Source organism: Larkinella sp. C7 (genome assembly GCF_006149005.1).
Classification (GTDB): domain Bacteria; phylum Bacteroidota; class Bacteroidia; order Cytophagales; family Spirosomataceae; genus Larkinella.
Genome location: NZ_VBSL01000009.1, coordinates 115344 through 173014, shown reverse-complemented (window position 1 = coordinate 173014; position 57671 = coordinate 115344). Strand labels below are relative to the sequence as shown.

Here is a 57671-nt window from a genome sequence, read left to right as displayed (position 1 = left end):
TTGTGGATACCCGGCTTGGGTTCCGGCTGTTTTCCGGGGCGGTATTCGTCGTTCCAGCAGTCGTCAAAAAACACCAGAATGGTTTTAATACCGTGTTTTTGGGAGATTCCGAGGTATTGATCGAGCCGTTTTTTGAACCCCGCCTGATCCGACGTCCAGGCCACGTGATGCAGATACACCCGCATCGCATTGAGTCCCAGCCCTTCGGCCCAACCGAGTTCACGGTCGAGGGTTTGGGGATCGAAGGTCGCGGCCTGAAACATCTCCAGTTGGTTGATGGCCGAACTGGGCTGGAAGTTACAGCCCCGAATCCAGCCTTGTTTCTGGTACCAGGCATTCGCCTTTTCGGGCGTCCAGATCTTGTTTTGGGCACTTAGCTCCGGCAAAAACCGCAGCAGAAAAAGGAAAAGAATCAGTAGTCGTTTCATGGAAAAGTTAGTACTTGACAGTCTGGCCGTTAAACGTTAGTAACCCGGATTCTGGACACACAATTTGTTGGCATCAATTTCGGACTGTGGAATCGGGAACAGCACCCGCTCCGGTTTGGCGTTCGTTATGCCCCGCGCCTGAGCCAGCGCAATGAACGTTCCCTGACGAATCAGGTCTTCCCGACGCTTGCCTTCGGAGACAAACTCCCAACCCCGCTCCCGGAAAATAACCGTCCGGAAGGCCTCTTTGGTGGCGGCATCGGCGGTGGTCAGGTTGGCAATACCGGCCCGGGTGCGCACCTGATTGATCAGCGTAAAACACTCGGCGGTCGGGCCGTTCAGCTCATTCAGGGCTTCGGCGCGGGTCAGCAGGATGTCGGCATACCGAATCACCGGCACATCGGTTCCGCTGTTGTTCCCCACCGTATTGTTGTCCCAGTATTTGAAACTCCGGGCGTTGTCGCCGGTCGACAGATCGACGGTCTGGTTGCTGCTGTTGACGTAGCTGGTGCAAATCAGTTGCAGCCGCTTATCGGTCGGCGCAAACGTGCTGGTGAAGGCGGTTCGCAGGCGGTATTGCGTCGCAAAATTCGACATGGTGGTCTTGTAAACATAATTGGAAAACTGCGGGCTGCTCTTGTACGACGGCGGCAAGGTCCCGGCCTGAAACCAGTTTCCGAACGGATCTTCGGTGCGGCACGGCAACACCAGCAGCATTTCGCGGTTGTTCATGCCTTCATTCTCCACCCGGAACAGGTCCGAAAAAGCAGGATGCAGGGCGTAGTAATTCAGATCCATCACCGCTTTTGCGGCATCGGCAGCTTTCTGCCACTGTTTGGTGTTGAGGTAAAACTTGGCCAGAATCCCGTTCGCATTTCCCTTGTTCAACCGGCCATAGGCTTCTTCTTTCCCCGGATCGGGCAGATCGGCAATGGATTGACTGATTTCCGTTTCGATAAACGTTTTGAGATCAGCCTCCGCAGCCCGCGCCAGTCCGCCAAGCTGACTCGTCGAAGTCCGAAGCGGAACCGTACCGAAGAAATTGTACAGGATCGCGTAGGCCTGTGCCCGCAGCACACGCGCTTCGGCTTTGAAGAGTTTCTTCGTGGCATCGGTCGTATTCACCTTGTCGATGTTCTCGATAACCCCGTTGGCATCGCGAATGGCCCGGTAATTCGGAGCCCACATATCATCGTTGAACGTTCCCAGCGACGGGTCCCAGGTGAAGTTGATGATCGTGATGAGCTGCCCGTTTTCGGCCCCACCGGTATTGAATGCCATATCCGTACAAACTTCCGAATCATTGATGACGTAGCGGGAGTTGGATTGGGTTTGCGCCTGGGCATAGGCCGAAAACAGCAGCGACTTGATGCCGCTTTCGGAGGTCAGCACGTTGCCCGGCGAAAATTCGGATTTGGGGGTTACTTCCAGGGTTTCTTCGCAGGCTGGCAACACCAGAACCGCACCAACGAGCAGGATATAGTTGACGATCTTTTTCATGGGTGATCCACTGTTAGGACGTATAAAGTCTCGTTTCACGGTCAGAACTGGAGGTTTAGCCCCGTTGTAAAGGTTCTGGTTAAGGGATAGGTGTTATAGTCGATGCGTAAAATATTGTCGCCGAGGGCATTGGCCGCCGGGTCAGAGCCGGAGTAGTTGGTGAAGGTGTACAGATTCTGCCCGTTCACGAAAACCGATGCGCCACTGATGAACCGCGTTTTCAGGGGAATTTTGTACGATAACCGGATCGACTGAAGCCGCAGGTACGAAGCTTCTTCGACGGTTTTGTTGGTCACCTGCCGTTGCCCCTGCACATCGTTCGGCAGAAACGACGGATAGTCGTTGGTGGGGTTCGTGGGCGTCCAGCGGTTCAGATACGGTTCGGCCAGTTTGTTCCGGCGATAATCCACCGGATAATACGAATCGACCAGACTGCTATTCAGCATTTTAGCGCCCTGCGATCCTTCCAGAAACACATCCAGAACGAGGGTTTTGTAGGAAACGCTGGAATTAAAACCGTAGTAGAAATCAGGCAGCGATTTGCCCAGCACCACCCGGTCGTTGGCATTGATGATTTTGTTGCCGTCCAGATCGCGGTATTTCAGGTCGCCGGGCCGAACGCCGGTTTGCGCCTGACCGAAATCGTCGCCCGTTTGCCAGACCCCATCGACCAGATACCCGTAGAACGAGCCGATGGATTCACCCGGTTTCAGAATGCTCACCTGACCGATGCTACCCGGCCCGGTACCGATGGCCTGACTCACATTGCCCAGACTCAACACCCGGTTTTTCAGCGTCGTAATGTTGAACCCGGCATCGAACCGAACGTCCTTCTGGTTCACAATGACGGCTTTCAGCGCCAGCTCCAGACCGGTGTTGCGCATACTGCCCACGTTTTCGGTCCGGCTGCCAAAACCGGTGCTGGCTGGTTGCGGAATGTCATACAACAGATTGGAAGTCTTCCGGTTATAGTAGTCGATGCTCCCCGTCAGACGCGAGTTGAAGAAGCCGAAATCCACCCCGATGTCGGCCTGCACGGCGGCTTCCCATTGCAGATCCGGATTGGCACTGCGGCTCGGCTGGAGCGAACTGACTTTGTTGCCGTTAAAAACCGCATTGCGTCCGGCGGAGTAGGTCGAAAAATAGAGGTAATTCACCGTCGGCTGGTTTCCGGTGACGCCGTAGCTCGCCCGCAGTTTCAGTTCGCTCAGCACCCGGTTATTTTTCAGAAAATCTTCGTCATATATCCGCCAGGCCACGGCTGCCGACGGGAAATACCCGAACCGTTTGTTGGGGCCAAACCGTGCCGAACCATCGGCGCGGATCGACGCTGTCAGCAGATATTTTCCTTTGTAGGCATAACTGGCGCGCCCCAGAAACGAGACGATTTTGTTTTCCTGACGACCACTGCCCACCCCGTTCAGCGTATTATCACCGGTACCCAGCGCATCGAACGTCAGATCGGGCAGGGCAAAGGAACGGGAATTGGCGATCAGGCTACTGGACGTATACCGCTCATAGGTCGCTCCGGCCACCGCCGAAATCCGGTGCTCTTTCAACTCCTTGTTGTAGTTCAGCGTCCCTTCGGTCAGGTAATACCCCCTTTTTCCGTCGCGCACGTCGGCATAGCCATTGTACGACAAACCGGTCAGCGTAGTAGGATCGATCCAGAAATACCGCTGGTTGTTGTTCAAATCCACGCCGACCCGAACCTTGGCGGACAGCGACGGCATCAGAAAGTATTCTGCATACACGTTCCCGAAGGTGCGGTAGGTGTCGCCCATGCCATACTGCCCATTGATGACGGCCAGTGGATTGTCCATCGGAGCCATCAACGGCGAGCGGTAAAACGAACCGTCGGGGTTGTAGGGGGCTGCCGTCGGATCGTAGTTCTGGGCCATGTAGAGTGCACTGGCGTTGTCGTTCAGCCCGACGCCGGTGGCGTTGTAGTAATCGCGGCTGTAGGCCGTCGTCAGGCTCACCCCGACATTGTATTTGGAAGCAATGCCGTTTTCCAGATTCACCCGGGCGTTGTAGCGATTGGTGCCGGATTTCAGCATAATACCGTCCTGGTTAAAATACCCGACCGATACGTAATATTTGGTATTTCCACCGGCCCCGCTGAACGACAGATCGTGTGACTGGATGGGGGCGTTGCGTAACAACAGCTTCTGCCAGTCGGTATTGGCGTTCGGGCCAGTTACTTTGGGCGTGCTGAGTTTCCCGAGGTCGATGATTTCATTAATTACTTTGGTGTATTCATCCCCCGTCATAAACTGCTGGGTATGCGCCACCGTCTGAACCCCGTAGGTTCCGTTGTATTCCACTTTCAGCTTGCCTTCTTTGCCTTTTTTGGTGGTAATGATCACCACCCCATTCGCCCCGCGCGACCCATAAATCGCCGTAGCGGAGGCATCCTTTAAAATCTCGATCGACTCAATATCCGCAGGATTCAGGCTGTTCAGTGGCGTCCGGTTGTTGGGATTGCTGGTCGTGCCACCCGCGCTCGCTGAGCCAATGGCCGTGCCGTCGTTGACCGGCAAACCGTCCACCACATACAACGGATCGTTGTTGCCCGTAATGGACGTAATGCCCCGGATTTGCACGCTCATCGTGGCCCCCGGTTCCCCGCTTTTCTGGTAAATCTGCACGCCCGGTGCCCGACCCGCCAGCGTTTGCTGCAGGTTCATGTTGGCACCCCGCGTCAGATCCTGGGCTTTCAATGACGTCACAGAACCGGTCAGATCGCTTTTCCGCACCGTTCCATAGCCCACGACAACCACTTCGTTCAGCGCCTGACTATTTACTTTCAACTCCACATTAATTTCCGAACGGTTATTGATCACCTCTTCCTGCGCCAGGTACCCCACGTACGAAAAAACCAGCGTCAGGCCCGTTGCCGGTTCCGGAACGCTCAACTGATACCGCCCATTGGCATCGGTCGTCGTACCCCGGTTGGTGCCTTTCAAAACCACGCTGACGCCGGGCAACGAACCGCCATTGTCGGCACCCGTCACCGTCCCACCGACGGATATATCCACCGGAACGGCGGTTGTAGACGCGGTCAGGGAAGCCGGTAAGCCGCTGATTTCCGTGTTACCAGCCTGCTCCCGCCCGGTCGCCGGAACGACCGGAAATCGCGCATCACCGACCGGCGGTTTTCGGTTCAGAACGACCCAGGTACCCGGTTTTACCTGTTTGTAGCGCAGATTGAACGGTTTCAGCAAACGGCTCAGCGCGTCTTCGAGCGTAGCACTGCCGACCAACGCATCCGCCGGAACGGTCAGATTGGCGATGGTACGGTCTTCAAACAGAATATCGGTCCGATACCGGGTTTTCAGGTCATTCAGCACGTCGGCCAGTCGGCGCGTCACCACGGCCGATGGAGCCATCGTCGTGCGGTCCTGCTGCCGAACCATCGCCAGGGTCTGGCTGCTGGCCGGTTGCGGACTGCTCAGTAACCAAGCAACCAGCAAAACGGGCAGCGGAGTGGAGTTCAAAGGTGAACACATAGAACGGGAAGGTTGGTAAGGGTAGAAAGACTATTCGAAAAAAGTGACGGTATTTTCTTTCTGTTTGTAATTGATTTCCAGCAATTCAGCCACCACCTGCAGAAACTCGTCGGCATCGTGGGCCTGGAAAGAACCCGTGATGGTGCGGTTGGCCAATGCCGGATTTTTCAGTTCCAGCCGCAGATCGTAGGTATCGCGGAGAAGATCGGCAATTTCCCGAACGGGGGTGCTTTTGAATACAAACCGGTGGTCGCGCCAGGCCGTACTGGCCTCCGGCTGCGCCGTATAACTCTGGGTTAGCTGACCGGCGGGATTGACCCGGACCGCATCGCCCGGTTTCAGGCGCAGGCGACGAACGGGCTGGGTCGGGCTGTTGTAGTTGAGCTGGATAGCCCCCCGACTCAGCACAATTTTGGTTTCCTGCGGTCGGTCATATACGTTAAATTCAGTACCCAATACCTCCACCTCGACGCCCCGCTTCGTGTGAACGACAAACCGCTGGTGCGTTGGCGTATGCCGGATGGAAAAAGCCGCTTCGCCCGTCAGCCAAACCGCCCGGGTTTGTGTGCCGAAGCCGAAACGCGGTACGCGCAGCGTCGAATTGGCATTGAGCGTTACCTGTGACCCATCCGACAGCGTTACCGGTCGGGTTTCACCAAAACCAGTCGCTATGGTCTGGTAGAGCAGCCGTTGCCGACCCGCATAGAGTCCTGCCAGCAGCGAAAACACCACCGCAGCCGCCACGAGCCAGCGGGGCTGAACCGGCAACGGGTGAATGCGGATGGGCGGGTTTGCCGGAACCGCCGGGTGTTGCTGTTCCCAGATTTCGATGCGATCCGTGAGGGTTTGCAGGGCCGCATCTTCATCGGCAATGTACTGGAGATGCTGGCGTTCCCATTCGTCGAGCCAGGCTACGTAGTGCGCCTGGTTGGCCGGTTGCTGCAACCACTCGGCGATCATCGTCCGCTGCAAAGCCGTGGAACGGCCCGCAAAATGTTCGAACAATTTTTCTTTCGTGATAACCGGATTCATACGATGACGGAGGTTTGCGCCGATGCAGGGGAGCCCGGTTGCGTGGCGGGATGAACAAGGGCAAATGCCGTTAGCCAGCAAAAGAGGCCCAATTGAAGCGACTGGCGGAGTTGCGAAAGCGCACGGCTTAAATGCGCTTCGATCGTTTTCGGAGAAATCTGGAGTTCGTCGGCAATCTCGCGGTGCTTTTTGCCTTCAAACCGGCTCATCACAAACACGCGCTGGCATTGCGGGGGAAGCTGCCGAACGGTTTCTTCGATGCGCTGGTAGAGTTCCGTATACTGGAGCAATTGTTCGGGATCGAGCGCAAAATCGGCGTCCATTCCATCACCTTCGGCCTCCGCAGGCATCGCTTCCTGCCGAAATTCCAGCCGCAGATGCGTGTAAGCCCGTTTCCGGACGGCAGCATACAAATAGGCCTGATAGGACGTGGTAATGTGCTGGTGAACCTGGTTTTTCCAGAAACTGAAAAATACTTCGCTCACCAGGTCTTCAGCGATGGTACGCGAGTGGACAAACCGAACCGCCTGGCTGCACAGCGTCCGGTAATACCGCCGAAAAAGTAGTTCATAGCCCCGCCGGGCGTCGCTTTCGAACGTCTGCCGAATCAGAAATTCGGTATCGATCACCACCGGTTCCGCAGACGGCTGCCGGAAGGGATTGGAGGGAACAGGATTTTCGGGTAGATTTTCGGCCATCGACAAAGGAAGACAAACGGATCGGGTTTACTACTAAGTCCGCAAAACCGGGCTTATCCCCTAGTCTATTCGTAGATTTTTTTTTATTATTCTCAGATTCTCTCAAAAAACCACCATTCAATCCCTGAATCATCCCCACGACCCCAAACCTCTGGACACAAAAAAACCGCGTCCTGCTGGCAGGAACGCGGTTCGTTACGGGAGTACGCTAAAAACTTATTTCGTTTTTACGCCGGAGGCTGCATTGTCGGCCGTTGCCACGATGTTCATATCGACGGTGAAATCATCGTAGATCACTTTGTCGCCCAGGTTATCGAAGAATGATTTCGAGCCGTATTTAATCTCGAATTTTGCGCGGTTGATGGTAGCTTTACCACTAGCGGTCAGCGTGTTGCCCGAAACAGAATACGTTACCGGAAACGTGACGGGGTTCGTGATGCCTTTGATCGTCAGATCACCGGTTACGTCGGCAACATTACCGGCAGTGGCTTTCACTTTCGTGATTTTGAACGTAGCAACCGGGTGTTTGGCAACTGAGAAGAAATCGTCCGATTTCAGGTGATTGATCAACTTGTCGTGGTATTCCTTGTTGTCTTTCAGGTCGGTGCTGGTCATTGTGCGGAGGTCGATCGATACCACACCGCCTTTCAACTGGTTACCGCTGAGGGTCAAATAGCCTTTTTCAGCTTTTACAGGGCCGGTATGTTCGCCGGTCACTTTTTTACCATTCCAGGTCAATACACTTTTATCGACGTCGATGTTGTAAGTCGTCGTTTTGGCGACACTCTTTTTGGCGTTTTTGTCATTACCGGAAACACCATTGCTGGCTGCTACGGGATTGCTGATTGCCACGCTCAGGGCCACGAATCCTACTAAAATTTGCTTGTACATGAGATTAATTTTTAATTTAGGGAAATTGGTTGGTTGTAATTTGATTTATTGGAAAAAAAAGGGATTGCTATTCGGACGATCCACGCAGTTTGTCGAGCAGGCGGTTTAGCTCATTGGCTTCTTCTTCGGTCAGGTTGTGAAACCGCTTTTCCCACTGATTCTGGTGCTGATCCATAATTTTCAACAGATCCAGACCTTTCTCCGTGATCACGACGTCGACCGCCCGACGGTCGTTGGGGCATTCGGTGCGCTGGGCCAATTCTTTTGCAAGCAATTTATCGACCAAGCGGGACGCATTCGACATTTTATCCAGCATCCGCTCGGTAATATCCGCTACTTTGACCGGGTTAGGATATTGTCCGCGCAAAATCCGGAGGACGTTGTATTGTTGAATGGTTAACCCATACGGTTTCAGTAAATACATCTGCTCATCGCATACCCACCCGTTGGTATACATCAGATTCACCGTCATCCGGTGATACGGAGACCGGAACGATGTTGTCTGTTTGATGTCATTCTCGATTGGCATTGTCATTTTTGCTAAGTGAGGAACGGCTTCTTCGGTTCAATCGCAAAATAACCATTTCACCTTTAATTACCAGTCCCCGTTAACGTTACAAATATACTGTTTATACATTTAATGTAACAACATTATATTCAAAAAAAGTTTCAGCGGTATGGAATAATTTCTGGTGCCGAGGTGTCGAAGTCGCGGAAACGGGCCGTTGGTATTCCTTCGAAGGCCGGGCGGAAAGGTGCCGGGTTGTTGGGAATATTGGGATACCAAGCAATCCGGATCTGGAAACTGTTGAAGGTCAGGTTTTCGTTCCGCAACCGGAACGCCACGCCATAGCCCTGATAAAGAGGGCCCTGGAACAATTTTCGGGTCTGGTAGGTGACCAGTCCGAGGTTGGCAAAGGTGACAATGGCCACCCGAAAACCGACGATGTTCAGGCGGGAGAATAAAATGTTTTCGAGATTGGTCAATAGTAATTTCGTACCGCGCAGTTCGTTGTTATTGATCCCGAGTCGGTCGCGGCCACTCAGCGTCAGAAATTCGTTGTCGAACCGCTGGGAGCCCATCGTATAGCGGAAGTTGATGAAATGCCGCCAGTTGCCCCAGTTGGTCGTTCGAAGGGGGGTGAAGTAACTCGACTCCAGCGAAAAAACACCCTGCTCGACGGTGGTCTTACTGCGCAAAAAACTGCCGATACTCAATGCTCCGTACAAATAACCGAACGATTCGAGATAATGCGCTTTGGAGTATTTGAAACCCAGGTACTTGCGCTGACCCAGTTCGGCATTGTCGTAGCCCGCCACAATGGACGCCAGACTCCCGAACGGAACGTCCTCTGTCCGGCCAAAACCGTAGATCAACACGTCCCGCACATAGCGCCGACGCGACAAACCGATGCTGAACAGCGTGGCATTCGTATTCTGAAACAACTGATTGGTGTCCTTCCGCACTTCCGGCCGGTTGGTAAAAGCCAGTCGCGTAAAGCGGGCGGCCACCACCAGCCGCGTCCGGTCGTCCCCTTCCCCCAAAAAACTAAAGAACGGTTTGAAGGCATAACCAGCCCAAACGTCATTATAATAATAACCGAGTTTGGTGAGTTGAGCACTGTCTTCCGAAAAGACGATATACCGGGGAAACCGGTTGTAACTCAGTTCGGCGGAACCCGCCCATTTTGTATCCGGTGTCAGGAACGGGCGGTAGAAGCGAACCGCATATTGTTTCAAATCGCGGGTTTCTACCAGATCGGCTTGCCCCGTAAAAAACGTTTTGCCAATGTACGGAACAATATACCGCCCCCGGTATTCGAGTTTTTGAAAGGGATCGTCGGCGTTGTACGCAATCTGATTGGAAAAGGTGTGGGCCAGTCCCCGGAAGTTTCGCTGTTCCAGCCGCAGATCGAACCGGTTGAAACCGCCCACGCTACCCGACGGCAGCAACGACCAGACGTCCTGCGTGATGACGTAGACATCGACAAAACCCCGGCTTCCTTCGTGCGGCACCACGATGATCCGCGCATCATGAAACACATTGGAGTTTCGGAGCAGTCGCTCGTTGTCGCGCAGCGTGTCCGGACTGATGCGGTCGCCCTCTTCGAACAGCAGAAACGAGCGTCGGATCACCCCCTCGCGGGTGTCGGCATGAAGCTGGTTTGCCGTTCGTTCGAGCCAGCTTCGGGGTTGGCGGAGCGTATCGTATACGCTGGAGCCAAAAACGCCCAGCCGTCGGATGAAAATTTTATTGATCACCCGGCCCTGGTATTTTATAAAAGGATTGACTTCTATCTCATTGACATCCCCGGTTTTGATCCGGCTGTTGTACATGTCGTGAAAAAGCAGTTTATGGAGTTCACGCGTAATCTTGCGTTTGAACATCCGGTTCTTCAGTTTCGTGTAAAACAAACTGTCGCGTACCACCTGTTTGGCATCCCGAATGCCTTTCGTAATCGAATCTGCCCGGGTGAGCGAATCGCCTTTGGTGTCGGGAACGGGAATTTTAATTTCCTGCGCCACCGAAACCGAAACGGTCATCAGCAGCCATACGATCGTCAGCCAGCCCATGCGAATGAGCCAGAACCTACTGGAATCGATCTGACGACCTCTGACTGGTTTCACGCTACTACACCTCTTTTTTCATCCAGTAATCCCGCTGCCGTTCGTGGCCAAACTGAAAATAATGCCACCCACATTGTTGAAAACCCATCCGCTCATAAAAGCCAATGGCCCGTTTGTTCCGTTCCCAGACCCCCAGCCACAACACTTGATAGCCTTCCTGACGGGCCCGATCGAGGCAGTTTTCCATGAGTTGTCTCCCCAATCCGTTCCCGATCTGACTGTCCAATACATATAAACGCTGAATTTCAATGGCCTGTTGGCCTTTGAGCTGACGGGGTGGGCGGTTTCTTCGTAATTTCGCATAGCCCACCACTTCCAGATCGGAACCAACGGTTACTAAAAAGGTTGCTTTGGGGTCCAACAGTTCCTGACGGGTTTGTTCCACAGAAAAAGCTTCTTCTATATACGCTTCAACCAGTTCGGCCGGATTGTGGGGCGGCCCGAAAGCTTCCCGCATCGTCCGGATCGCCAGATCAGTCAGCGCCACAGCGTCATCCAGGGTGGCGGTTCGAATCTGAAAAGGTGTTTTCAAGACAAGTTTAGTTGTTATGTTTGCAGGGAATAGATGCTTTTGCCCCGTTAACCGTTTAAAGTATACGAATAATATTTCAGAAATCCATGCAATTGAACCGTCCCCTGGTGTTGGCATCCAATTCGCCCCGCCGACAACAACTGATGCGTGAAATGGGTTGTACGTTCCGCGTTGACGTTCGACCGACCGACGAAAGCTTTCCGCCAGACATGCCCATTGCTGATGTTCCGGCATTTCTGGCGCGTCAGAAAGCCGACCGGTTTCGGGCTGATCTGGGCGACCAACTGGTTTTGTGCGCCGACACCATCGTCGTTGTCGATTCCGATATTCTAAACAAACCAGCCGATGCCGACGAGGCCGTGCAGATGCTTCAGCGGCTGTCGGGCCGCGCCCACCAGGTCATGACGGGCGTTTGCCTGCTGTCGGCCGAAGAAACCGTTTCGTTTACCGACGTGGTTACGGTGGTTTTCAATCCGCTGGACGACTACGAAATTCACGCCTACGTCGAAAAATACCGCCCCTTCGACAAAGCCGGGGCCTACGGGGTTCAGGAACCCATCGGCATGATCGGCATCCAGCGCATCGAAGGTTCTTTTTATACGGTAATGGGATTACCGGTCCACCGGGTTTATCAAGCCTTAAAGAGTTATGAGTTAAGAGTGATGAGTTAAGAGTTAACCACCCATGCGGTTGGCTGGCACATTCTACTTTTAATTTTTAACTCTTAACTCTTAACTCTTAACTCTTGACTCCTTATGTTTACCCATATCGACCCCAAAGGCAATCCGTCGATGGTCGACGTCGGCGACAAGGCCATCACCCGGCGCGTGGCCCGCGCCCGAAGCATCGTAGTGCTGAACGACGACATCATGCAGCACCTGCAGGGACAGGATATTCAGACCAAAAAAGGGCCGGTTTTTCAAACCGCCATCATCGCCGGCACCATGGCGGCCAAACGGACGTCCGACCTGATTCCACTTTGTCACCCGCTTGGTCTGGACAGTTGCAAACTGACGATAACGACCGACGGAAACGAGGTGATCATCGAATGCACCACAGCCCTCGAAGCCAAAACCGGCGTTGAGATGGAAGCACTCGTGGGCGCGTCGGTGGCGGCTCTGACGGTCTATGACATGTGCAAAGCGTTTTCGCACGATATTGTGATCAAAGAAACCCGGTTGCTGGACAAAACCGGCGGAAAAAATGACTTTCACCAAACCGCCTGAAGCAAGCTCCCCCCTGTTGGGTCTGGTGCTGGCCGGTGGGCGCAGCACCCGCATGGGTGTGGACAAAAGCACCATTGCCTACCACGGAAAACCGCAGTACGAATACCTCCATGATTTGCTGGCCAAGTATTGCGACGATGTTTTTTTGTCGGTCAATGCGGAACAGGCCCTCCAATTAGCCGACAGCCGGTTTAAGCTCATCCCGGACGATTCGACGGTAAAGGGTCCCTTAGCCGGTATTTTGACGGCTTTCCAAAACCAGTCGGCCCGCCACGCCTGGCTGGTGGTGGTGTGCGATTTGCCGTTTTTATCCGAACAATCGATCCAAAAACTAGTCTTCAACCGAAAGGGCGAAACCATCGCGACGGCTTTCTGGGACAGCGACCATCGTTTTCCGGAACCCTCCGTCTGCATTTGGGAACCAGCCGCCTATCCGGCCATCCTTCGGGGCATCGCCGAAGGCACACCCTATCCGCGAACCATTCTGATGAACAACGCGATCGAGTTGCTGGAGATTGAGGACGTAAACGAACTGACCAATGTGAACACCCCGGATGGATTGGCTCCCCAACAGCAGGATGCCTTTTTTTTGCAGGAAGCCATTCGGCTGGCCAAAGGAGGAACGCAGCCTTCCCATGCAGCAACTCCTCCGCAGCAAAACGATAACGGTTTTTGAACAATGGCCGGAAAAACCAACTAAACAAATGATGAGCGATGAGTGGGCTCATGCAGACAGCCCTGTCATCGTTCATCATCCATCGTTCATCATTCTTTCAACTTATGTCTTCACACCACATTGTACGCGATAAACAGGAACCGGCCTTGCTGATTGCCAACGGCGAAAGCTGCGACCCCGAACTGCTGGGCCAACTGCTTGAATGGAATCCGTTCGTCGTTGTGCTGGACAATGCCATCTGGCGCGTACTGGACCTGGACATTAAGGTGGACGCCCTGCTCGGCGATTTCGATTACCAGCCGGATTTCGAGGTGATTCGCGAACGGCAATACCCCATCGAAATCATTCACACGCCCGACCAGAACAAAACCGACCTCGACAAAGGCATCGAATTTCTGATCGAACGCGGTTTTCCGGCCGTCAACATCGTCTGGGCCACGGGTCGCCGGGCCGATCACACCATGACGAACATGACCAATATCATTCGCTATAAAGACCGGATTAAGATCGTTATGGTCGATGATCATTCAAAAATTACGCCCCTGACCGGTTCTTTCGAAAAATGGTACGCCAAAGGCACGCCCATTTCGCTGATTCCGGTCGGTGCGGTGGATGGCATCGTTACCGAAGGGCTTAAGTACAACCTGGCCGACGAAACCCTGACCCTGGGCTATCGAACCGGCAGCAGCAACGAAGCAGCCGAGGACGGTTTTGTAAAGATTCAGTACCGGAACGGCGATTTGCTGCTAATGGAATGCTGGGATTAAACCGGCTGGCTTAGCGATGCAATACCGCCTTACCACTCTTCTGCCGCCCATCATTCAATACCAACCGAAAGACATACAAACCGTTGGGCAGTGGCACCCCACCCTGATCCGTGCCGTCCCAGAAAACCAGATTCTCGCCCACCCGCACCGGCTGCCGAAGGGTGCGAACGAGATGGCCGTTCAGGTTCCGAATCAGAATCTGACCCTCCCCCGGCGACTCCGTTCCCGAAACCGTAAACCGAAACCGGGTGTGCGTCGCAAACGGATTGGGCGTTGCCTGCACAACCGACAAACTATCCCCATTCTGCACCCGAAACTGGATCTCATACGGCCCCGGCCCGGCCCGGTTGCCACTGACATCGGCGGCATAAACCTGCAATGCATACAGGCCGTCCGCCAGATTTTGGGGCTGATAATCCAGCACAAACCGGTTATCGGGACCCGCCGGTTTCCAACGAACCGCTGGGCTATCCAGGGTTACGCGTTCAAAATCGCAGGTTGCACACGGTTTTTTCAGGAACACCTCAATCCCGACGGTATCCTGACGGATTCGGTACGGGTCTTCATCCTGTAAAACCAGACGAATCAGGGGATTGGCGGACACCAGGGCTTCATTTTTCAGTTGAATACCGTCAAACGTCACCTTCAGCAAGGGGTTCAGGCGATCGGGCGGAAACCGCTGGCCCGAATCCGGTAAGACCACCGTGTAGCCATCCGCCCCGGCTTTCAGGTCGAACACCACCAGATTATTGTTTTCTTCCGACTCCTCAATCTGGTTATCCGGATCAACCACGATTTCAAACCGGTTGGGCGTTTCGGCGTTGGGCAGTGACTCCGGTTTGAAGGCGTAAAAGAGGGTATCGCGGTAGGCAATGGCGTTGTTCACCTTCGTGCCGTAGGAGCGCATCTGCCCTTGGGCCAGCCGTTGCCGAACCGCCAGCCCCACCCGCTGCCGGGTCTCGAAACGCCCCGCGTTGGTCACCACCACACCGAATCGCACGGAATCTTTTTGCGAACCCCGCTGAAAAACGCCCGACGAATTGACACTGAAATCCGGTTTGTGAATGGGAAACAAACGCAAAACCGGGTCGCCCTGCAACACCATCTGGTGGGCATTGGAAAGGTCGTAGGCTCCGCTGTATTGCGCCAGCACGCGCCGGGTGGTTTCCTGCTGAATCAACCCAATCGGTTTGTTGAGAAAAGCCGTGTCGGCAAATAACGTCTGATAGAACTGCTGGGTGTAGGTTTCGAGCGGGCCGGAATAGCCCGAACCGCTGTGCGCCAGAATCGCAATCGCTCCTTTGTCGGGGGTTAGCAGCCAGTCGGTGGACAAGTTACCGACCGACCCAAAAAAGATATTACCGATTCCGCAGCCGTTGAAAAACATCAGCGGATACCGACCCTTGTTGTGATAACCGTAAGACGGTTTGGAGGCATAGCCAAAATCCAGATCGGTCACGATGGGCGACGAATGACCGAAAAACGTCATCAGGGCAACGCCGGCATTGACAATCCCGCTGACGTCCACGCGCTCCACCGGTTCGTCGGTCTGTTTGGCTTTGACGGTAATATTGGCCCCCACATACTGCCTGCGGGCGGTTTCGCTGGCCCGATCCAAAATACGCCGGAAGGTGGTCACTTCAAAGACCGAACTGCCTCCGCTCAGGTGCAGCACTTCCTTCCGCCAGGGTTCGTTAACGGGCGTGCGCTCAAACTCCTTTACTTTTTCGAGGTACGTCAACACCTCCTGCGGATTCAGCGTGTTGATCCGCCCGGTCGGAATCGCCGGCACATTCGCCGGATAACCCGCCAGCCCTTCCGTCAGTAACAGGTCAGAACCCGGCACATTGCCGATGGTCATTACGAGGTCGCGGTAGTACTGATCCGGACTGGTCCGCATGGGGAAATACGCATTGCCGCGCCCGATCAACAGCATGTATTTGGTCGTATCGCCGGATGAGGGTTTGCCCGTCAGCATGTAATCGGCAAACCGGCGGATGGCCAGGGGTGTCCGTTCGCCGTAGCTAAACTGGTTGAGCAATTGTTTCATCGTGACCACCAGCGTATCATGCCTCCCGCCCGCTGCCGACGCCCGGTAGCCCGCGTAGGCTTTGACCGGATTCGCCACGTTGCCCACCGGCTTCATCAACGACTCGTGGCTAACCACCAGATAATTGTGTTTTGCCGGATCGATCTTCCGAAAAACCGTCCGTTCCAGCCGCGACGGCGTCAGCGTTCCGGCCGTGATCAGAAGCTGGCGCGGGGTTTCGGTATTGGGTACGACCAGTTTCAGAAGGGTCTGGTCACGGACGGCGGTCAGACGGCGCGGATGAACCGGATCGGTTAGGTCATACAGCAGCGCATTGGCCGGAGCATCCGTCAACTCTATATACGACCGGCCTTTGGGATTGGGCAACAGGTTGATGGTCCTCCGGGTCAGGTTGCTCAAACTGAACGTCTGCGGGAACCGAAGCCGGTAGTAGCTCACCGAATAGCGGTCGGTTTCAAACGGGCCATGCGATTGGGTTGAGAGCGTCAATTCATTCGACGACGAGACATCTGTTGGCGGGATGTCGAACGCCAGGCGGGCCGTATTGAACCATTCGAAGCGGGTGTTTGCCAGCGGAGATGACCCCGGAGCGGTTTTCCCCGAAAAGACACGAACCAGGTGGGTGGTGTTATCGCGCCCGTTCAGCAACAGTTCCATGCGCGGTTTTTCGGGTGCCGTTCGCACCCAGCCGTCGAGCAGAAAGGTTCGGCTAACCAGGCTGTCTTTTTTCAGCATCGGGCCGGTATAGCCTTCACCTTCTTCAAAAAAAAGTTCGTAGGCCGACGGAAAAGGCGACGGCCCGCCGTTCGACTGGTTGATAGAGATTTCGTTGGTCAAAACCGTGAGTTGCTCGGCCAGATGATACGGCTCCGGTGTCAGGCCCTGCGCGTCGGTTTCGGCAATAAAGTCCATGCGTTTGCCCTTCCGTCCGTCGAGCCGCCAGGTCAGAAAGTAGGCCGCGGTATCCGAATACATGCTGTAATACGGATGCGGCTGGGCGTTCCGGGGCCGGTAAAGCAGTGAATCCTGCCGACCGTCGTTTTTTTCACCGATAAACTCCAGGTAATCGTCCGCATCCAGTTTGTTGTCCGATTCACCGGCCAGGTAAATCGCCAGTTCGATACCCCGCCGAAATACCTGCAAGCTGGCAGGGTCAATGGAAGCCGTTGGAACACCGGCTTTTTGCAAATCGGCCATAGTGAGTCGGTACACGCCGGGCTGGGTGATGGGAATTCGGTAGTAGGTTTGCCCAAAATTGATCCAGCCGTTACCAAAGTCAGTTGCTTGCGCAACCAATTTTAATGATGCCAGACAGAACAAAAAGCTTAAGAAGATGAGTCTCATGGCGCGGGTAGATAAAATTCGGCAGATAAACTTACAAATTAATCGGCGTTTACGCCAAATCCGCCATTCATCTCTTTATTTTTTCCGCTCATCATTTCAGCAAAGAGTATTTTATAAAGTACCTTGCATTGCATAGTACCTTTGTGTACCTTTGAACTATCAAAACTGGAAAGGTCAGGAGCTGGTTGGACACCAATTACTACGTGAACAACAACTGATGAACAACCGATTACGACCATACATAAACCGATCAGCTCCTACCCCCGTCAACTAGTTAAACGTCATGCAGTGATATGAATATTGAAAATGCTCAAGTGCAAATGCGGAAGGGAATTCTGGAATTCTGCATTCTGCACATCATCTCGCGGGGCGAAGTATATGCTTCCGACATGCTGGAGGAACTCACGTCCGCCCGCATCATGGTCGTAGAAGGCACGCTTTATCCGCTTCTGACCCGGCTCAAGAATGCCGGGTTGCTCGATTATAAATGGGTGGAATCAACCTCCGGCCCCCCGCGGAAATATTACCTGCTGACCGAAACCGGCCAGGCGTCTCTGAAAGGAATGAACGATACGTGGCAGGAATTATCCGATTCGGTGAACTCGATTGTCAGTAAAACCGAAAAACACAAGGCTGCGATCAATGGATTGACGGCCGTGGAAACCTCGGTTCTGTCCGTCGAAAACAATCCCGAAAAGCCCAATCCGGAAAACTGACCTAAACACATCTCGACTCTTTCACACGCTTTGTTGCCATGAAAAAGACCATCAGTATTAATATAAGCGGAGTGATCTTCCACATCGAGGAAGATGGCTACGATAAATTAAAAGGGTATCTCACGTCGATTCAACACTACTTTTCGACGTATGAAGACAGCCAGGAAATCATTACCGACATCGAAAACCGGATTGCCGAAAAGCTGCTCAACAAGCTCAAGGCGGCAGAAAAGCAGGCCAGTCCGCGCCAGGTAGTTACACTGGAAGATGTCAACGAATTGATTCTGTCGATGGGAACGGTGGCCGATTTCGAAGCCATCGAAGAAGAAGACAGCATCGGTGTTGCCGCCAGCAGCCGTTCGCAGGCAGCCTACGAATCGGCCGCAACGGCGGGTGCCAATCCGGAACCCAAAGCCGGCCCAGCCCCCGGAACGGGTTCGGTGCCACCGCCCCGCCCGAGCGGTTTACCCCCACGCAAACTCTACCGTGACCTGCGCCGGAAAATTGCCGGTGGCGTTGCTTCCGGGATTGCCAACTATTTCAACATCGACCCGGTTTGGGTACGGCTGATTTTTGTGACGCTCATTCTGGCCCTGCCGCCTTTCAGCGGAATTTTCGGACACGGCAGTGACGAATTCTTTGGCGGCATCTCCGGTTTCACCGTAATTCTGTACATCGCCATGTGGGTGGCCTTTCCGGGTTCCATGACACTGGAAGATGACAAAAGTGTCAAGAAGTTCTACCGAAATCCCGACGATAAAGTGCTGGGTGGTGTTGCTTCGGGGATTGCCGCTTACTTTGGCATCGACGCCGGGGTGGTGCGTCTGCTGTTCGTTCTGACCATCTTCCTGTTCGGTACCGGTTTTCTGGCCTACATCGTTCTCTGGATCATCTCGCCGACGGCCAACACCTTAACCGAAAAGATGGAAATGCAGGGGGAGCCCATTACGCTCTCGAACATCGAGAGCAATATCAAGCGTAGCCTTGATATCAACGAAACCGCCGAAGAAAGTACGCTGGCCAAAGTTCTGCTGTTTCCGTTTCGGCTGATTGCCACCATCTTCAACGGGTTGGCCAGTATTCTGGGCCCGTTGGCACGCGGCACGGTATCGATTGTCCGGGTTTTAGCCGGGGTGTTTCTGGTCGTGGTCGGGTTTGCCATTATGGTGGGCGCACTGGGCGTTCTGGGTACGGTTTTTGGTCTGAAAGGAATTCACTTCGGGAACAGTGACATTCCGTACATGATCCAGCGGGAAATCACCCCTCCGATGATTCTGTCGGCCTTTGTTGCGGTTTTTCTGCCCGGTCTGGCCATCGCAATTCTCGGAATCATGATCATTTCGCAACGGGCCCTGGTGACTACCGCTATCTCGTTAACGCTGTTGAGTGTCTGGTTTTTAGGCCTGATTGGGCTGGCCGCTACGGTTCCGCAGGTGGTCAATGAATTCAGCCGCAGCGGCCACATTGAGGAGACGGTGACGTTGCCGGTTCCGGCCGCCATCCCGACGCTCGACATCAATGACGAGGACGACAATGACAACGATTTTCATACATCCATTGAGTTGGAAGGGGTCGAGGGCACAGCCTGGAGCTTGCTGAAGCGTCAGGAAGCGCAGGGGCCTACCCGCCAGATTGCCCAGCAAAATGCCCGGACTATTCTGTATAACTGGTCGGTCAAAGACTCCCTGATTCGGTTTGACGACAACTACGAAATCAAACCGGGATCACGGTTCCGGGGGCAGGATATCGACCTCACGATCTACATTCCCTACGAACGCCCGTTCCGAATGACCGAAGCTTTTGCCCGTCATATTCGCAACGAGTTTGGAAACGAGGAACTGGAACGGATGAAAACCAGCCTCTGGAAATTCAGCAAAACCGATGGTCTGGTTTCCCTGACCCATCCGCGTGAACTGAACGACAACCGCTACGAGGAAGACTTCGATACCAACGACGCCATCGACGAAGCACTGCGCAACGAGTTGGGGGATGATTTCCACCAGAAAGGTGAATACACCCGCCAGTTTGAAGCGACAAATTTCTCAAAAATCGACATGGGGGGGGCCTTTGCCGTCCGAGTAAAACGGGGCGAAACCTTCAAGGTCGTAGCCGATGGCCGTGAAGAAGACATCGACGATCTGCGGGTTCAGGTTGAAAATGGCGAACTGCACGTCGATTTCCGGAATGAGGGCATTTTCAAATGGCGCAACCGCCGTCGGATCGGCATCACGGTAACGATGCCGGATGTGCAATCCATCCATTATTCGGGAGCCACGCAGTCGATCATTACCGGTTTCGACTCGCTCGACAACCTGGACATCGACCTGACCGGGGCCTGCAAAGCCCTCATCGACGTCAAAACCAACAAACTGGACATCGATCTGACCGGCGCTTCGAAGGCGACCCTGCGCGGACGCTCCAACAATGTGAACGCACACCTGTCCGGTGCCTGTAAACTCGATGCGACGGCAATGACAGTTGGCCGGGCCGACGTCGAAGCAGTCGGAGCCAGCAACGCAGAATTCGGCACAGTAGACGATCTGAAGTCGAAAACCAGCGGAGCCAGCAGCGTACACGGAAATACGAATCAGCCGCAATAGATGCAACGTTTTAATACGGTTTTGCATCTTTAGCCTGAATTGTTCAACTAAAATCTGCTATGAAAAGGTCACTTGCGTTCTCCTTATTAACACCCTTTCTGCTCTCGACAACGGTTTTATCGATAGCCGCCATCAGCCCTTCGGGAAGCCAGTTGGTCGAAATCATGAGTGCCCTGCCCGTTCAGGACGAAACCCGGACGTTCAACGTCAGCAACTTCGACAAACTCGACCTTGGCAGTGCCTTCATCATTCACGTGACGCGCGGCAGTGGCTACAAAGTGACGGCTTCGGGGCGGGGCGATGACCTGGACGATCTGGAAGCGAAAGTGATCAACAATAAACTCCAGGTCCGTTACAAAGATAAACTCGGCTGGAACCGGAACCGTCAGCGGGTTACGGTCAATGTGACCCTGCCCGACCTGAAAAGCGTGTCCTTCTCGGGGGCCTCCAGGTCCGATGTGACTGGTTTCCGCAACCTTAAAGAACTGGCTGTCGACATATCGGGGGCGTCGACGTCGACCATCGAAGTAGATGCGGAACGCGTGCTGGTCGATCTGTCGGGGGCTTCCAATGTGACCCTAACCGGCCAGGCCAAGCGGCTCGACGGGGAAGTTTCGGGGGCCACGACGCTGAAAGCCTACGACCTGAAGGTGTCGAGTGCCAAAGTGGATTTGTCGGGAGCCAGCAGCGCCCGGATGAACGTCAGCGACCGGCTCGATGCCGACGCCAGCGGAGCCAGCAGCCTGACCTACCGTGGTTCGGCCTCCATTCGCTCCAATACCTCCGGTGCCAGCTCGATCAAAAGCGTAGACCGGTAAAAATAAAATAGTTAATAGAGATTGGTAGAATCAAAAATCGCCCTCTGAGTCAGAGGGCGATTTTTTTATTGAACAGAACCCGGTGACTATCCATGGATCGTCTCACCGCGTTGAAAGGTATTTTCGTATTCTTTCAGCGTGGGGTCTGCAAAGACGTCGGCACCATTCAGGTTGTAGCGGACGGGCTCGTTCACGAGGTCGTGCCGATGCCGAAAATACCCCAGGGCCGAAGAATAATGACAGACGTACGATTTGCGGGTCAGGCTTTCATCCAGAATCGGTTCGCCACCGTGGGCCAGAGCCGCGTGCCAGATCAGGACGTCGCCCTTTTTAAGCAACAGCGTCTTCCGCTCCAGTCCCTCACATTCGGCAATCAGATAACGGCCGAAATCCGTCGGATTTTTGGTCGATTCACCCGTGAAGAAAATACCGTTTCCCCAGTTGAATTTCGGAATCTTGTGCGATCCGACAAAGTAATGCAATTCACCCGATCCGGGTTTCACATCTTCCAGCGCGATCCAGGCTGCGGCCAGATGACTCGGAACCTGGGGAACCACATACGGAAAATCCTGGTGGGTTTCCTGCTGTGAACCATACAAAAAAGTCAGGCTCTGCATGGCCACCACCTTTTCGTTGAAGATGGCCTCCAGAAACGAAACAATGGCTTTATGAAGCATCAGTTTCTTGCCAGCCACCGAGGCATTGTGGAAGTCCATTACTTTAATGTACTGGCCTTCAATAATTTCACGCGGAACATCCCGGACTTTCATCACCGGGTGTTTGCGGTATTCGGGCCGGTCGATGCGAATGTTGATGTCATACTGCTTGTGTTTTTCGATCAATTCCTGCACATCGGCCAGATAGGCATCGATCAGTTCGTCCGAAATGACCTTTTCGAGAATGACATACCCGTTCTTGTGCCAAAAATGAAGCTTTTCGGTCAAATCATAGGGTAACTGGCTGGCTTTGGGGAACTGTTTGACGAACCCCTCGATGTCCGGATTCTGCCTGTCAATCCAGGGCAGATTCTCAGCCGGAAAATCATGGAGAACCGGGGCAGGAAACAGCCTTTTGTAAGCCTGCCGCGCTTTGTTTACGATGGACATAGTTTCAGGTAGCAATGTTGCTCCTAAATCTAGTATTATTCTTTTTAAATTTTTAACATAACCCGCTAAAAATCAACGGAATAGATTTTAAAAAAATCATAAACCCCTGACAATCAGAAAATCCCGTTTAATCGACTTTTAAAATTTATCCAAAAATAAGTGTATGAAGCGCGCAAGATTACCAGTCAGAAACGGCAGATTTTCACTACCGGATGTCGCTCAATTGAACAAAATCCATGTCGGTAAACGAATAATTTTCGCCCGCCATGGCCCAGATGAAGGAGTAACTGGCGGTTCCGGCGCCGGCATGAATGGACCAGGGCGGAGACAGAATGGCCTGATCGGTGGCCACCAGCAGGTGACGCGTTTCCTGGGGATGGCCCATAAAGTGAAAAACACGCTGGTTTTCCGGAATATCAAAATAGATATACGCTTCCATCCGGCGGTCGTGAACGTGGGGCGGCATGGTGTTCCAGATGTTGCCGGATTTCAGGGTTGTCAGTCCCATCACCAACTGACAGCTTTGCAAACCGTCGGCATGAATGTATTTGTAGATGGTTCGCTGATTGGCCGTTTCCTGGGCGCCCAGCTCCACCGGCGAGGCTTCTGCCGATGTCAGTTTTGCCGTCGGACAGGTTCGGTGGGCGGGGGTCGAAATCAGCGCAAATTTGGCCGGTTTGTCGGACTGGTTGCTGTTAAAAATCACCTCCCGGCTTCCCATCCCCACGTATAGACAATCTTTTTTTGTCAAGTCAATCACCTGTCCGTCAACCGTTACGGTTCCATCTCCGGCCAGATTGATGATCCCCAGCTCACGCCGTTGCAGAAAGAAATCCGCTTTCAGCTCGTCATACGTCGGTAATGTCTGCGGCCCATCGACGGGCATGACGCCCCCCACGATCATCCGGTCGTAATGCGAATAAACGAACTCGAAAGAATTGGATGTAAACAGGCTTTCGATGAGAAATTCCCGCCGAATCCGGTCGGTATCATACTGCTTGAAATCGCTGGGATTGGTCGTATAACGGGTCTGCATGGATGAATAAGATCAGTTTGTGAATAGAGGGCTAGAGCGGTTTTTTCTACTGTTATCGGTCAGGATATGGCTTGCCGAATCCGGACCAGTTTCTCCAGCAAACCTTCCAACTGACTCAGCGGCAACATATTGGCCCCATCCGATTTAGCTTCCGACGGGTTGGGGTGAGTTTCGATAAACAGACCGTCGGCCCCTACAGCAATGGCGGCTTTGGCGATGGTGGCAATCAGGGCCGGTTTTCCGCCCGTGACGCCCGACGACTGGTTGGGCTGTTGCAGCGAGTGCGTACAGTCCATTACCACCGGAACGCCATGAGCCTGCATCATCGGCAGGTTTCGATAATCGACCACCAGATCGCCGTACCCGAACGAGTTGCCCCGGTCGGTCAGAAACACTTCCGCATCCGGATAAACCGACTTCACTTTTTCAACGGCAAAAGCCATCGAATCGCCCGACATAAATTGTCCTTTTTTGATGTTGACCACTTTCCCGGTTTGGGCGGCTGCGGTGAGCATATCGGTTTGTCGGCACAAAAATGCCGGAATTTGCAGCACATCCACGTACTCTGCCGCCATCGCGGCCTCGTGCGATTCGTGGAAATCCGTGACGGTCGGAACCTGGAACCGCTCGCCCACTTCTCTGAGAATTTCGAGGGCTAAACGATCGCCGATGCCGGTAAAAGAATCCAGTTTTGTCCGGTTCGCTTTGCGGTAGGAGCCTTTGAACAGAAACGGAATCCGGAGTCGATCCGTTAGGGCGACCAGTTTTTCGGCAATTTCCAGGGCCATTTCGCGGCTTTCGATGGCGCAGGGTCCCGCAATCAGGAAAAAGTTGCCAGAATCGGTATGTTTTAGTTTGGCAATCTTCACAGGCGTTTTTGAGGTTTTCGTACAAAACTACACAATTAGCCCACTTTGAACGGTTCAGTCCTGTCAAAATCGCACTTTCGCTAACTTTTACCGGTTCTGGCCGCTTTGGGAGCGACTAATCTGAAATTTAAGTCGTTTATTGCCATTTTGATAGATTGTTGGGCCATTCGACGAAACCGGAGCTACTTCATTTGGCCGTCTGGTGATCGAGTTGGTACCGGGACGGTAGTTCGGTTGGTAAATACAATTTTATTTTGTAATAAGCTGTTAATCTGTCTTTTTACAAAAAAAACCAAGCACTTTTAAACGATTTTCGATAGAAAAAATTATTTGACAATACTGTTTTTAATCTCTTTCTTTGCACAGTTTTTAGAACCCCAAACGCATACAGAAATGTCAGAAATTGCAGACAAAGTAAAAGCAATCATTGTTGAAAAACTGGGTGTTGAAGAATCGGAGGTAACGCCGGAAGCCAGCTTCACTAATGATCTGGGCGCTGATTCGCTCGACACCGTTGAACTGATTATGGAATTTGAAAAAGAGTTTAACATCTCTATTCCGGACGATCAGGCGGAAAACATTGGTACGGTAGGCCAGGCCATTACGTACCTGGAAGAGAATGTGAAATAAGCTTTTCTTTTTGTAGTTCATTCTATGCCTTTTAAACGAGTAGTAATCACCGGCCTGGGCGCTCTTACGCCGATTGGTAATACAGTACAAGAGTTCTGGAACGGCTTATCTGCCGGTGTAAGTGGCGCCGGTCCGATTACTAAATTCAATGCCGAAAAATTTCGGACAAAATTCGCCTGCGAAATCAAGAACCTGGATATCAACCAGTTCATCCCTCGTCAGGACGCTCGTAAGATGGACCCTTTTGCCCAGTACGCCCTCATTGTGGGCGACGAAGCGGTGAAAGACGCCGGGCTTGACCTCACCAAGCTCGATCTAAACAAAGCCGGTGTCATCTGGGGTTCAGGAATCGGAGGGCTCAAAACCTTCGAAGACGAAGTAAAGAATTACGCCACCGGCGATGGCACTCCCCGTTACAATCCATTCTTCATTCCGAAAATGATTGCCGACAGTGCATCGGGCATGCTCTCGATTCGCTACGGTTTTCACGGTGTCAATTACGTGACGGTTTCGGCCTGCGCTTCGGCGACCAACGCCATGATCGACGCCTTCAACTTCATTCGGCTGGGACGGCTGAACATCGCCATTTCCGGCGGTTCTGAAGCCGCCGTAACCGAAGCGGGTGTCGGCGGGTTCAATGCGCTCCGGGCCTTGTCGGAACGAAACGAGTCGCCGGAAACGGCTTCACGGCCGTTTGACAAAGACCGCGACGGTTTTGTGCTGGGCGAAGGGGCCGGAGCCCTCATTCTGGAAGAGTATGAACACGCAAAAGCGCGGGGTGCCAAGATTTACGCCGAACTGATCGGCGGAGGCATGTCGTCCGATGCCTACCACATTACGGCACCGCACCCCGAAGGGTTAGGCGCACTCAATGTGATGAAAGATGCGCTCGACGACGCCCAGATTCGGCCGGAAGACATCGACTATATCAACGTACACGGAACGTCGACGCCTTTGGGCGACGTCAGCGAAGCGACAGCGATTGAAAAAGTTTTTGGCGACCATGCCTATAAAGTCAACATCAGCAGCACCAAGTCGATGACGGGTCACCTGCTGGGGGCGGCCGGGGCCATTGAAGCCATTGCCTGTCTGATGGCGATGAAATACGGTATTGTTCCACCGACCATCAACCATTTTACCGACGACGAACAATTTAACCCGAAGCTGAACTTTACGTTCAACGAAGCCCAGAAAAGAACCATCGACGTTGCTTTGAGTAATACGTTTGGGTTCGGGGGTCATAATTTTTCCGTGATATTTCGCAAACTTGAGTCATAAACAGCCGCGTGCCAGCCGCTTCAGCCAACACCTTCTTCGAGCCTATTCGCAGTTTTTTCCGGTTTCGGCTGGGCAACAGCGAACGCAAAAAATTTAAGCGCTCCGTTGAACACATCATTGGCGAAGCGCCTTCCAACGTCGGCCTGTATCAACTCGCCTTCCGGCACACCTCGGCCTCGAAAGAAACGGCGATCAAGGGCTTCAAAGAATCCAACGAACGGCTGGAATACCTGGGCGATGCGGTTTTAGGCATGGTGATTGCCGAGTTTCTCTTCAAAAAATTTCCGTATAAAGACGAAGGCTTCCTGACCGAAATCCGCTCCCGGATTGTCAACCGGGAAACCCTTAACGGCATTGCCCGGAAAATCGGTCTCGAAAACCTGATCGAATACGACGGCAGCCGCAACCGGGGAATTGTTCCTTCCCGCACCTCCATGTACGGCGACGCGCTCGAAGCGCTGGTCGGTGCCATTTATCTTGACAAAGGATTCCGGTTTACGCGTCGGTTCATTCTCAAGGAGTTACTGGGCCATTATGACCTCGAAGCCCTGATCAGTAACAACGCCAATTTCAAAAGCCGCCTGATCGAGTGGGCGCAACGGGAAGGCAAAAAAGTAGAATTTATCATTATTTCTGAACGCGGAAACAACCACTTCCGCGAATTCATCTCGCAGGTAACGGTCAACGACGAACCGTTTGCCCAGGGCAGTGGCTACAGCAAGAAAAAAGCCGAACAGTCGGCCGCCGAAAAAGCCTGTGAGCAATTGCAGATGAAGCCGGTTTCCAATTAAAATCCGGCATCTCCCCCCCCTTCCCGATCAGGTTTCCGGACAATTCGTTTCTGCACCAACCTTCGGTATTTTGTGTCATTTTATCAAATGTCACCCCTGGTAGCTAAAAACCACCTGTCAAACTGACCTGGTTGTCGTCTAAAATAAACAAACATTCCCGTCATAATGACATAAATTTCTCTAAACATTGGACTGGTATGGATGTTGTAACTAGGGTGCTATACCTCTGATTTCTGACCAACAACCCAATAACTGAAAATTGTGATTTTCACTGGCTCTCCATCTCTTGTCTCAACGGCGCAGCCAGCCAACATTCGCCTGTTAAAATTTGTTAATTGCGTTAAAAAAGCGAATTTTTGGAAAAGCAGATTTCGTTATCTTGGGGAACTGGTACGAAAACAGTAAACGACCCATTTTTAGAATCAAGTCATGAAAAACAACTGGAAAACGTTAGCGATCATCGCTCTGCTGTCAAGCTTTGTTACATTGGCCGCTTATAACTTCTTAGGATTTAATAAGCAGGATGTAATTTTTAACGAATCGTCACCAACTCCTACCCCTACGGGCCGGTTGGCGGCATTGACCGGGCCTCAGGGCGCTCCGGGTGATTTTACCTACGCTGCCGAAGCCACTACACCGGCGGTAGTACACATCAAAACGACTATGACCCGTACGGTTCGCCAACAGCAGATTCCGGATATTTTCCGTGACTTCTTTGGGGACGAATTTGGCCGGGGTGGCAACGGCGGTGCCCCGCAACGGCAACGCGGTCAGGCATCCGGCTCCGGCGTCATCATTAGCCAGGACGGCTACATTGTTACGAACAACCACGTCGTACAGGGTGCCGACGAAGTGGAAGTGATTCTGACCGACAAGCGCAGTTTCAAGGCGAAAGTGATTGGAACCGACCCGCTGACCGATCTGGCCGTAATTCAGGTGAATGCCAAAAATCTGCCTTCCATTACCCTGGGTGATTCGGATGCGCTGAAACTCGGTGAGTGGGTGTTGGCCGTGGGTTATCCGCTGGATCTGGAATCGACGGTTACAGCCGGTATTGTGAGCGCCAAAAGCCGTCGGATTGGTATTCTGGATCAGAATATCGACCGCAACGACGCCAAACCGGATTCGCCGGTCGAAGCCTTCATCCAGACTGATGCCGCTATCAACCCCGGTAATTCCGGTGGGGCACTGGTCAACCTGCGTGGTGAACTGGTCGGTATCAACTCGGCCATTGCTTCAGCTACGGGGTATTATAGTGGATACGGTTTTGCCGTTCCGGTTTCCTTGGTGAAAAAAGTTTCGGCTGACCTGGTTAAATATGGCAACGTACAACGGGGCTACCTGGGCATCATTCCGGTTGAACTGAATAGCCTGCGAGCACAGGAACTGGGTTCTAAAATTGGTCGTGGGATCTACATCAACGAAGTCGTGGAAGGCGGTGCCTCAGCGTCGGCTGGTTTGAAGAAAGGTGACGTGATCGTGAAGATGGAAGGCCAGAATGTGGATTCCGACGCTCAAATGCGCGAAATCATCGGCCGTCGTCGCCCGGGTGATGTCATTGCGATGACCGTAAACCGGAATGGCGATCTGCGGGATTTCCGCGTCGAACTGCGGAACCGCAACGGAGGTCGCGACATCATCAAGAAAAGCGACAACATTTCTGCTTCAAATTCAGCCGCCACCCTGGGTTCGCTGGGAGCCGACTTTGAAGAACTGGCCGCAACCGATGCCAAACGGCTGGGTGTTGACGGCGGTGTTCGGGTGAAGCGGATTCGGGAAGGGAAAATGTCCGAAACCGACATCGAAGAAGGTTTCATCATTGTGAAAGCCAACGGAAAAGTTGTCCGCACGGTGAAAGATCTGCAAACGGCACTGAACACCACCAAAGAAGGTGAAGGCCTGATGCTGATCGGAATGTATCCGAACAGTTCCCGGATGTATTACTACGCCGTGCCGGTATAAAGTATCAAGTGTGTTTTCGGGTTCATACAAAAGCCGCCGGTTCTGAGAACCGGCGGCTTTTGTATAAGAGCTTTCGTGCGTAATTTACTCGAAATAATTCATGACCCGGTGACCGCTTTTCTCCAGCAACTGGTCACGTTGGAACAATTCGATGTCGGCAATAACCATTTCTTTCACCAAAGCAGCCAAATCGTATTTCGGTTTCCAGCCCAGTTTGGTCATGGCTTTGGTCGGATCACCGAGGAGCAGATCCACTTCCGTCGGGCGGAAATACCGTTCATCGATGCAGACCAGTTCGCGGCCCACTTCAATGGGATAGCTGGGGTTGGTCGACTTGACTACCACACCGGTTTCGTTGACGCCCTCGCCCTTGAACTCCAGTTCGACGCCGATTTCGGCAAAAGCCATCCGGATAAAATCGCGGATGTGAGTGGTTTTTCCGGTAGCAATCACAAAGTCTTCCGGGGTTTCCTGCTGCAGCATGAGCCACATCGCTTCGACGTAATCCTTGGCGTGGCCCCAGTCGCGTTGTGCGTCCAGGTTGCCCATGAATACTTTGTCCTGCAAACCCAATGCAATCCGGGCCACGGCCCGCGTGATTTTCCGGGTAACAAACGTCTCCCCGCGCAGGGGTGATTCGTGGTTGAACAGAATCCCGTTACAGGCATACATGCCGTAGGCTTCCCGGTAATTGACCGTAATCCAGTAGCCGTAGAGTTTGGCAACGGCGTAGGGAGAACGGGGATAGAAAGGGGTCGCTTCGGATTGAGCATGTCCCTGAACCCCACCATATAATTCCGAAGTTGAAGCCTGATAGATGCGGGTTTTGTTGCTCAACCCCAGCAATCGAACGGCTTCCAGAATCCGCAATGTGCCAATTCCGTCGACGTGTGCCGTGTACTCAGGTTCATCAAAACTCACCCGAACGTGCGACATTGCTCCCAGGTTATAGATTTCATCCGGCTGAACTTCCTGAATAATCCGGATGATGTTAGTCGAGTCGGACAAATCACCGTAGTGTAGCACAAACCGCACGTGTTTCTCGTGTGGATCTTCGTAAATATGATCGATCCGCTGGGTGTTAAACAGCGAACTCCGGCGTTTGATACCATGAACTTCGTATCCCTTCGACAGGAGCAGTTCCGCTAAATAAGCGCCGTCCTGGCCGGTAATTCCGGTAATGAGTGCTTTTTTCATAGATTATTGTAAAGACTGACTACAAAAAATATAGTTTATCGCTATTTAATGGATAAACTTCTTCTAATCTCGATTCGATCGGGCAAAAGCGTCGCCGACGAAAACTGCTGACGCAGTTGGGCCAAATACCGCTCGGCATCGAGCCGACGCATGAAATCGCCCACTTTCAGCCGGTATGTTGGCTGTCGGTACGTCGTATAGGGGTTCAATTCCGGAAAATTCTGGTAGGTAAACCGTTTGACGCGATCCACCTCGGCCCGCTGGTCACCAACATACACCTGGATTCGATACCCTTGCGCATACCGGATGGAGCGGTTTTTGACTGAAATAGTGTCCAGTATGGCATCCAGTTTTTTGTTGATGTGCAGAGGCTCGGCCATGGGCAGGGTCCGGCGGGTTTCGGAAGCCGGGCGGGCGGGCGGGGTGGAAGGTAATGGTTTGGAGGCTGTTGCGGGTACGGTGGTGTTGTACTTCGGACGGGTAGCCGACAAATCGTAATTATATGTATTGTAATCTGTCGAGGAAGAGGACGACGACCGGGACGCCGTCTTTTTCGATGAGGCACACGAGCTGATCAAGCCCGACAGTCCGACCAAAACTACCAGGATAAACGCGCTATCCGACCCAATTTTATACATCTGTGCTTTCATCCCTTGTTTGCAAATTTAGCAACTATCTGGTTATGCAACAATCCGAACGCTATCTTGTTGAGCAATACCGCCAACATACCAACGTTTTCCCTTCTTTTTACTTACTTTGAGGTAGCATTCTTACGCTACCCCATGCTAGATATTCAGAGCCACGTATCGCTGAAATCCTATAACACATTCGGAATCGACGCGAAAGCCCGCTATTGGGTCGAAATTGATACCGAAGAACAACTGAGAACGCTTTTCCAGGTATCCGAGTTTTTGGCCGCTCCCAAACTGATTCTGGGGGGAGGCAGCAACCTGCTTTTCACGCGTGATTTTGAGGGACTGGTTATTAAAATGTCCATTCAGGGAATCAAAGTGGTGCGGGAAGACGCGTCACACGTTTTCGTAAAAGCGGGCGCGGGTGTCAACTGGCACCAGCTGGTTCTGTTTTGTGTACAAAATAGCTATGCCGGCATCGAAAACCTCTCGCTGATTCCCGGCACCACGGGTGCAGCCCCCATGCAGAACATCGGCGCGTATGGCGTTGAAATCGAGCAGGTGTTCGACCACCTGGAAGCGGTGGACATTCAAACGGGCGAAACCCGGATTTTCAATCATGCCGAATGCCGGTTCGGGTACCGCGAAAGCGTTTTTAAACACGAAGCCAAAGGAAAATACATCATCAGCAGCGTCACGTTTCGCCTGAACAAACAGCCCGTTTTTCACATTGAGTACGGTGCCATTCGGGAAACGCTGGCAACGATGGGCGTGTCGGAGGACAATCTCAGCATCAAGGCGATCAGTGAAGCGGTCATCCGAATCCGGCGCAGCAAACTTCCCAATCCTGCCGAAATTGGCAATGCCGGGAGCTTCTTTAAAAATCCGGAAATCTCAAAAGACGACTATGCCCGGCTGAAAACCGAGTATCCTACCCTGCCCGGCTACCCGACCGGTGACCTGACGATGAAAGTTCCGGCGGGCTGGCTCATCGAGCAGTGCGGCTGGAAAGGTAAACACATCGGTCCTGCGGGGGTGCATTCCAAACAAGCGCTCGTGCTGGTCAACCACGGAGGAGCCACAGGTGCCGAAATTCTGAACGTAGCCCACCAGGTGCAGCAATCGGTGGAAGACCGGTTCGGGATTCGGCTGAATCCCGAAGTGAATATTGTCTGAATGGTTTGAAGTGGCTGGATGGTTAAATGGTTTGAATGTTAAACATGGTTCAAGCTGGCGGATACCTGCAACTCCCGACCATTTTTAACCATTTTAACCATCCAGCCGTTTAAACCATCTATTCAAAACAAAGCGATGCCGCGCCCAGCAGGCCCGCGTCGTTGCCGAGGGTGGCGCGTTTGAGCGACAAACCGTTCTGATAATAGGGCGTGAGCCAGAAGTCCAGTTGTTTTTGCACGGCGGGCAGAATGTAGTCGTAAGAAGCCGACAGGCCACCGCCAATGAGGATTTGCTTGATGTCCAGCACCCGAATCAAGGCCACGAGCCCGTCGCCGAGCATCTCGCCCACTTCCGTCCAGATTTGCAAGGCCAGCTCGTCGCCAATGGCGGCTGCCGCCACCAGACTGGTCGTTGAAATGCTTCCGTCAGATGCCAGTTGGGTGGTTCCTTCAAACTCCTGACGCCGTTCGTTGGCTAAATCCAGCAGTTCTTTTTTACCGATGTTCCGTTCGAGAACGCGGTTGTTGCGTGAAGGCAGATGGCCGGGCTCCATCGCGTTGCCATCACCGCCGACAAATACCTTTTTGTTGATAATAGCCGCCCCACCAACGCCCGTTCCCAGGGTGATGAAAATATAATTTTCGTCGATGTTATCGTCAGCAAAATAAAATTCGCCCAGCGCAGCCGCGTTGGCGTCGTTTTCCAGAAAAAACTGGACGTCCGGAAACCGTTTGTTCAGGGTTTCGACCAGCGGGACGCCGTTCAATTCGGGGATGGCCGTAATTTCGAGCGGGACGGTTCGCTCCCGGTTGATCATACCGGGCAAGCCAATGCCTACTTTCTTAATTTCCTTGTGTTCATACAGTTGAAGCGCAATGGCGTCAGCAAATTGTTCGACAAAATGCCCTGATTCGCGCCAACTGGCCGTATCATGACTGTAAAAGTTGGAAATATTGCCACTTTGTGCGTCGACAATACCCATTTTGACATTCGTACCGCCGACGTCAATACCCAAATATTGAACAGATTCCATTACTGGAGTTTTATGTTTGAAACGTACTTTTCTATCTCAGTTTTTTCAATGAGGGCGCAAGATACGAAGGAAGATTTTAATGAATATCGAATAATGAATATTGAACGCTGATAAACGAAGTGATGCGTCTCTTTCGGTGTTCAATATTCATTATTCGGTATTCATTGTTTTCTCATTTAATATCTCCCAATTGCGGTCTGAGCAAAATCTCTTCAACCACGGCTCCCGCCGATAAATTATACGCCGACCAGATGACTTCGGCGACATCGGAGGCTTGCATAAACCGGGTTTGGGGCAAACCGGAAGCCGCCCAACTGTCGGTATACGTGGCCCCGGGCAGCAGGGTTGTCACTTTAACGCCGTACGGTTTCATCTCTTCCCGCAATTCTTTGGCCATTCCCAGCAGGGCAAACTTGGAAATGCAATACGAACCGCCGTTCGGATAGGCCGTTATGCTGGCCGTTGACCCCATCATAAAAATGTGGCCATTCCGCTGCTTCATCATATCGCCAATCAGCCCGCGGGTCAGGTGGTAAATGCTGGCCACATTGAGGTTCATCGTCCGTTCAAATGTTCCTTCCGGCTCGTTGTGGATTTGCCCCGGCAGAAAAACACCGGCGTTGTTGACCAGCGCACTAACCGGGCGGGCCAGCGAACGAATGAAGTCAACAAATTGATTAACCTCCTCACGCTGAGCCAGATCGGCTGCAAATGGAAAGATGGTTGGCAACACTGCATCGTCGAATCCTTCCAGAACCTCCGCCACCGATTCCTCGATTTCGTGCTTTAACTGCCTTAAATCGTCCTCGTTGCGGGCACAAACCACCACGTCAAAACCGCCTTCTGCAAAACGTTCAACCACGGCCCGGCCAATGCCTTTCGTACCGCCTGTAACTACCAATAGTGGATTCATAGAATCAGTCAATGGTCATTAGCCACCACCCAATCTACCTAAATACGAAAGATTGTTTGTTAATGACTATCGACTCTTTCATGTTTTTTGGCAAGATACGCACAAAAGCGTTCTATCTTTACCGTAGTTTTATTGTTATTTGTGCTCATGCATCACCTTGGACGTTATTTTATTTTCCTGGGCTCCTTATTTCGGAACCGCGAAAAAATGGGGGTTTATTCCAAACTGGTTCTGGACGAATGCATCCAAATCGGCATCAACTCCGTCTTCATCGTTTCCATCGTCTCGACGTTCATTGGGGCCGTAACCTGCGTCCAGACGGCTTATAACCTGGTTAGCCCGCTGGTTCCGTTAACGATTATTGCCGTCATTGTACGCGACAGCACCATTCTGGAACTGGCTCCCACCATCACCTGTGTCGTTTTGTCGGGCAAAGTCGGCTCCAACATTGCCGGCGGTTTGGGAACCATGCGCATCACCGAGCAAATCGATGCGCTGGAAGTGATGGGGATCAATTCCAGCTCTTATCTGGTGTTGCCCAAAGTACTGGCCTCCATGATTACGTTTCCGATGCTGGTCATCCTGGCGGGTTTTCTGTCGATCTACGGCGGTTACATTGCCGGAACAGCAGCCGATATCATTACACCTGAAGACTACATCAGTGGACTCCGCTCCGACTTTAAACCGTTCAGCATCACCTTTGCCCTGATCAAATCGGTGGTATTTGCCTTTCTAATTTCGACGATTTCGTCTTTCAAGGGATATTATACGGCGGGCGGAGCGCTGGAAGTGGGACAGGCCTCGACGGCTGCCGTCACGAATAGCTGTATTGCGGTCTTAGCCGCCGACTTTCTGTTAGCGCAGTTGTTGTTGTAAAAATGAACTATTACAGAGCGTTTATCGGGGAAAATCAGAGGGAATCAAAGTAACCTCTGTGTAACTCTGATTTCCCCTGATAAACGCTGTGTAACAGCCAATTACCAGCATCATGATTGAAATAAAAAACATTCAGAAAACTTTCGGTGAACGGACGATTCTGTCTGGTATTTCGGGGAAGTTTTTGCCCGGCGACACGAGTTTGATCATTGGCGGCAGCGGCACCGGCAAAAGCGTTTTGCTGAAGTGCATGATTGGCCTCATCAAACCCGAAGAAGGCCAGGTGCTGTATGACGGACGCGATTTCCTGACCGGCGACGAAGACACCCAGAAAGCCATCCGGCGCGAAATGGGCGTCCTGTTTCAGGGTGGCGCGTTGTTCGATTCAAAAACCGTCCTGGAAAACGTCCGGTTTCCGCTCGACATGCTGACCAATATGCCCACGTCGGAAAAAATGGAACGGGCGCAGTTCTGTTTGCAACGGGTCGGGCTCGAAAATGCAGCCGATCGGATGCCGTCGGAAATCAGCGGGGGGATGAAAAAGCGCGTCGGCATTGCCCGCGCCATTGTGATGAACCCCAAATACCTCTTTTGCGACGAACCCAACTCCGGCCTTGACCCGCTGACGTCCATCAAAATTGACGAGCTGATCCGGGAAATTACCGACGAATTCAAAATTACCACCGTTGTGATTACCCACGACATGAACTCGATGATGGAAATCGGCGAGAAAATCATGTTTCTCTACCAGGGAAAAAAAATGTGGGAAGGCTCCAGTTCAACCATCACGCAATCGAAAGTAGCGGAACTGAATGAGTTTATTTACGCCAATAAACTCTTACGGGACACCAAGGCATGAAACCACAGAATAATGCACTGTTAATCAAAAATGGCGGACCGACACAATGGTCATCCTTTACGGTGAATGGTGCCTTATTGCTGGTTTTCTGGCTCGGATTTCGATCTTTTGGGTTTGCGCAACAGCCCTGGCCACCGGTTTTTGAAATCAAAACGGATTCCGGCCGGGTGAAAGTCGATACGGCCCATTTCCAGATACTGGCAGACCTGGCGGAAAATTACACCTTCGAACAGGTACAACGCAGCGATTCGTTCCGGTACGATTCCCACTACAATCCCAACCGAAATTCGCATGTTTACTGGATTCGTATGCGGGTCAAAAACACGTTGCCCCACGATCTGAATCTGTATTACGGCGATTTCTACGCCAGTTACCTGGATCTGTACCGACTGGATGCCAGTCAGCGTTGGCAGCACCAGCGAACCGGCGATCTGGTTCCGGAAAACCAGATTCCGGATCGAAACGGCAATAAAGAAAGAAGCCGACTGTTCATTCATCTGCGCCCCGGCGAGCAAACTACGCTCTACCAACGCTCGGAAAGCGCCTACTGGTACCCACCCCTGACCTACCTGGAGCCTCAGTTCGAAACCGAGGACAACCGCATTCAATCGGTTTACAAGTCGATCCGGGTTGAGAACCTCTGGGAAAATTACTTTTTTGACGGGATCATGATCGGGGTTCTTTTTCTGGCCATTGCCTACAACCTGTTCATTTTCATCTCGATCAAAGACATCGTCTATCTCTATTTCGCTATCTGTCTCTTTTTCTTCACCTTAGACCGCAACGCCTACAACATTCAGCTTGCTTTTTTTGAAAACCAGCCCCATCTGTTCAAACTGCTGGCCAATTTCTTTTTCATTATCTTCTTCAGCTTTTTCATTCAATCAATCCGAAAATTTATTCAGCCCGCTCCGGAGTTGGGTCGCTTAAACCGCGCTATCTCCTATTTTCTGGCTTTGACTGCCGCCGTCAATATACTTCAGTTTTTCATGTATCGGTTTTCGGGGATGCCGACCTTCGAAATCATGCTTCTCATCGAAATTCTGATCCGGGTCGTGTATGTTTTGCTGGGTATCGGAATGGTGAAAATGATCCGGCGCGGATCGCTCGACGCCCGGTTTGCCCTGTTGGCAACGCTGCCTTTGTTTGCGTATTGGCTCTTTACCCTTAGCACACAAATTGTAGGACGGTACCTGAATCTGAAGCTACCCAAAGGGTTTCGGGGTATGCTTGAGTACAGCGAAAGTTTCTGCTTTGCCTGGCTGATTATTTTCTTTTCGGGAGCCCTGCTCAACCGCTACAACCTGGCGCGCAAACGGGTGGCGCAGCAGGCGATTGAAAAAGAACAGCTTGAAAAAGAACGCGAGATCGAACGAAACCGCATCATTGCCAGCCAGAACGAGCGGCTGGAACAACAGGTGAAAGAACGCACCGCCCAGCTACAGACCTCACTCGAGGAACTGAAAGCCACGCAGAATCAACTCATTCAGAAAGAAAAACTAGCCTCGCTGGGTGAACTGACCGCCGGGATCGCCCACGAAATTCAGAATCCGCTCAACTTCGTCAATAACTTCTCGGAAGTAAGCACCGAACTGGTGACCGAACTCGAAGAGGAACAGCAAAAACCGGATCGCGACGCCGAACTGGAAAAGGAACTGTTGGGCGATTTGAAGCAGAACCTCCAGAAAATCAATCACCACGGCGGCCGGGCCAGTCAGATCGTCAAAAATATGCTGGCCCACTCGCGCACCACGACCGGCGACCGCCAGGCCACCAACCTCAACGCGCTCTGTGACGAATACCTGCGGCTGGCCTACCACGGATTACGGGCCAAAGACAATACGTTCAATTGTGAATTGGTAACCGATTTGGATCCGACGGCCGGTTCGGTCAACCTCGTCCCGCAGGAAATCGGGCGGGTGTTGCTGAATCTGTTCAACAATGCCTTTTATACCGTCCAGAAAAAACAGAAAACAACTTCGGAACCGTACCAGCCAATGGTCAAGGTTCGGACCAAAGCCAGCCTGAAGCAGATCGAAATCCGGATCATTGACAACGGACTGGGGATGGATGATACCGTCAAGGAAAAACTCTTTCAACCCTTCTTTACGACGAAACCCACCGGCGAAGGCACCGGCCTGGGGCTGTCCCTGAGTTACGACATCATTACCAAAGGCCACGGCGGAACCCTAACCGTCGAAAGCCAGCCGGGAGTCGGATCGGAGTTTATTATCACCTTGCCGGTTGATCGATGATTTTTCAAAAAAATAATAAATGTAGCATTGATCATTTTACATTTATTATTCATTATGAACAACCCGCCCCCGGTTTCGCACTTTCGCCAGCAGGGGCGCAAAGGTTCTCCGCTCGATCACCAGCATCGTGCCGACATACAAAAGGAAAAGTACGAGGTGATACGGTACGGAAATCCAGAGGTTGGAAATTTCGATTTGGGAAGCCAGATAGATCAATAGCCCCCCGCTGAACAGATAAATCAACGCCGACGACACATCGTAGGGAACCGGATAATGCTTTTCGCCCAGCAGGTAGCACGTTACGCACATCACCACGCTCGATGCCAGATACGCCACGGCACAGCCCATGTAACCCATCACCGGAATCAGCAACACATTGAGCAGCACCGTGACAGCCGCACCCAGGGCAGTAATAAAGGTGCCGTAGGCGGTTTTATCGCTCAGCTTAAACCAGAATGAAATGTTGTAATAGACGCCCAGAACCAGATTGGCCAGCAGCAAAAGGGGCACGACGCTCAGCCCCTGCCGGTAGGTTTTCCCGATAAACAGCCCAATCCAGTCGAGGTTCAGGCTGATGCCAACCCAGATGATGACGCAGACAATGACAAACCATTTGTTGACGTCGGCCAGCAAACCAGGGGCGTTTTTGTCTTCGGCGCGGGAGAAAAAGAATGGGTCAGCCGCAAACTTGAACGATTGAATGGCGAGCGCCATAAAAACAGAGAGTTTATAACAGTTCCCGTAAATACCGAGGGCATCTTCCGACGTCAGGCCCGGATAAAAACCGTCCGGCAAAAGCGGGCGCAAAAACCAGCGATCCGTCAGCATGTTGACATTACCCGCCAGCGCGGTCAACATGAGCGGAAACGAATAAGCCAGTAAAAGCCGCACCTGCGGCTTGTCGAGCTGAAAACGAAACCCCGCAAACGTTTTCCACAACAGCGGAAAATACACCAGATTGGCGATCAGATTCGCCAGAAAAATGTAACCGGGTCCAACGGAAGGGTCGTAGAACAGATCCACGACGGGTTGCAGAAAAAGCAAATACTCGCCATTGTAAATCTGCGGGCAGATGACCAGAAAGAAGACATTCAGCAGGACATTGAAGGCAATATTGATCAGTTTGGCCTTCACAAACTGCCGGGCCTGGTTTTCGACCCGCAACCGGGCAAACGGAATCGACACAATCGCGTCCGTCGCCACAATCATCGCCACCCAGATAATGAACTTCTGCTGACCGGGGTAATTCAGTGCAGTAGCAATTTGGGGAGAGAAAAGCGCAATCAGGGCCGTTGCCACCAGGCTGACGGCCAGCACAATGCTCAAGGTTTCGTTAAAGACCTTCTGCTTATCCTCTTTCTGGCGGGAAGCATACCGGAAAAAAGCGGTTTCGAGACTTAACGTATACACCAGGAGCAAAACCGGGACGTACGAAAACAGTTCAACATTCGAAGACAGTTCGCCGGGGCGCGGAAACACCCGCGTATGCAACGGCACCATCAACCAATACAGCATCCGCCCCAGGATGGTACTGACCCCATACAGAGCGGTATCGCTCGCCAATTTTTTAAATGCACTCATACGATTTCGTTCCCGCAAAGATAGGCGTTCCGGTAATACACTTTTGGTTTTTATACGAAGCCGGATCCAGGCGGTTTTTCTACCCCTAAATCCAGAACGTGCCGCTTGGGATGAAAGGATTTTTATAAAGAGAAATTTGGGTCAAACAGGCTTTTTTACAGAATTTAGGGCAGAAAATAAAACCTGATCATTATTCTGAAAAATAATGCATCAATTTTTCATACCGTAAACTATTTGCCCGACTCTGTCGTTTACTATTCAATTGCGTCTTTCAACAAAATCCTGCTGGCTTCCGGCGGGATTTTTCATTTCCGCAAATCCCCCTTTTCCACCCCGATTTTGCCCCAATAAATTCAACTTCTCTTCGTTAAAATGTATAGCCAAGTGATAAATCGTTAACTTGGCGGCAATCACAGCATATCGTTACAGGATTTATATGAAAATCAGTACCTCCTATTCCCTGCTGGTGGCGCTGGGGTTGGCCATAGGGCTGGCTGGATGCAACTCTGCCATGCAGGTGTATAAAAAAGGCGTTCGACAATTCGAACAAGGGGAATACAACCTGGCCATTGAGAATTTGCAGAAAGCCGCCAACGGCAAAGGCGTCACCGACGTCGCCCGGCTGAATTATCTGCTGGCGGAATCCTACCGCCTGTCGAACCGTTTCCCGCAGGCGGCTCCATTTTACCAGAAAGCCATCGAAGCCGGTATTCCGGAGATCAACGCCAAAATGTACTATGCCTACGCCCTCAAGGCGCAGGGCCGGTACCCGGAAGCGCTGGTGCAACTGGATCAGTATGTAGCCACCAAACCGTCCAGCAAAGTCAACCTGGAAAAAGCCCGGCGCGAAGCCGAAACCCTGCGGGCCATCGACCTCATCAGCCAGAAAAAGATCGCTTTCCAGCCTAAAAACATTGGGGCGCTGAACTCGCCGGGTTCTGAATATGCGCCGGTGGTTCGCGGAGACGAACTGATTTTCACCTCATCGCGGAAAGAGAAAATCTACAAAAACAACGGTCAGCCGATGACCGGTCTTTATAAAATCAAACTGGCGCAGAAACCGGACGAAACCGGAAACAACCCGCAACTGTTCAGTTCCAACATTTTCAAAGACGACGCCAACGAAGGCACCCCCGCCTTTTCGAAAGATGGGAAAATCATGATTTTTGCGCGGGGCAACAACGGAAAACGCAAAGGCGGTCTGGACGTCGACCTGTTTATCAGCCGGTTATCAGCCGATAACGCCTGGAGCGAACCCCTGCGACTGCCCATCAGCGACTCAACCGCCTGGGACGGCAGCCCGGCTTTTTCGGCCGACGGCAAAACGCTCTATTTTGCTTCCAACCGCGCCGGAACCGTGGGCGGAATTGACCTCTATCGCACGAACATGGATGCATCGGGCCGGTTTAGCCGCCCGGTCAACATGGGCCGCGACATCAATACGCCGGGTGACGAAATGTTTCCGTATGTGGCCGAAGATGGGAAATTGTATTTTGCGTCAGACGGCCATCCCGGTTTAGGCAAACTCGATATTTTCGTTGCGACCCGTTCGCAGGGGATCATTTCGGTGGAGAACCTGGGCGTACCGATCAATTCACCAGCGGATGATTTCGGGCTGTTTCTGGTCGAAGCCGACAAAGGCTACTTTGCGTCGAACCGCGAGGGCGGAAAGGGCGACGATGATATTTATTATTTCGACGACTCCGAATCGACCACCGAAAAACCGCCATTGGCTTCCACCCCACCGACCGAAGCCCCGAAACGGGTGCGGTATTTCATTGCCGGTACGGTTTCGGAAAACGCTTCTCCTCAGGCCCCGCTGGATTCCGCGACGGTCCGAATCATTGAAGAAGGCGTTGAAGCACCGATTGGCGAAGCGCTGACGGGCGACCCCGGCACATACGGAAAATATCCGCTGAAGGAAGGAAAAGATTATACGATTCTGGTTGAGCGACCCGGTTATCTGACCAAACGCGAACAGTTTACGATGCAGGGCCGGAGCATTCCGCCGATTTTCCTGAAAAAAGCCGAAACGGACACCACCTTTGAGGTACCGATTTTGCTCGACAAGGTAACGCTGGGCAAAACGTTTGTACTCGAAAATATTTATTACGATCTGGATAAATACGCCATCCGCCCCGATGCCGCCGAGGAACTCGACAAGCTGGTGACCATTCTAAAAGACAATCCAACGCTGAAAATTGAGTTGAGTTCGCACACCGACGTTCGGGCCGCCGATGCCTACAACATCCGCCTGTCGCAAAACCGGGCCAAAGCCGCCGTCGATTACATCGTTTCCAAAGGAATCGAGGCCGAACGGATGATTGCCAAAGGCTACGGCGAAACGCAACTCATTGTCAAAAACGCCAAAACCGAAGACGAACACCAGCGCAACCGCCGAACGGAGTTTAAGATCCTGAGTTTCTAAGTTTCAGGCCATTCCAAACAACGGGTTAAATTTCAAGTTTACGGTTTACGGTTTCTGGTTTACAGTGGCTGACGCATTCACACTTTGCTCGCGTCAGCCACCGTAAAGCCAAAACCGTAAACCGTAATTTTTTTTGCTATGAAAAACGATAAGCTCCGGCAGTTCCTGGTTGTTTTTGTCATTATTTCGACCATCTTCATGAACTACCTGTCGAACGCCCTGCCGTTTGGCGGGCAGACCAACGCCCAGGTTTCCAATAAATACTTTACGGACTTCACCCCCGCTGGTTTTGCCTTCGCCATCTGGGGCGTTATCTATCTGGGTTTGCTGGGCTTTGCGGTTTATCAGGCTTTGCCGTCGCAACGGACCAATCCGCGTTTTCGAGCCATCGGCCCGCTGGTCATCCTGAATGGCGTGTTCAACAGTTTGTGGTTACCCATTTTCCAAAATGAGTGGCTTTTTGTTTCCGTCCTGTTCATTTCCGGTATTCTCTTTACGCTCTACGGCATCAACTTCGGTCTTCGGCTGAACGCAGCCGACGTACCGACTGCCGAAAAATGGCTGGCCCGGGTTCCGTTTGGCCTGTATTTTGGCTGGGTGACGGTGGCTACCATTGCCAACATCTGTGTCTGGCTAAAATCAACCGGCTGGGATGGTGGCGGTCTGGCCGGACCGGTCTGGGCGCAGATTCTGATTGCCGTTGGTCTGGCCATCGGGTTATTCGTCTTCAGTCGGTTGCGGAGCTTTTCGTACCTGCTGGTGTTCGTATGGGCATTTGCCGCCATTGCCGCCGGGCAACAGGGCAATGGTTCCGTATCGCTGGTTGCCGGGATTGGGGCCGGAATTGCCGCCCTGGTGTGGCTGATCAGCTTTTTTAATCGGCCCAAAACGCCTGCTCACTCGTTTGGCTGAAACCTTCAAAACTTCGAAGGTTTCAGCAGGTTTTTTTGCACGTTTGCGGCTATTGAACGATTTTTACAGCATGTCATGGAAACTACCCGCCGACCAGTTTAAATTTTCGCCCGACGACGACGATTTTCCCAACGTTTATTACTTCGTTCAGCAGTTCGGTATCTTCCCCAATCAGCTCATTTGCCGTCATCAGTTTGACATAACCCTGCCAGATTTCCTGACCCAACAGCGATTCGTCAAGGTTCACGAACGCACGGATTTGTTTACCAAACAGGAGGAACATTCGTTCTGGTCGCATCCCGAAGGTCTTTTGCTCCGGTTGCATTATCTCCCCGCCATGAAGGCCTATTCGATGCTCGGTGGGTACAGCAGCCGCGAAGTGCTCGACCGGGTCTTAACCGGTCTGGATGCCTACAAGATTCCGGACCCGGACAATTCGCTGGGCAAGGTGGGGCTCATTACGCAACAGTACAACGAACTGATTGTGGAAGAAACCCAGTTGAAGCTGCTGCCGCTCGATCTGGAAAAGCACTACAACGACGATTTGCAGCCGGTTTACGATAAGTTGATTCAGCGGCTGAATACCAACAGCGAAAAAGGGCTGATCATCCTGCACGGCAAACCGGGAACGGGCAAAACCAACCTCATCCGCCACCTGACCACGCAGCTTTCCAAGCAGGTGCTGGTGTTGCCGCCCCAGTTGGTCGAAGTGATGACCCAACCCGGTTTTATTCCGTTTTTGCTCGAACAGCGCAACTCGATTCTGGTCATTGAAGAAGCAGAACAGGTGCTGATGGACCGTGAATCGGATGTTCGGAATGCCGCCGTTTCCAACCTGCTCAACCTGACCGACGGCTTGCTGGCCGACTGCCTGGCCATTCAGATCATCTGCACGTTCAATACCGACATCAAACGACTCGATCCGGCGCTGCTCCGGAAAGGGCGGCTCATTGCCCGCTACGAATTTGGCGAACTGGCCGCCGATAAAGCCAACCGGCTGCTCGAAGAACGGGAACTGGCGTTCAGAACGGAACAACCCATGACCCTGGCCGACATTTATCACCTGGAAGAAGAAGTTCATTTCGCTAAAAAAACGAACCGGTCCATTGGTTTTTAACCCATGAAGACGCACACGGTTTTTCTGCTGCTGGGCGCCAACCTGGGCGACCGGGCCGCGACCCTCCAACGGGCACAGGAAGCGATTCAGATCGATCTGGGGCCGGTTTTAAAGCAATCAGCCCGCTACGAAACCGCAGCCTGGGGCGTTACGGATCAGCCAGCTTTTCTGAATCAGGTGCTGAAAGTTCTGAGCGTTTTTACGCCCGAAGAAATCCTGGAAAAAACCCAGGCCATCGAAACCCGTCTGGGGCGGGTTCGGCGCGAAAAATGGGGCAGCCGCGTTATCGACATCGATCTGCTGTATGTGGATGAGGCCGTATTGGCAACTGAAAAACTGGCCCTGCCTCACCCCTTCCTGCACGAAAGGCGGTTTACGCTGGTTCCGCTAGCGGAAATTGAACCCGAGTATGTTCACCCGGTTTTTCAAAAAACCAATCGGCAGTTGCTGGCGGAATGTCAGGACAAAGGCGAAGTTAAAGAGTGGAAGTCCTAGCTTGTACCAATCCGGTACAAAAACCACTGTGTTCCCTTACTCGATCACTTTAGGAACCTGAAAATAGGAGTCGGTCTTGTCGGGAGCGTTTTCCAGCGCCTGTTCGCGCGGAAGCTGATGCCCGACGACGTCTTCGCGCAGAACGTTGATTTCGGTCGAAATGTGGGTCAATGGCTCAACACCGGTCGTGTCGATTTCGTTGAGTTGCTCCATCCAGGTCAGCACGTCGTTCAGGCTGTCAATCAGGGGCTGTTCTTCTTCGGGCCGCACGTCAAGCCGGGCGAGGTGAGCGATTTTGTGCAGGGTTTCGTGATCGACTTTCATAGGCTATTCGTTTAATTCATCGCAACCCGGGCCGACTGGTTCATCAACGATTCGTCGATCACCCGGAAGGTTTCTTCTTTCAACCGTTCTACGTCGGTCTGGGTCAGTCCTTTCGTTTCGATGGGCGGATGAACCACCGCCCGGATGGGCTGCCAGTACATCCGCAGTTTTTTCTTTTCGGGGAAAACTTCGTGGTTATTCAGCAACGAAATCGGCACGATCGGCACCTGCTGCTGAACAGCCATCGTAAATGCACCATCCTTGAACGGATGGTGCATTTTGGGCGGTTGTTTGGACTTGATGCCGCCTTCCGGAAAAATCATGATACTGCGGCCGCTTTTCAGCGTTCGGATGCCTTTCGATAACGAATAGGCGCGGCTGTTGGCCTGGCTCCGGTCAACCTGAATGTGCAGTTTGGCGAACATATAGCCGAACAGCGGCACCCGTTTTACTTCACTCTTGCCGATAAACGCGTAGAAATTCCGGATGATGACACCCATCACCGCGATGTCCAGGTACGAAAAATGGTTGGCGCAAAACACATACGTTTGCTTCGGATCAGGGCGAAACCGGTAGTCGACCTGAATGGGCATGCCGATAATCCAGAAAAATAACCGCCCCCAGACGTAATTGACTTTATGGGCGTACGGTTTCCATTCCTCCCGTTGCAAAAAGAGAAACATAAACGGAAACAGAACCAGAAACAGGGTCAGAAACCAGAAACCGCACCAGATCGTGTACAACATAGATTAATGCTTGAAATGCCGGACGCCCGTAGTCACCATCGCCATCCCGCGCTGGTTGCAGGCATCGATACTGTCTTTGTCGCGGATCGAACCGCCGGGCTGAACCACCGCCGAAATACCGGCTTCACCGGCAATTTCGACGCAGTCGGAAAACGGAAAAAACGCATCCGACGCCATCACGGCCCCTTTCAGTTCGAAACCGAACGTCCGGGCTTTTTCAATCGCCTGCCGGAGGGCATCGACGCGGCTGGTCTGGCCGACACCACTCGCCAGCAGTTGACCGTCATTCGCCAGGACAATCGTGTTCGATTTGGTGTGTTTGCAGATTTTCAGGGCAAATTCCAACGCCCGGAGTTCGGCTTCCGTGGGTGCTTTTTCCGTAACGGTTTTGAACTGGTCAGCCACTTCGGTCTGGCTATCTTTGTCCTGTTCCAATACGCCGTTCAGCAGGGTCTTGAACATTTTCGGGCTGAATTCCACCGGTTTGCGTTTCAGCAGGATCCGGTTTTTCTTCGAACTGAGCAATTTCAAGGCATCGTCATCAAAATCCGGCGCAATCAGGATTTCCATAAACAATTTGTTCAGTTCCTCCGCTGTTGCCAGGTCTACTTTGGCGTTGGTGATAATTACCCCGCCAAACGCCGAAACCGGGTCGCAGGCCAGTGCGTTCAGATACGCTTCCTTCGCCGTGGGGGCCGTCGCGACACCGCAGGCGTTGGTGTGTTTGATGATCGCAAACGTGGTATCCGTAAATTCATCGATCAGGCTGACGCAGGCATCGACGTCCACCAGGTTATTGTACGATAATTCTTTGCCGTTTAACTGGTCGAACAAGGCGTTGAGATCGCCGTAAAAAGTAGCTTGCTGGTGCGGATTTTCACCGTAGCGCAGCGACTGCGCGGGAAGCTGGCGGAAATCATCGCTAGCCGTCGAACCCGCAAAATAGTGGTGAATGGCCGTGTCATACGACGACGTCATGGCAAAAGCTTCTTTGGCAAACCGCCGTCGGTCTTCCAGCTCTGTCGTGCCTTCTTTTTCGGTCAGCAGATTGACGACATCGGCATATTGTCCGCGCGACGAGACGATCAGCACATCTTCGTAATTTTTGGCCGCAGCCCGAATCAGTGAAATACCGCCAATGTCGATCTTCTCGATGATGTCTTCGTCCGAAGCACCCGACGCAACGGTTTCTTCAAAGGGATAGAGATCAACCACCACCAGATCGATCGGGTTGATGTCGTGGCGGCTGGCCTGGGCCACGTCCTCGGCCAGATTCCGGCGGTAGAGAATACCGCCAAACACGACCGGGTGGAGGGTTTTAACGCGACCACCGAAAATAGATGGATAACCGGTGATGTCTTCCACGGCGGTTACCGGAATGCCCAGTTGTTCGATAAACGTCTGGGTTCCCCCCGTTGAATAGAGCAGCACGCCGTTCTGGTGCAGCAACCGAACCAGTGGTTCCAGCCCGTCTTTGTAATAAACTGAAATAAGCGCAGATTGAATGGTCTTCGACATAAAGAGAACTGTTTCTCTGATTCCCTCTGGTATTCTCTGGTCAACTCCGTGGAACAGTTATCGAAGTTATTTCACAGAGTTGACCAGAGAACACCAGAGGTAATCAGAGTGTTAAATGTCCGCAAAGATAACCGAAAGGTTCGGAACGGAGACTTTTGATTGGAAAGGAGTTTGTAACTTTATAAAATTCTTTACCGAAATCAGGTATGGTCACCGATGAAAAACCGCCGAAACCGATTCCAAAACGGAAGGGGATTCCCTTCGTGGGAAGCACCTTTGATTTCGCCCGCGATCCGCTGGGATTTTTGACGGGTTTGCAACGGCAATACGACCGGCTGGTGCAATTCAAGGCCGTCGGGCGGCTGATTACCCTCACCCTGACGCCCGAAGACGCTAAGCACATTTTACAGGAAAATAATAAAAATTACGTCAAAAGCGCAGCTTACGACGTGCTGAAGATGTTTCTGGGCAACGGTTTGCTCAACAGCGAAGGGGATTTCTGGCGACGCCAACGGCGGCTGGCCCAACCGGCTTTTCATAAACAGCGGCTGGCGTTGCTGGTGGATGGCATGAACCGCGAAACCACCGGGCTAATTTCGCAGTGGAAAAACCGGGATCTGACCGAACCGCTACTGGTTTCGGAAGAAATGATGCACCTGGCGCTGGCTGTCGTGACCCGTTCGCTGTTCAGTTCGGACGTCAAAAACCACCTCGAAAACGTCTCGGAATCCATCACGATCATCATTCAAACCGCTTACAAAGAGCTTTTCAACTTCTTTCCGTTTACCCGGAACTGGCCCACGCCCCGCACGATTCGCTACCGGCGGGCGGTTCGCAAAACGGAAGCGATTATCTACGAAATTATCGAACACCGCCGACGCCAACCGGCCGAAACCCGGCACGACGACCTGCTGGGCATGTTGATGGAAACCCGCGACGAAGACACCGGCGAACAAATGACCAACCAGCAGTTGCGCGACGAAGTGACGACCATTTTTATGGCGGGTCACGAAACCACCGCCAACGCCCTGTCCTGGACATTTTACCTGCTGGCCATTCATCCGGATGTTACCGAAAAACTACGCGAGGAAATAAACCGGGTTCTAGGCCCCAGCAATCTGCCGACCATCGAAATCCTGCGCGAACTGACCTATACCACGCAGGTGATTCAGGAAACGATGCGGCTGTATCCGCCGGCCTGGATTTTTGGCCGGCAACCGCTGCATTCCGACCAGTTTGGCGACTACCGGGTCGAGGTTCCGGGGGCCGATGGGATGCTGATTTGCCCGTATCTTCTCCATCGCGATCCGCGTTACTGGGAAAACCCGGAAGCATTTCACCCCGAACACTTTCTTCCTGAGCAGGTTAAGCTCCGGCCCACCTATGCCTATCTGCCATTTGGCGGAGGGCCGAGACTCTGCATCGGGAATAATTTTGCGATGATGGAGATGCAGATTGTGCTGACGTTGCTGATCCGCGAATTTGATTTTCACCTGATTGATCAAAAAATTGTAGAGCCGGAACCGGGCATAACACTGCGCCCTAAAGGCGGTTTGCGGCTTCGGGTTCAGGCCCGCCCGAACACCGGACTGCCTGTGTCGTGAGATCGAATTGTACTTTTAGCCTGTTTTCCCTATTTTTGACCGTTTATTAGAAGCTGACAATCATTAACTCACACACGATGAGAGAAATACAATTCCGCGAAGCCCTTCGCGAAGCCATGGTAGAAGAAATGCGCCGGGACGAGAAGGTCTTTCTAATGGGTGAAGAAGTGGCTGAATACAATGGTGCTTACAAGGTCAGTCAGGGCATGCTCGACGAGTTTGGCCCGGAACGGGTCATCGATACGCCCATTGCTGAATTGGGTTTTGCCGGTATTGGCGTCGGTGCGGCCATGAATGGGTTGCGCCCCATCATCGAATTCATGACGTTCAACTTTTCGCTCGTTGCCATCGATCAGATCATCAACGGCTCGGCCAAAATCATGTCGATGTCGGGTGGTCAGTATTCCAACCCCATCGTGTTCCGCGGACCGACGGGAAATGCCGGGATGCTGTCGTCGCAACACTCGCAAAATTTTGAAAACTGGTTTGCCAACACTTCCGGTTTGAAAGTGGTGGTTCCCTCGAATCCCTACGATGCCAAAGGACTGCTGAAAACAGCGATCCGCGACAACGATCCGGTTATTTTCATGGAGTCGGAACTGATGTACGGCGACAAAGGCCAGGTGCCGGAAGAAGAATACCTGATTCCGATTGGCAAAGCCGATATCAAGCGCGAAGGCAACGACGTCACCATCGTGTCGTTCGGTAAATTCATGAAAGTGGCGCTGCAAGCTGCCGACGAACTGGCTGACAAAGGCATTTCGGCGGAAGTGATCGACCTGCGTTCCGTTCGCCCGATCGATTACGCCACGATCATCAACTCCGTCAAGAAAACGAACCGGTGTGTAGTGGTCGAAGAAGCCTGGCCACTGGCGGCTATTTCGTCGGAACTGACCTACAACATCCAGCGCAACGCCTTCGATTACCTGGATGCACCGGTGATTCGGGTCAACAGCCTGGATTTGCCGCTGCCGTATGCGCCCACGCTGATCGAAGTGATTCTGCCCAACGTGAAACGGACGTTACAGGCCGTCGATGCGGTAATGTACAAGAAGTAATTGCGATTCGTTTAGATCCAAAAAAACCGGAAGTTTCCTTCCGGTTTTTTTGTTGAATGGATAGTTCTACTGTTTATCCCACCAAACCCGGCTATCCTGGTTATCAGGACCCTGACGGGAAAGTGCCTCAGCCTGATTTGCTTTATTCACCGATAGCTCGGAATCCGGATAGGTGATGCGATTGATAAAGTTTCCTTTGATCTCCTTGCCGGGATATGGATTAGGCGTCAGCTTTGGAAAGCCGCTCCGCCGGAAATTAGCAAACACCTCCGGGCCATTCAGAAGCGACGCTACCCAGTATTGCGTGTTGATCATTTCCAGACCATTGGCGGCCACATACGGGTTTTTCTGGAGATAAGCGGTAATGGCAGCCGCCGGAACTGCCGAGGTTGCATCGGCATCGCCCAACTGCTGCATGTGGGCCGTCACGCCAGCCGCGTAGTAATCGGCCGCGCTGCCGGTGATCCAGCCACGTTGGGCGGCTTCTGCCAGTAGCAAATTTGTCTGGGCGGCCGTCACCATAAACGTAGGCGCGTCCAGCCTGCCCAGGCGCGTGCGATCCAACTGCGAATAATCGTAGAAACTCGCCAGTTTGTCGGCCGTTGCCTGCGCTGGAATCGTACCATTGTCGAAGCCCATCGGCATACCGATTTGCACGGCTGGATCGCGGTTAATCCGGGCTGCGGTTTGCTCGGCACCACTTTTGGCCCCAACATACCGCGCAGCAATCGACGCTAACCGGGGATCTTCGTTCGTCCGCAGGTAGTTTACAAAATACCGGGTCAGGTATAAATTGGCAGCCTCCGTCGAATTAAGCATCGTTCCTACCGGATTCTGGTAATTGGCATTGTTCCGAACGAGACCGTTATCGGCATTGGTTAGAATCACACCACCGGCTAGCGCTTTTACTGCTGTGGCCTGCGCCAGGGTCGGGTTCACTTTCGTAAGCCGCATCCCGGCTCGCAACAGAACGGAATTGCCGAATTTTTTCCATTTCACGATGTTCCCGCCATACACGATGTCCCCGGCTTCCGTAGGCTTGGCGGCATCCAGGGCTGCGGTTGCTTCCGTTAATTCCTTGATGATGTCGTCGTAAATGCTTTGCTGGGTATCATATTTCGGTGTTATGTTGGCCTGCAGGAATCCCAGACCTGCTTCCTTGTAAGGAATGTCGCCGTAAGTGTCGGTCAGCACCATGAAAGCGTAGGCTTTCCAGATCCGGGCCATGTGGTAGAGATTCGTCCGGTTGGCGTCATCTTTTGTTTTGGCAATTACATCCACCAGATACCGGATGACATCCCGGTAATACCGCTGCCAGATCCCGGTGTTGGGACCGGTGGGCCCCCGGTTGTCGACGTTAAAGTTTCCACCCGCCAACACCCCGGAGTTGGGCGAAAAAACCTGCTGCACGATGGGATGCTCAAATACCATCGTCGATCCGGGGAAGGTGGTGTTGATCATCGCATTATTAAACGTAAAAAGCGGATTAAGGGCCGTCGCTGCGGTCGGATTGACATTCAGTTCGTCGAACCCTTCCTCGCACCCGCTTGTGGTAAGTAGCAGGGCAATCAACGGAATGTATAAAGCTGTCTTTTTCATAATTTTCAAATTGAGGTATTCGGTTTACGGTTTTCAGTTTACGGTGGCTGACGAACGCAAAGGTCGCTTGCACCAGCTACCGTAAACTGAAAACCGAATACCGTAAATCGATTTAGAATCTAACATTAAGGTTGAAACCAATACTCCGGGTCGTGGGCAAGCCCGTTGATTCGAGACCAACCAGGTTATCCGAACTGAATCCGAACTGTTCGGGGTCGATGTTGGGTACCCATTTTTTCAGCAGCGCAACGTTGTTGGCCACCGCACTCAGCCGAACGCCTTTGATGAACAGCTTGCTGGGTAACATTTTCGTAAAATCATAGCCCAGCGTGATCTGACGCAGTTTCCAGAAACCGGCATCGTAGACCACCTGCTCGCCCAGGCTCTTCGAACGTCCGACCGAGTAATAATCCTGCACAAAAGCCCGAACCGTGTTGACCTCGCCCCGTTCGTTGACACCGACACCCACCATCTTGTTATCGGCTTCACCCCGGCCCACCAGCGATTCCTTCTGCAAACCGTGCCGGTAGGTGTTGAGGTTGGTGCCCGAAATCATTTTTCCGCCCAGTTTAAAATCAATCAGGAACGACAGATTGATGCCTTTATACGTAAACGAGTTGTTGATCCCACCGATGTATTTAGGCAAGGCCGAACCAAACGAAATTGGTGCCGGCGTCCGAACCGGCAAGCCATCACCCCCGTGAACAATCCGCCCCTGCGCATCGCGCACATACCCGAACGTGTACAGTTGGCCCAGCGGCTGACCGACGACATGGCGTAGGTCGCCCACGTAAATCCCGTTACCCACCACGATCTGTTCTCCCGCAACGTCAGTCAGCAACCGGAGCAGTTTGGTCTGGTTATACGAACCGTTCAGGGTAATGTCCCAGGAGAAATCTTTCGTCCGGAATGGTGATACGTTGAGCAGTACTTCAAAACCCTGGTTGCGGCTTTGGCCACTGTTGATCAGCGTATTGGTATAACCGGACGCATCGGACGACTGAGCCGCCACGATCTGGTCACTGGTGATTTTGTTGTAAAACGCCAGATCTAGTCCGACGCGGTTATTGAACAGTTTCAGCTCAATTCCCACTTCGGTTTCTGCGGTCCGGCTGGGTCGCAGCGTCGCACTCGGAACGGTGTTCGAGGTGATGTTGCCCACCGGCTGGCCTAAGCCCGCAGGGTTGGGGAATAAATTGGCTCCCACGCTGTAGAACAGGTTGTTGGAATACGGAGCCACGTCGCCATCACTACCCACTTCGGCATAAGCAGCCCGGACTTTCCCGAAATTAAGCCAGTTTGGCAGGTTGCTGAAGGCCTGGGAAAACACGAAACTACCCGTAATGGATGGGTATAGAACACTGCGGTTGGCCGGAGCCAGCGTCGAAAACCAGTCGTTTCGCGCCGTTACGTTCAGATACAGAAAGTCGTTGAACGAAAATTCGGCTGCTCCGTAGAGTGAATTCACTTTCCGCTCGCTCAAACCGTAGGTCGGATCTTTCACCCGGCCATTTTGCGGAATATAAAGACCCCGAACGATAAAGTCGGTGACCAGTACGCTGTTCAGGTCACTTCGGCGGTACAACTGGTTTCCCCCCACCGTAAGATCGACGCCAAACTTGCCAAAGGTTTTATTCGCTCCAATCAGGAAGTCAGCATTGATTTCGCGAAACCGGCGGGCTTCCTGCACGTAGGCCCCGTTCACAAAACCAGCGGGCGCGGCTGCCAGCGAAGCCTGACCTGTCGGGAAATTGTAGTCCTGATCCCGCGACCAGAAATCCTGCCCAACCCGGCCCTGCAGATACAGCCAGTCCGTAAAATTGTAGCGGGCCGTCAGGTTACCCAGCAGACGGTCACGCCGGATGTTTTCAAATTTCTGGCTGAGGACAAAATACGGATTGGTCCGGTTCTGAAACCGCGACCAGATGAATTCGTTGCCCGTTGCCGGATTGATCTGGTTGGCTTCCAGCAAATCGAGGGGCATCGAGTTCGACATGGTGTAAATCACCGTTGGCGTACTGTTGTCCTGCTGGGCAATCTGGGGCGGGTTTTTGTTGTACTCGTTGGAGTAATTGAGCGTTCCCGTTACCGTCAGTTTCGGCGATAGATTGTAGCTGAATCCGAGGTTGATGGTCTTGCGGTTGAACGAGTTGTTCGCGGTAATTCCCTTGTTATCCGTGTTGGAAACCGACAGGTTGAAACCGCCCCGGTCGCTGCCCGACGAAACGGAAACGGAGTTGGTCCAGGTGGAGCCGGTGCGGTAGAATTTCTTGATCCGGTCGCGAACGGGTACGTAGGGAACCGTAACACCGCCGAAAAGAACTTGCGTCTGTCCGTTGAATTTCTCACCAAAGCTCCACACCCCGGAAGTTGGGTTGGCCGCCGTGGGCCGAACGCCGTATTCTCCCTGCCCGTATTCATACTGAAAATCAGTAAAATCCAGGGGCGTGTCGGTTGTGAAGTTGGTGTTATACACGACACCGATGCCCTGCCCGCTGCCTTTGGTTTTGGTCGTGATCATGATGACCCCGTCTTTGGCCCGTGAGCCATAAAGTGCTGCCGCGGTCCCTCCTTTCAGAACGGTCATGCCCTCGATGTCGTCCGGGTTAATGGACGAAAGTCCGTCGCCCCCGTCGGAGTAGTTCCGGTCGCGCCCGGCGATGGAGCCGTCGCTGCCCGTGTTGCCGTTGTTCTGGCCGAAGTTCGTGTTGTCGATGGGCACCCCATTGACCACGATCAGGGGTGAGTTCTGTCCGGAGAACGATGACTGCCCGCGAATCCGGATTTTGCTGGTACCGGCGGCACCCGTACCTAAATTCGAGATGTTGACCCCGGCCACTTTGCCTTGCAGGGCGTTCATGAAATTAACGGTTCGGTTGGTCGTGATCTGTTCCGAGTTCACGTTGGCCGTGGCATACCCCAGCCGCTTGGCTTCTTTTTTGATCCCGAGGGCCGTTACAACCACTTCGTTGAGGCTCTGGGAGCCTTCTTCGAGGGTCACGGTCAGAACCGTTTGATTGCCGACCGGAACCTCCCGGCCCTGGAAACCGATGGAACTGAAGACCAGAACCGCATTGGCCGGTACATTCAGGGCAAATTTTCCCGTGGCATCGGTCGTGGTTCCGAGGGTAGAGTTTTTGATCAGGACCGAAACCCCCGCGACGGGCTGCTGGTCTTTTCCGGAAAGCACCGTTCCGGTCACCCGCTGGTCTTGTGCCTGAGCGCCTGCTACCAACAGGACCCCCAGCCATACCGTTAGCAAACTTCGTAGGAAAGTAGAATACTGCATAGGAAATGGTTTTTAAAATAAAGATGGTAAAGGAGTAAAATAGTAAAAGAGCAAGATTATATTGAATATACCCGTAATTCAGCCCAGATTATCGGTTTTTCTAAATTGCAGTAACTTTTAGGATATTACAAGGCATTTTTTAGATATTTTTCGTCGGTCAGTCAAAATTATACCGGCAAAATCCCTAATTTCCCTATGATTTTGTCCGGCAATTGCACTAATCGGCAAGCCCTGGGTGGGTCAGGAATCCTTTTCGATCGCTGTTTGTTCGATTCCTCTAAAAAAAAAGACATAACCTTGTTTATTGAAATCTCTTTCTATTACTTTCCACCTGAATTCGGTTGCGAAAAAGTTAGTTTTCGGACAAGTTACCAGGTTATTTTATTAAGTAACATTGATTTATGGCGAGATTGATCATCATTGATGATGAAAAAAGCATTCGGGATGCGCTCCGTGACATTCTGGAATATGAAGGCTATGAAGTTGACGAGGCCAAAGACGGTGAGGAGGGACTGGATTTGATTAAACAGAATAGCTACGATGTAGCGCTTTGCGACATCAAGATGCCCAAAATGGACGGTCTTGAGTTGTTGCTGAAAGCCGCCGACGTTGGTAAAGGAACCCAGTTTATCATGATTTCGGCTTACGGCAACGTTGAAAATGCCGTGGAAGCCACGAAACGGGGGGCTTTTGACTTCATCATCAAACCGCCCGATTTGAACCGTCTGCTGGTCACGGTTCGCAATGCCATCGAAAAAGCCAAACTGGTGATGGAGACCAAAACCCTGAAACGGCGGATCTATAAACTCAACGAGATCGTGGGCGATTCCGACCCGATTCGCCGGGTTAAAGACACCATCGACCGCGTTGCTCCCACCGAAGCCCGGGTTCTGATTACGGGGGCCAATGGCTCCGGGAAAGAGATGGTTGCCAAGCAAATCCACGAAAAAGGAAGCCGTTCGGCCATGCCGCTGATCGAAGTCAATTGCGCAGCGATCCCGAGTGAACTCATTGAAAGCGAATTATTTGGCCACGAAAAAGGAGCTTTCACCGGTGCCTCGGCCCGGCGTACCGGCAAATTTGAGCAGGCCGACGGTGGCACGCTGTTTCTGGACGAAATCGGAGATATGAGTCTTTCCGCCCAGGCCAAAGTGCTGCGGGCTCTGCAGGAAAGTAAAATCACCCGGGTGGGTGGGGACAAAGAAATCAAAATCAATGTTCGGGTGATTGCGGCCACCAATAAAGACCTCCGCAAAGAGATTCAGGAAGGAATGTTCCGCGAAGACCTTTTCCACCGGCTGAGCGTTATTCGCATCCACGTTCCTCCGCTGGCCGACCGGCGGGAAGACATTCCGCTGCTGGCCGATAAATTTCTGCACGACATCGCGGAAGAGTACGGCGCGCAAGCCAAGGAAATCACACCGGATGCCATGGCCTATCTTCAGTCCCTGCCCTGGACCGGAAATGTCCGGGAATTACGCAATGTAGTCGAACGGCTGGTCATTCTGTGCGGGGATGAAATTAGCCGGAATGATGTCGAAATGTACGCCTGAAGCGGACTAAATCACCATCAGATTACAGCCCCGAATATCCGAATTATCGAACCGGCCGATGACCCGAAAGCCATTGGGTGTACCTTTTTCATATTGCCCCAAATCCTGGGTTTCAATAAAACTACAGGAATCCAGATTAGCCAGGTCGATCACATTGATTCCTCCCGTCAGGCGTGTTGCCGAGGCCGGTTGATCGTCTGGTAATGGAAGGATGGAAAACGGATCATTCACGTCGCGAAGCAGCACGCGGAGGGTTGGTGACATTTGAAAAACCCCGTCCCCGGTCGAGTAGGCCTGCGACAGTAATTCGGTCATGCCGTATTCCGAATGAATGGCCGATACACCCAGCCGGGCCGTCAGCAGATCGTGGACTTCTTCGCGGAGCAACTCCTGCCGCCGGCCTTTCATACCCCCAGTTTCCATCACCACCAAACGGGGCAGGGACTTCAGAAACGAAAAATCCGTATCAGATTCGGCCCAGTCGAGTAGTGCAAACGTGACGCCAATGAGCAGGATGTTGTGATCCGGCTCCGGATGGGCAGCCAGTTCCTGCAATGCAGCGGTCAGATCGGCGGTATTGTGCAGAAAAAATCCCGAAAACGCCGAGTTGGTTTTCTGAATAAACCGCTGAACCATATACACTAACGACGAGTTATTTCGTTCAAGATAAGACGGTAAGAGGGCCAGAATGTGGAAGCGATCGAGCGGCCCGTAGCGGGTTTCAAAAATTTTCTGGCTGATGGTATCGTACAATACTGGATCAGAAACAAAATGGCGGCTGGTTACCACCCCCGTCGTACCGCTGCTTTCAAAGGTTAACAGGTCTTCCAAAGACGGTCTTGCTTCATCAGACGAGCGCGTCAGAATCGGGTGCTGTTTGAAAAAACCGATGGGGAGAAACGGAATTTGAGCGATGGTTCGTATCTTTTCAGGCTGAACGTTCAGGTACTTCAGATACAAACTGTAAATGGGATTGAAAGCAGCCTGATAGCGAAAAACCGCCAGTGTGAGCGAATCGAACCCGGAACGGTCGGTTGCAGCAAGCCGGATGATGCGGTTTCGGAGTTCGTGACGAATGCTTGAAGGCGACAAAGTAAGAGTAGAAAGGGGCTTATTCATGGCGGGTAAGCCTGGTAAAGACAAACTGGTAACGATTAGCTTATTAACACGATGTCTACGCGATTTATTCGACAAGGCCTGTTTTTTTTAGGATTTTCAGCCCTTTTGATCGGCTGTCTGGAACCCCCTGACTTTGACAACACGCCCAAAATAAGCTCCCCGTCGGTTACATCGTATCCGGCCTTCGACGATTTTTCCCAGATTCCCAAAGATTCGCTGGTGATTACGGTTCAGTTTCAGGACGGTGACGGTGATCTGGGACTATCCGTGGATGAGCGAACCAAAGATTCTCTGAAT

At 52.6% G+C, this 57671-nt stretch carries 48 protein-coding genes (2 of these 48 cut by a window edge); 23 read left to right on the top strand and 25 right to left on the bottom strand.

Features of this window, described 5'->3' with window-relative positions:
- The 9 genes from FH871_RS21920 to FH871_RS21880 form a co-directional block, all read right to left on the bottom strand.
- A protein-coding gene (locus tag FH871_RS21920; RefSeq protein ID WP_138993575.1) for a glycoside hydrolase family 2 TIM barrel-domain containing protein crosses the window boundary here: on the bottom strand, positions 1-428 show its beginning. The gene continues 634 nt to the left of window position 1, outside the view; 428 of the gene's 1062 nt are visible here — the first part of the coding sequence; the start codon lies at positions 426-428; its stop codon lies beyond the left edge, outside the window.
- 36 nt (positions 429-464) lie between these two features.
- Positions 465-1928: a RagB/SusD family nutrient uptake outer membrane protein gene (locus FH871_RS21915; protein ID WP_138993574.1), complete on the bottom strand. Its 1464-nt coding sequence runs from the start codon at positions 1926-1928 to the stop codon at positions 465-467.
- A 41-nt stretch (positions 1929-1969) separates the two neighbouring features.
- Positions 1970-5440 (bottom strand): SusC/RagA family TonB-linked outer membrane protein, encoded by a 3471-nt coding sequence (locus FH871_RS21910; RefSeq protein WP_212768255.1) that lies wholly within the window; start codon positions 5438-5440, stop codon positions 1970-1972.
- 30 nt (positions 5441-5470) lie between these two features.
- Positions 5471-6472 carry a FecR family protein gene (locus FH871_RS21905; protein ID WP_138993573.1) on the bottom strand — a complete coding sequence of 334 codons (1002 nt, stop codon included), beginning with the start codon at positions 6470-6472 and terminating at the stop codon, positions 5471-5473.
- Entirely contained in the window at positions 6469-7170 is a 702-nt protein-coding gene (locus tag FH871_RS21900) for an RNA polymerase sigma-70 factor (RefSeq protein ID WP_138993572.1), read from the bottom strand. The genes FH871_RS21905 and FH871_RS21900 overlap by 4 nt, the downstream gene beginning before the upstream one ends.
- A gap of 216 nt (positions 7171-7386) precedes the next feature.
- Positions 7387-8061, bottom strand: a complete 675-nt coding sequence (locus tag FH871_RS21895) for a YceI family protein (RefSeq protein WP_138993571.1) — start codon at positions 8059-8061, stop codon at positions 7387-7389.
- Positions 8062-8128: 67 nt separating this feature from the next.
- On the bottom strand, positions 8129-8590 hold the full coding sequence (locus FH871_RS21890; protein WP_114407183.1) for a MarR family winged helix-turn-helix transcriptional regulator: 462 nt from the start codon (positions 8588-8590) through the stop codon (positions 8129-8131).
- A gap of 140 nt (positions 8591-8730) precedes the next feature.
- Positions 8731-10689 carry a hypothetical protein gene (locus FH871_RS21885; protein ID WP_229317469.1) on the bottom strand — a complete coding sequence of 653 codons (1959 nt, stop codon included), beginning with the start codon at positions 10687-10689 and terminating at the stop codon, positions 8731-8733.
- 4 nt (positions 10690-10693) lie between these two features.
- The gene (locus FH871_RS21880; protein ID WP_229317468.1) at positions 10694-11221 is read right to left on the bottom strand and encodes a GNAT family N-acetyltransferase; all 528 of its coding nucleotides are present in this window, start codon (positions 11219-11221) and stop codon (positions 10694-10696) included.
- Between the two features lie 86 nt (positions 11222-11307).
- Here FH871_RS21880 and FH871_RS21875 point away from each other — a divergent pair, with 86 nt between their 5' ends.
- The 4 genes from FH871_RS21875 to FH871_RS21860 all read left to right on the top strand — a co-directional run bounded on the left by FH871_RS21875 (position 11308) and on the right by FH871_RS21860 (position 13890).
- Positions 11308-11892 carry a nucleoside triphosphate pyrophosphatase gene (locus FH871_RS21875; RefSeq protein ID WP_138993569.1) on the top strand — a complete coding sequence of 195 codons (585 nt, stop codon included), beginning with the start codon at positions 11308-11310 and terminating at the stop codon, positions 11890-11892.
- A gap of 84 nt (positions 11893-11976) precedes the next feature.
- Positions 11977-12447 (top strand): cyclic pyranopterin monophosphate synthase MoaC, encoded by a 471-nt coding sequence (gene moaC, locus FH871_RS21870; RefSeq protein WP_138993568.1) that lies wholly within the window; start codon positions 11977-11979, stop codon positions 12445-12447.
- On the top strand, positions 12425-13123 hold the full coding sequence (locus FH871_RS21865) for an NTP transferase domain-containing protein (protein ID WP_138993567.1): 699 nt from the start codon (positions 12425-12427) through the stop codon (positions 13121-13123). Before moaC ends, FH871_RS21865 begins: the two co-directional genes overlap by 23 nt.
- Before the next feature lie 104 nt (positions 13124-13227).
- Complete coding sequence (locus FH871_RS21860) at positions 13228-13890, top strand: thiamine diphosphokinase (protein WP_138993566.1); 663 nt, start codon at positions 13228-13230, stop codon at positions 13888-13890.
- Positions 13891-13900: 10 nt separating this feature from the next.
- Here the strand turns inward: FH871_RS21860 and FH871_RS21855 are convergent, their stop codons facing one another.
- Positions 13901-17284, bottom strand: a complete 3384-nt coding sequence (locus FH871_RS21855; RefSeq protein WP_138993565.1) for a C25 family cysteine peptidase — start codon at positions 17282-17284, stop codon at positions 13901-13903.
- A gap of 293 nt (positions 17285-17577) precedes the next feature.
- On the opposite strand from FH871_RS21855, the gene FH871_RS21850 reads away from it, so the two are divergent.
- The 3 genes from FH871_RS21850 to FH871_RS21840 are packed head-to-tail and all read left to right on the top strand — an operon-like array spanning position 17578 to position 21418.
- The gene (locus tag FH871_RS21850; RefSeq protein ID WP_114407178.1) at positions 17578-18000 is read left to right on the top strand and encodes a PadR family transcriptional regulator; all 423 of its coding nucleotides are present in this window, start codon (positions 17578-17580) and stop codon (positions 17998-18000) included.
- Positions 18001-18038: 38 nt separating this feature from the next.
- Positions 18039-20600, top strand: a complete 2562-nt coding sequence (locus tag FH871_RS21845) for a PspC domain-containing protein (RefSeq protein WP_138993564.1) — start codon at positions 18039-18041, stop codon at positions 20598-20600.
- 59 nt (positions 20601-20659) lie between these two features.
- A complete protein-coding gene (locus FH871_RS21840; protein WP_138993563.1) occupies positions 20660-21418 on the top strand; it encodes a head GIN domain-containing protein in 759 nt (252 codons plus the stop codon).
- Between the two features lie 86 nt (positions 21419-21504).
- On the opposite strand, the gene FH871_RS21835 is transcribed toward FH871_RS21840, so the two are convergent.
- From FH871_RS21835 to kdsA, 3 genes are all read right to left on the bottom strand, one after another.
- Positions 21505-22524, bottom strand: a complete 1020-nt coding sequence (locus tag FH871_RS21835; protein ID WP_138993562.1) for a phytanoyl-CoA dioxygenase family protein — start codon at positions 22522-22524, stop codon at positions 21505-21507.
- A 205-nt stretch (positions 22525-22729) separates the two neighbouring features.
- Positions 22730-23560 (bottom strand): 5-dehydro-4-deoxy-D-glucuronate isomerase, encoded by an 831-nt coding sequence (kduI, locus tag FH871_RS21830; RefSeq protein WP_138993561.1) that lies wholly within the window; start codon positions 23558-23560, stop codon positions 22730-22732.
- Positions 23561-23619: 59 nt separating this feature from the next.
- The gene (gene kdsA, locus FH871_RS21825) at positions 23620-24429 is read right to left on the bottom strand and encodes a 3-deoxy-8-phosphooctulonate synthase (RefSeq protein ID WP_138993560.1); all 810 of its coding nucleotides are present in this window, start codon (positions 24427-24429) and stop codon (positions 23620-23622) included.
- 393 nt (positions 24430-24822) lie between these two features.
- Between kdsA and FH871_RS21820 the strand changes: the two genes are divergently transcribed.
- From FH871_RS21820 to FH871_RS21805, 4 genes are all read left to right on the top strand, one after another.
- The gene (locus FH871_RS21820) at positions 24823-25059 is read left to right on the top strand and encodes an acyl carrier protein (protein ID WP_038121612.1); all 237 of its coding nucleotides are present in this window, start codon (positions 24823-24825) and stop codon (positions 25057-25059) included.
- Between the two features lie 24 nt (positions 25060-25083).
- The gene (gene fabF / locus FH871_RS21815) at positions 25084-26337 is read left to right on the top strand and encodes a beta-ketoacyl-ACP synthase II (protein ID WP_114407172.1); all 1254 of its coding nucleotides are present in this window, start codon (positions 25084-25086) and stop codon (positions 26335-26337) included.
- 44 nt (positions 26338-26381) lie between these two features.
- Positions 26382-27128 (top strand): ribonuclease III, encoded by a 747-nt coding sequence (rnc, locus tag FH871_RS21810; protein WP_114407270.1) that lies wholly within the window; start codon positions 26382-26384, stop codon positions 27126-27128.
- Positions 27129-27557: 429 nt separating this feature from the next.
- A complete protein-coding gene (locus tag FH871_RS21805) occupies positions 27558-29090 on the top strand; it encodes a Do family serine endopeptidase (RefSeq protein ID WP_114407171.1) in 1533 nt (510 codons plus the stop codon).
- 84 nt (positions 29091-29174) lie between these two features.
- Here FH871_RS21805 and gmd read toward each other — a convergent pair whose 3' ends face one another.
- Positions 29175-30287, bottom strand: coding sequence for a GDP-mannose 4,6-dehydratase (gene gmd / locus FH871_RS21800; protein WP_138993558.1), 1113 nt, complete (start codon positions 30285-30287; stop codon positions 29175-29177).
- Between the two features lie 41 nt (positions 30288-30328).
- A complete protein-coding gene (locus tag FH871_RS21795) occupies positions 30329-30937 on the bottom strand; it encodes an SPOR domain-containing protein (protein WP_229317466.1) in 609 nt (202 codons plus the stop codon).
- Between the two features lie 132 nt (positions 30938-31069).
- Between FH871_RS21795 and murB the strand changes: the two genes are divergently transcribed.
- Positions 31070-32095, top strand: coding sequence for a UDP-N-acetylmuramate dehydrogenase (gene murB, locus FH871_RS21790; protein WP_138993556.1), 1026 nt, complete (start codon positions 31070-31072; stop codon positions 32093-32095).
- Positions 32096-32213: 118 nt separating this feature from the next.
- Here murB and FH871_RS21785 read toward each other — a convergent pair whose 3' ends face one another.
- The gene (locus FH871_RS21785) at positions 32214-33128 is read right to left on the bottom strand and encodes an ROK family protein (protein ID WP_138993554.1); all 915 of its coding nucleotides are present in this window, start codon (positions 33126-33128) and stop codon (positions 32214-32216) included.
- Between the two features lie 172 nt (positions 33129-33300).
- Positions 33301-34041, bottom strand: a complete 741-nt coding sequence (locus FH871_RS21780; RefSeq protein WP_138993552.1) for an SDR family oxidoreductase — start codon at positions 34039-34041, stop codon at positions 33301-33303.
- A 147-nt stretch (positions 34042-34188) separates the two neighbouring features.
- On the opposite strand from FH871_RS21780, the gene FH871_RS21775 reads away from it, so the two are divergent.
- The 3 genes from FH871_RS21775 to FH871_RS21765 all read left to right on the top strand — a co-directional run bounded on the left by FH871_RS21775 (position 34189) and on the right by FH871_RS21765 (position 38031).
- Positions 34189-34917, top strand: coding sequence for an ABC transporter permease (locus tag FH871_RS21775; protein WP_114407268.1), 729 nt, complete (start codon positions 34189-34191; stop codon positions 34915-34917).
- A 112-nt stretch (positions 34918-35029) separates the two neighbouring features.
- Complete coding sequence (locus tag FH871_RS21770) at positions 35030-35776, top strand: ABC transporter ATP-binding protein (RefSeq protein WP_138993550.1); 747 nt, start codon at positions 35030-35032, stop codon at positions 35774-35776.
- Positions 35773-38031, top strand: coding sequence for an ATP-binding protein (locus FH871_RS21765; RefSeq protein WP_138993548.1), 2259 nt, complete (start codon positions 35773-35775; stop codon positions 38029-38031). The genes FH871_RS21770 and FH871_RS21765 overlap by 4 nt, the downstream gene beginning before the upstream one ends.
- A 45-nt stretch (positions 38032-38076) precedes the next feature.
- On the opposite strand, the gene FH871_RS21760 is transcribed toward FH871_RS21765, so the two are convergent.
- On the bottom strand, positions 38077-39612 hold the full coding sequence (locus FH871_RS21760; RefSeq protein WP_138993546.1) for a polysaccharide biosynthesis C-terminal domain-containing protein: 1536 nt from the start codon (positions 39610-39612) through the stop codon (positions 38077-38079).
- A 258-nt stretch (positions 39613-39870) separates the two neighbouring features.
- Entirely contained in the window at positions 39871-40026 is a 156-nt protein-coding gene (locus FH871_RS33215; RefSeq protein ID WP_171062912.1) for a hypothetical protein, read from the bottom strand.
- A 22-nt stretch (positions 40027-40048) separates the two neighbouring features.
- Here FH871_RS33215 and FH871_RS21755 point away from each other — a divergent pair, with 22 nt between their 5' ends.
- From FH871_RS21755 to folK, 4 genes are all read left to right on the top strand, one after another.
- Positions 40049-42040 (top strand): OmpA family protein, encoded by a 1992-nt coding sequence (locus tag FH871_RS21755; RefSeq protein ID WP_171062911.1) that lies wholly within the window; start codon positions 40049-40051, stop codon positions 42038-42040.
- Between the two features lie 138 nt (positions 42041-42178).
- Entirely contained in the window at positions 42179-42952 is a 774-nt protein-coding gene (locus FH871_RS21750; RefSeq protein ID WP_138993544.1) for a tryptophan-rich sensory protein, read from the top strand.
- A gap of 70 nt (positions 42953-43022) precedes the next feature.
- The gene (locus FH871_RS21745) at positions 43023-44069 is read left to right on the top strand and encodes an AAA family ATPase (protein ID WP_138993542.1); all 1047 of its coding nucleotides are present in this window, start codon (positions 43023-43025) and stop codon (positions 44067-44069) included.
- A gap of 3 nt (positions 44070-44072) precedes the next feature.
- Positions 44073-44564: a 2-amino-4-hydroxy-6-hydroxymethyldihydropteridine diphosphokinase gene (folK, locus tag FH871_RS21740; protein ID WP_138993540.1), complete on the top strand. Its 492-nt coding sequence runs from the start codon at positions 44073-44075 to the stop codon at positions 44562-44564.
- Positions 44565-44600: 36 nt separating this feature from the next.
- On the opposite strand, the gene gatC is transcribed toward folK, so the two are convergent.
- From gatC to purH, 3 genes are read right to left on the bottom strand one after another with little or no spacing between them, the layout of a single operon-like run.
- Positions 44601-44888, bottom strand: coding sequence for an Asp-tRNA(Asn)/Glu-tRNA(Gln) amidotransferase subunit GatC (gene gatC / locus FH871_RS21735; protein WP_138993538.1), 288 nt, complete (start codon positions 44886-44888; stop codon positions 44601-44603).
- Positions 44889-44899: 11 nt separating this feature from the next.
- On the bottom strand, positions 44900-45634 hold the full coding sequence (locus tag FH871_RS21730) for a 1-acyl-sn-glycerol-3-phosphate acyltransferase (RefSeq protein WP_138993536.1): 735 nt from the start codon (positions 45632-45634) through the stop codon (positions 44900-44902).
- Positions 45635-45637: 3 nt separating this feature from the next.
- Positions 45638-47152 carry a bifunctional phosphoribosylaminoimidazolecarboxamide formyltransferase/IMP cyclohydrolase gene (purH, locus tag FH871_RS21725; RefSeq protein WP_138993534.1) on the bottom strand — a complete coding sequence of 505 codons (1515 nt, stop codon included), beginning with the start codon at positions 47150-47152 and terminating at the stop codon, positions 45638-45640.
- A gap of 206 nt (positions 47153-47358) precedes the next feature.
- Between purH and FH871_RS21720 the strand changes: the two genes are divergently transcribed.
- Positions 47359-48756, top strand: coding sequence for a cytochrome P450 (locus tag FH871_RS21720; RefSeq protein ID WP_138993532.1), 1398 nt, complete (start codon positions 47359-47361; stop codon positions 48754-48756).
- A gap of 77 nt (positions 48757-48833) precedes the next feature.
- Positions 48834-49814 (top strand): pyruvate dehydrogenase complex E1 component subunit beta, encoded by a 981-nt coding sequence (locus FH871_RS21715; RefSeq protein ID WP_138993530.1) that lies wholly within the window; start codon positions 48834-48836, stop codon positions 49812-49814.
- A 66-nt stretch (positions 49815-49880) separates the two neighbouring features.
- Here FH871_RS21715 and FH871_RS21710 read toward each other — a convergent pair whose 3' ends face one another.
- Both FH871_RS21710 and FH871_RS21705 read right to left on the bottom strand, forming a co-directional pair.
- On the bottom strand, positions 49881-51413 hold the full coding sequence (locus FH871_RS21710; RefSeq protein WP_138993528.1) for a SusD/RagB family nutrient-binding outer membrane lipoprotein: 1533 nt from the start codon (positions 51411-51413) through the stop codon (positions 49881-49883).
- 112 nt (positions 51414-51525) lie between these two features.
- Positions 51526-54702: a SusC/RagA family TonB-linked outer membrane protein gene (locus FH871_RS21705; protein WP_138993526.1), complete on the bottom strand. Its 3177-nt coding sequence runs from the start codon at positions 54700-54702 to the stop codon at positions 51526-51528.
- Positions 54703-55103: 401 nt separating this feature from the next.
- On the opposite strand from FH871_RS21705, the gene FH871_RS21700 reads away from it, so the two are divergent.
- On the top strand, positions 55104-56255 hold the full coding sequence (locus tag FH871_RS21700) for a sigma-54 dependent transcriptional regulator (protein WP_138993525.1): 1152 nt from the start codon (positions 55104-55106) through the stop codon (positions 56253-56255).
- 6 nt (positions 56256-56261) lie between these two features.
- On the opposite strand, the gene FH871_RS21695 is transcribed toward FH871_RS21700, so the two are convergent.
- Positions 56262-57374 (bottom strand): acyl transferase, encoded by a 1113-nt coding sequence (locus FH871_RS21695; RefSeq protein WP_138993523.1) that lies wholly within the window; start codon positions 57372-57374, stop codon positions 56262-56264.
- Positions 57375-57425: 51 nt separating this feature from the next.
- Between FH871_RS21695 and FH871_RS21690 the strand changes: the two genes are divergently transcribed.
- Positions 57426-57671, top strand: the 5' end (the start) of a protein-coding gene (locus tag FH871_RS21690) for a hypothetical protein (RefSeq protein ID WP_138993522.1). Its footprint extends 279 nt past the window's final position; the window shows 246 of its 525 coding nt (coding positions 1-246); the start codon lies at positions 57426-57428; its stop codon lies off the right edge, out of view.

Bases quoted from the DNA above. Each gene is read 5' to 3' on its own strand.
- FH871_RS21695 (WP_138993523.1), bottom strand. From the start codon at position 57,374: ATGAATAAGCCCCTTTCTACTCTTACTTTGTCGCCTTCAAGCATTCGT.
- gmd (WP_138993558.1), bottom strand. From the start codon at position 30,287: ATGAAAAAAGCACTCATTACCGGAATTACCGGCCAGGACGGCGCTTAT.
- murB (WP_138993556.1), top strand. From the start codon at position 31,070: ATGCTAGATATTCAGAGCCACGTATCGCTGAAATCCTATAACACATTC.
- FH871_RS21915 (WP_138993574.1), bottom strand. From the start codon at position 1,928: ATGAAAAAGATCGTCAACTATATCCTGCTCGTTGGTGCGGTTCTGGTG.
- FH871_RS21805 (WP_114407171.1), top strand. From the start codon at position 27,558: ATGAAAAACAACTGGAAAACGTTAGCGATCATCGCTCTGCTGTCAAGC.
- FH871_RS21835 (WP_138993562.1), bottom strand. From the start codon at position 22,524: ATGTCCATCGTAAACAAAGCGCGGCAGGCTTACAAAAGGCTGTTTCCT.
- FH871_RS21710 (WP_138993528.1), bottom strand. From the start codon at position 51,413: ATGAAAAAGACAGCTTTATACATTCCGTTGATTGCCCTGCTACTTACC.
- FH871_RS21820 (WP_038121612.1), top strand. From the start codon at position 24,823: ATGTCAGAAATTGCAGACAAAGTAAAAGCAATCATTGTTGAAAAACTG.
- gatC (WP_138993538.1), bottom strand. From the start codon at position 44,888: ATGAAAGTCGATCACGAAACCCTGCACAAAATCGCTCACCTCGCCCGG.
- FH871_RS21765 (WP_138993548.1), top strand. From the start codon at position 35,773: ATGAAACCACAGAATAATGCACTGTTAATCAAAAATGGCGGACCGACA.
- moaC (WP_138993568.1), top strand. From the start codon at position 11,977: ATGTTTACCCATATCGACCCCAAAGGCAATCCGTCGATGGTCGACGTC.
- FH871_RS21875 (WP_138993569.1), top strand. From the start codon at position 11,308: ATGCAATTGAACCGTCCCCTGGTGTTGGCATCCAATTCGCCCCGCCGA.
- FH871_RS21895 (WP_138993571.1), bottom strand. From the start codon at position 8,061: ATGTACAAGCAAATTTTAGTAGGATTCGTGGCCCTGAGCGTGGCAATC.
- FH871_RS21850 (WP_114407178.1), top strand. From the start codon at position 17,578: ATGAATATTGAAAATGCTCAAGTGCAAATGCGGAAGGGAATTCTGGAA.
- FH871_RS21720 (WP_138993532.1), top strand. From the start codon at position 47,359: ATGGTCACCGATGAAAAACCGCCGAAACCGATTCCAAAACGGAAGGGG.
- kduI (WP_138993561.1), bottom strand. From the start codon at position 23,560: ATGCAGACCCGTTATACGACCAATCCCAGCGATTTCAAGCAGTATGAT.
- FH871_RS21795 (WP_229317466.1), bottom strand. From the start codon at position 30,937: ATGAAAGCACAGATGTATAAAATTGGGTCGGATAGCGCGTTTATCCTG.
- FH871_RS21865 (WP_138993567.1), top strand. From the start codon at position 12,425: ATGACTTTCACCAAACCGCCTGAAGCAAGCTCCCCCCTGTTGGGTCTG.
- FH871_RS21780 (WP_138993552.1), bottom strand. From the start codon at position 34,041: ATGAATCCACTATTGGTAGTTACAGGCGGTACGAAAGGCATTGGCCGG.
- FH871_RS21840 (WP_138993563.1), top strand. From the start codon at position 20,660: ATGAAAAGGTCACTTGCGTTCTCCTTATTAACACCCTTTCTGCTCTCG.
- FH871_RS21755 (WP_171062911.1), top strand. From the start codon at position 40,049: ATGAAAATCAGTACCTCCTATTCCCTGCTGGTGGCGCTGGGGTTGGCC.
- FH871_RS21860 (WP_138993566.1), top strand. From the start codon at position 13,228: ATGTCTTCACACCACATTGTACGCGATAAACAGGAACCGGCCTTGCTG.
- FH871_RS21760 (WP_138993546.1), bottom strand. From the start codon at position 39,612: ATGAGTGCATTTAAAAAATTGGCGAGCGATACCGCTCTGTATGGGGTC.
- FH871_RS21705 (WP_138993526.1), bottom strand. From the start codon at position 54,702: ATGCAGTATTCTACTTTCCTACGAAGTTTGCTAACGGTATGGCTGGGG.
- FH871_RS21775 (WP_114407268.1), top strand. From the start codon at position 34,189: ATGCATCACCTTGGACGTTATTTTATTTTCCTGGGCTCCTTATTTCGG.
- FH871_RS21855 (WP_138993565.1), bottom strand. From the start codon at position 17,284: ATGAGACTCATCTTCTTAAGCTTTTTGTTCTGTCTGGCATCATTAAAA.
- FH871_RS21750 (WP_138993544.1), top strand. From the start codon at position 42,179: ATGAAAAACGATAAGCTCCGGCAGTTCCTGGTTGTTTTTGTCATTATT.
- folK (WP_138993540.1), top strand. From the start codon at position 44,073: ATGAAGACGCACACGGTTTTTCTGCTGCTGGGCGCCAACCTGGGCGAC.
- purH (WP_138993534.1), bottom strand. From the start codon at position 47,152: ATGTCGAAGACCATTCAATCTGCGCTTATTTCAGTTTATTACAAAGAC.
- FH871_RS21770 (WP_138993550.1), top strand. From the start codon at position 35,030: ATGATTGAAATAAAAAACATTCAGAAAACTTTCGGTGAACGGACGATT.
- FH871_RS21715 (WP_138993530.1), top strand. From the start codon at position 48,834: ATGAGAGAAATACAATTCCGCGAAGCCCTTCGCGAAGCCATGGTAGAA.
- FH871_RS21905 (WP_138993573.1), bottom strand. From the start codon at position 6,472: ATGAATCCGGTTATCACGAAAGAAAAATTGTTCGAACATTTTGCGGGC.
- FH871_RS21730 (WP_138993536.1), bottom strand. From the start codon at position 45,634: ATGTTGTACACGATCTGGTGCGGTTTCTGGTTTCTGACCCTGTTTCTG.
- FH871_RS21900 (WP_138993572.1), bottom strand. From the start codon at position 7,170: ATGGCCGAAAATCTACCCGAAAATCCTGTTCCCTCCAATCCCTTCCGG.
- FH871_RS21845 (WP_138993564.1), top strand. From the start codon at position 18,039: ATGAAAAAGACCATCAGTATTAATATAAGCGGAGTGATCTTCCACATC.
- FH871_RS21910 (WP_212768255.1), bottom strand. From the start codon at position 5,440: ATGTGTTCACCTTTGAACTCCACTCCGCTGCCCGTTTTGCTGGTTGCT.
- FH871_RS21700 (WP_138993525.1), top strand. From the start codon at position 55,104: ATGGCGAGATTGATCATCATTGATGATGAAAAAAGCATTCGGGATGCG.
- fabF (WP_114407172.1), top strand. From the start codon at position 25,084: ATGCCTTTTAAACGAGTAGTAATCACCGGCCTGGGCGCTCTTACGCCG.
- FH871_RS21890 (WP_114407183.1), bottom strand. From the start codon at position 8,590: ATGCCAATCGAGAATGACATCAAACAGACAACATCGTTCCGGTCTCCG.
- FH871_RS21745 (WP_138993542.1), top strand. From the start codon at position 43,023: ATGTCATGGAAACTACCCGCCGACCAGTTTAAATTTTCGCCCGACGAC.
- FH871_RS21785 (WP_138993554.1), bottom strand. From the start codon at position 33,128: ATGGAATCTGTTCAATATTTGGGTATTGACGTCGGCGGTACGAATGTC.